The sequence below is a fragment of the Duffyella sp. Ts4 genome (assembly GCF_051851875.1).
GTDB classification, from domain to species: Bacteria; Pseudomonadota; Gammaproteobacteria; order Enterobacterales; family Enterobacteriaceae; genus Duffyella; species Duffyella gerundensis.
Genome location: NZ_JBLYPN010000002.1, coordinates 57,672 through 115,342, shown reverse-complemented (window position 1 = coordinate 115,342; position 57,671 = coordinate 57,672). Strand labels below are relative to the sequence as shown.

Below are 57,671 nucleotides of genomic sequence, written 5' to 3'. Positions count from 1 at the left end.
GGGCATTCAGCTGGCAGCTAAATTAAGCTACCCGATCAATGATGACCTGGATGTTTATACCCGTCTGGGTGGTATGGTATGGCGTGCTGATTCAACTCAGCAGGTTGTTGGCGGCGGTCGTATCAGCGATCACGACACCGGCGTTTCTCCACTGGCAGCAGTTGGCCTGGAATACGCACTGACTCAGAACTGGGCAACTCGCCTGGACTATCAGTGGGTTAACAACATCGGCGACGCACAGACCGTGGGTACTCGCCCAGACAACGGCATGCTGAGCGTAGGTGTTTCTTACCGCTTTGGTCAGGATGAAGCGGCTGCTCCAGCACCTGCTCCAGCTCCAGCTCCAGCTCCAGTTGTTGAAACCAAGCGTTTCACTCTGAAATCAGACGTTCTGTTTACCTTCAACAAGGCCTCTCTGAAGCCTGAAGGCCAGCAGGCGCTGGATCAGCTGTACACTCAGCTGAGCTCAATGGATCCTAAAGATGGCTCTGTTGTTGTTCTGGGTTACACCGACCGTATCGGTTCAGAGCAGTACAACCAGAAACTGTCTGAGAAACGTGCTCAGTCTGTTGTTGATTACCTGATCTCTAAAGGTATCCCAGCTGATAAAGTTTCTGCACGTGGCATGGGTGAAACTAACCCTGTTACCGGCAATACCTGTGACAGCGTGAAAGGCCGTAATGCCCTGATCGATTGCCTGGCACCGGATCGTCGCGTAGAAATCGAAGTTAAAGGCATCAAAGACGTGGTAACTCAGCCACAGGGCTAAGATGTTATAGCGTAAAAAAACCCCGCATAAGCGGGGTTTTTTATTACCTGAAATTTTGTTTCGCCTAGATGAACCAACAGTTCAGCTACTCCGGCTTACCGAGAATATCTTTCAGGTCCTGCTTTAAAGATGACATTTGATTGTCATAGCGCTCTTTTCTTTCCGCATCTTCAATTAGCTGCACGATGGTTTCGGAGAGCGTCGCTGAACGCCGCTGGGCCAGTCCTGCCAAACGCTGCCAGACGAGATATTCCAGATCAATCGACTTTTTACGCGTGTGCTGATGTTCAGCATTAAAGTGACGTTTGCGCCTGGCACGAATGGTTTGCTTCATGCGGTTATCAAGGTCGGGATTGATGTGTTGGCTGATCCACTCAAGCACCTCGACGGGATTATTCTCCATCGTTAACAGCACCCTCACCGCTTCCTGAGCCGCACTGTGTTCCACATAACGCGTAATCAGCTCCCCTTCCCGGTGTTTTTTGACCAGGTATTTCCATTTCCAGCCGCTTTCCAAATTTTCGAGTTGCTGATATTTCATCGGAATCTCATCGTGGACACGTAACAAACTAAGAATAACAGTTTTTTTACTGCTTGCGGCAATCAAAAATCCTTGCGGCAGATGCCGCAAAAAATAACTCAACGGTGCTTAACGCGCTGAAATCCAGTATAATCACGGTTTTCATAATGCAGATTGATACGATAACTTTGACCAGCAACCAACTTACATGGCGCGCGCTACAGCCTGATACCGACAGTTACCACCACCTGTTTACTCAGCCCTTCGATGACTCCACTGACGCCTTGCCAGACGTGCAACCTCGCCTGTTTAATGCGCTGATGCTGGTTCAGGCAAGTCAGGTCGCTTGCCCGCTGTTGTTATTACGTTGTAGTGAACAGTATGAATATCTGCAATTAATTAGCGAAGCGCTGGAAAGCCACACCGAAGCTGACGACCAGCGTTACGGTGGCCATTATCATATTAATGGCCCGGTTATCAGCTGGCAGGCAGCTGATGCAGATGACGAACCCGGTGACTTTGTCAGTAATGGTGGTATTCACTACGCCGACTGGATTGAAGACGATCAGCTGTTCGGCAGCGTACGTATCTTCCAGAACCAGATCTCACTGGAAGCCGGATTGTTGCATAAAGCTAATGGTGGCACGCTGGTGCTATCACTGCGTACGTTGCTGGCGCAGCCGGTGATGTGGCTCCGTCTGAAGGCGATGCTGACCCAGCAGACGTTTAGCTGGATCTCACCTGACAGCAATCGCCCGCTGCCTGTTTCCATTCCCTCTATGCCTTTACAGCTCCGCCTGGTGTTATGCGGTGAGCGTGAAGCGCTGGCTGATTTTCAGGAGATGGAATACGAACTCAGCACTCAGGCGATTTACAGCGAATTTGAAGAGAATCTGCAGATTGCTGATGAAGAAGAACTCATCGCCTGGCGCAACTGGGTGCAGCAGGTGGCTGTACGTAATGCGTTACCGCCCCTGGCTGTCGATGCCTGGCCAACCCTGATTAAAGCCTGTACGCGCTACACCGGCGATCAGGAAACGCTACCACTCTGCCCATGCTGGCTGGCACAGCAGCTGCGTGAAGCCGCGCTGTTACAGGGTGAAATTACCGCTGCCAGTCTGAGTGAAGCCTATGCGACGCGTGAATGGCGGGAAAGCTTCCTTGCCGAACGCATGCGCGATGAAATTTTGCTCGACCAGGTACTGATTGAAACCGAAGGCGAAGCAATTGGCCAGATCAATGCGCTGTCCGTCGTGGAGTTTCCGGGCCATCCGCGCGCGTTTGGCGAACCTTCCCGTATAAGCTGCGTGGTGCATGCTGGCGACGGTGAATTTACCGATGTAGAGCGAAAAGCGGAGCTCGGTGGGAATATTCATGCCAAAGGCATGATGATTATGCAGGCTTATCTGATCGCAGAACTGGAACTCGATCAACAGCTGCCCTTCTCTGCTTCGCTGGTGTTTGAGCAATCCTATTCTGAAGTCGACGGTGACAGCGCCTCGCTGGCTGAGCTTTGTGCGTTAATCAGCGCCCTGGCCTTGCAGCCTATTAACCAACAGCTGGCGGTCACCGGCTCGGTCGATCAGTTTGGCAACGTACAGCCGGTCGGCGGCCTGAATGAAAAAATTGAAGGCTTCTTCCAGATTTGCCAACAGCGCACGCTCTCCGGCAAACAGGGCGTCATCATTCCTGCCAGTAATGTGCGCCATCTCAGCCTCAGCGACGACGTGGTCAATGCGGTGCGTGAAGGACAGTTCTCGATCTGGGCAGTGAATCGCGCAGAAGAAGCGTTACCGTTGCTGACCGGTGTTGTCTGGCAACATGAGAAAGCGCCCTCTTTGCTACAGAGCATTCAGGAGCGCATTACCCAAATTAACCAGCTGGACGCACGCCAGCGTCCCTGGCCGCTGCGGTGGTTGAACTGGTTTAACCGCGCTGATTGAACTTGATCAGCCTGTGCCAGTTAGCTAACCTCCGTAACTCACTACAATAGGGCAATTTAAAACATGGTAGATAAACGCGAATCCTACTCGAAAGAAGATTTAATCGCTTCCGGACGCGGTGAACTTTTCGGCGCTGAAGGTCCGCCGTTGCCTGCCGGCAACATGCTCATGATGGACCGCGTTGTCAAAATGACGGAAGACGGCGGTAATTATGGTAAAGGCTTTGTGGAAGCTGAACTGGATATCAATCCGGACCTGTGGTTTTTTAGCTGCCACTTTATCAACGATCCGGTGATGCCTGGTTGCCTCGGCCTTGATGCGATGTGGCAGCTAGTAGGATTCTATCTCGGCTGGCTGGGCGCTGAAGGCAAAGGCCGTGCGCTGGGCGTGGGCGAAGTGAAATTTACCGGTCAGGTTTTGCCAACCGCGAAAAAAGTTTCTTATCGCATTCACTTTAAGCGTGTCATTAACCGTAAGCTGGTGATGGGTGTGGCGGATGGTGAAGTGCTGGTTGATGGTCACGTTATCTATACGGCCACCGATCTGAAAGTCGGTCTGTTCAAAGACACAACGGCATTCTGAATTAAAAAACCTCCGCTCTGGCGGAGGTTTTCTTTGAAGACAGCAACTACGCGGCCGTAGCCGTCCTGTCCTCCATGGCTTGTCGCCAACCTCCCAACCAGTAAGACTTCGTATCAATTGTTTGATACGGGCACATCTCTTTAGAGCGCCCTGTGATGCCAGCTTGATAACCACGTGAATGGGCTCGTTCAAGGCGATCTCGTTTCTGTCTCTTCATGCCGCGTTTCCCTCATTACATTAAGGTCTGGTGGAATCTGGTGGAAAGAAAACAGTGGCGCATTTCGTGCTGCCACTATTAATTTCTAACGCGGATCGATCGAAAGGTCAATGCGCAAATTTCACGCCAATGTCATTTTTTTGCATAAAGAAAAGCGGCGTCAAAGCCTGCATTCGCTTACTTATTGCGCTATCGTAATGATAGCTAGCATAAAAAAATCCCCGATACACGCTGATTTCTTTTGGCGCATCGGGGATTTTTATCGGGCTTCAGGTAAGATTATTTAATCGTTACCAGCGTTTTTGCTATCTCATCTGCCTGCTGCTTCCAGCCCTGCGCCAGCGTGCTGACCAGCGCATCGTAGCCATCTTCCGACTGTGGCAACACCACGTTAAACGCATGCTTGATCACCTTTCCCTGATGCTCCAGCAACCATTCACCGCTGATCACCGCTTTGCCATCATAACGCCCCTGGAAACCGGTGACGTTAACATTCAGCGTATCGTAGTTAGCGCCTGGCGGTTTTGACGAGATCAACCAACCGGGCAAAGCCTGACCAAGATTACTGACCAGTGTTTGCTGCAGTTGCTGATCCAGCGGGCTGGCCCACAGATTATTAGCGGCGATGACATACTGCACTTCACTCGCCTGATAGACCACGCCATTACCTGCAAGATAATCAGGTACCGAAACATGCTCGACCCACACCACCGACTGGCCGTCAGCTGGCGTAGCGATCACTGTTGCCGGTACCTGTGTGGTGGGCAACTGATAATAGTGCGTCTGCGGTGTGCTGCTACAGGCAGTGAGCAACACCGCCGCAGCCAGAATTAATCCTTTCACTGTTTCGCCCTTTTTGGCTGTGGATCTTGTCCGGGTTTCGCTTCAAACACCAGCGCATTGCTCTTGGTATTCAGCGTCTTCAGTACGGGTTGCAGCTCACGCATCACTTGATCCAGCCGCTGCATATCACCCACCAGCTTATTATAGGCCGGTGAACCTGGCTGTAGCCCTTTCATACTGCGGTTCAACTCACGTAGCGTTTGCTGCATATCGCCTGGCAACGCCTGCAGTGCCGGGCTGGCGGTGATCTTGTTGAGATTATCCAGCGTTTTCTGCACATCACGCATTGTACGCTGCGTCTCTTTCAGCGTACCGGTCGCCTCATTGATCATCGGATTCAACGGCAGCTGATTAATCTTATCCAGCGCCTGAGTCAGCTTCTGTTGGATCTGCGCCAGGCCACCGCTGGTGGTGGGAATGATCTCGTAACCCGCTACTTTATTCGGTCCTTTATACGCCGACACATTGTCATAAAAGTCGAGATCGATATACAGCGAGCCGGTTAACAGATTTGCCGATTTCAGTGACGCGCGCAGACCCTGTTTTTTACCATCCTGCAGATGCTGTTCAAGATCGAAGTTATCGCCCAGTCGCTGCATAAAGCGATCGGGTTCAATGCGAATCAGCACCGGAATACGATAGTCATTATTCAACGCCTGTGTCGCGCCTGGGAACAAATACGGCACTTCGGCTACCGTACCCAGCCGGATGCCGCGGAATTCAACCGGCGCACCCGCCTGCAGTCCACGAATCGAGTCGTTAAAGAACATCAGATAATCGATGTGCGTGGTATAGAGTGAATCCTGAATGTTGCGCTGATTATCGTAAAGATGGTATTCGGCCTGATTACTGGCAGCGCTGCCCAGCTCCCAGCCATCCGGCACGTCGAAGCTGACTCCGCCGCTGAACAGCGTAGTCAGCGATCCCATCTCAACCCGCATGCCCGAGGCGGACATATCCACGGCAATACCGCTGTCTTTCCAAAAGCGCACATTGCTGGTCACAAGGCGATCGTAGGGCGCGTTGATAAATAGCTGATAGCGCATCACGCGTTTATCGGCATCGAACTGGCTGGTTTCAACCGAGCCCACGCGATAGCCGCGAAACAGCACCGGATCGCCCGGATTGAGCTGGCCCGCTTTGATGCTGTCCAGCGTAATGCGAATACCTTTAGCGTCCGGCGAGGCGAGCGGCGGTGAGTCGAGCAGCTCATAACGCGGCGCCACTTCACCCTTTGCACCGGGCTGCAGCTCAATGTAGGAACCGGAAAGCAGCGTGCCTAAACCGGTTACGCCCTCTTTCCCTACCTGCGGTTTCACCACCCAAAACACGCTGTCCTTGTGCAAGAGTTTTCCCATGCCGGAATTGAGGCGCGCCTTGATCTCAACATGGTTAAGATCGTCGCTCAACACGGCGCTTTCGACCACGCCAACGTTGACGCTGCGGCTTTTGATCGCCGTTTTCCCCGCCTCAATACCTTCGGCATTGGTGGTAATTAAGGTCACTTCCGGGCCCTGATGGCTGAAGTGATAAAACAGGATCCATCCACCAATCAGCAGGGTGAGAATGGGAATGATCCAGACCGGCGACCAGCGCTTAATTTGGTCAACCTGGGCGATGCCGCGATTATTGTCCGTCAACGCTCGGCTCCTTAAGAGTGTTTTTATGTTTTATGTCCCACGTCAACCGGGGATCAAACGCCATGGCTGCAAAGATGGTTAAAATGACCACCACCGCAAACAGCAGTGCCCCAATGCCGGGATTGATACTCATTAAACGTCCCATCTGCACCAGCGCAGAAAGAACGGCAACGACAAATACGTCAATCATCGACCAGCGGCCGACAAACTCCACCACTTCATAAATCAGATGCATTTTTTCTCTGTCACCACGGCCATAGCCTTTTGCATCCCAGCAGAGCCAGCCGATGGCGAGCATTTTCAGCGAGGGCACCATAATACTGGCGATGAAAATCACCAGCGCAATCGGATATGAGCCATCGCTCCACAGCAGAATAACGCCCGCCATGATGTTTGAGTTGTGTTCACTGCCCAACGTATTGGTCAGCATAATCGGCAAAATATTGGCCGGTATATAGAGCATTACGGAGGTAAACAGCAGTGCCAGCGTCCATTGCAAGCTATGCTTGCGCCGCGCATGACCCGTTACGCCGCAGCGAGGGCAACTGAGCTGGCCAACCGGCAGCACAGCGGTACAGCAGGAACAGGATCGCAGTCCCTGCTCCAGACCGCTGATACCACCTTGCGGCTGATGAGGCAACGCGGGCTGCGGTGCGATACGCTGCCATAACCAGCGGCGATCAACGCACTGGATCGCGCGTAGCTGCATCATGCAAAACAGACACCACGGCCAAAAGCTGGTGCCCAGGCCGATGTCACCATAAGCCATTAGCTTAACGAAGCTGACCAACACGCCAGCCATAAAGATTTCCGCCATGCCCCAATTTTTGAGCTGAAACAGCACGCGCGCCAGGCCGCCGCGTAGCGTGTGCGGCAGCGGCAGCGGCAGATTGGTCATTAACAGCAAAATGAGTAGCATGCAGCAGGCCGGAATGCCCTGTACCAGTAACAGAAAAATGGTGGCGAGACTGCTGTAATCTTCGTTAACCATCACACGCGGTATCTGCATCAGCCCAATTTCACTGCTGATGCCAGAAACGTGCATATTCACGAAAGGAAAGAGGTTAGCCAGCAGCAGCATGACCAGCGCGGCGATGGCATAAGCGACCGGGCGTTTGCCCGGGTCGCTCCAGTTGGTCGCCAGCGTGTTGTGACAGCGCGGACAACGCGCCCGTTGTCCGGGCGCCATGGTGGGTAATTCAACGGTCAGATCACATTGCGGACAGAGCATCCATTGATGCGCATGATCCTGTGAACACATACTCTTGCTCCCTTGCTTACTCACCACTATTTTTCAGGGATTCAAGGTATTCCCAGCGTTCAAAGGCCTTTTCCAGATCCTGCTCCGCCTGCGCCATTGCATCCAGTACCGGCTGCGTGGTTTCACGCGGCTGGCTGAAGAAGTCAGCATCGCCGATCTGGGCCTGAAGCGTGGCGATACGTGATTCCAGCTGCTCCAGCTGCTGCGGAAGCTGTTCGAGCTCGCGCTGCAGGTTATAGCTTAGTTTGCTTGCGCTACGTTTAACAGGTTCGCTTTTGGCGTTTTCGCTTTTTGACGAGGCGGTAGGCTTTGCCGGCGCGCGGGTCTGTTTATAGGCGCTACGCTGCAGCTGAGCATCGTGATAGCCGCCAACAAAGGTGCCGATCTCGCCGGTGCCTTCAAAAATCCAGCATTCGGTCACGGTGTTATCAACAAATTCACGATCGTGGCTTACCAGCAGCACGCTGCCCTGATAGCCATCTATCAGCTCTTCCAGCAGCTCCAGCGTTTCCACATCCAGGTCATTGGTCGGTTCATCGAGAATCAACAGGTTGCTGGGCTTGAGGAACAGCTTGGCCAGCAGGAGGCGGTTACGCTCGCCGCCCGACAGCGCTCTGACCGGCGTCATGGCGCGCTTGGGATGGAACAGGAAGTCCTGCAGGTAGCCGAGCACATGGCGCGGCTTACCGTTGACCAGCACTTCCTGTTTACCTTCAGCAAGGTTGTCCATCACCGTACGATCGGGATCAAGTTCGGCACGGTGCTGATCGAAGTACGCCACTTCCAGCTTGGTACCGATATGCACACGACCACTGTCCGCTTTGAGCTGACCGAGCATCAGCTTAAGCAGCGTAGTTTTACCGCAGCCGTTAGGCCCCACCAGCGCAATTTTGTCGCCGCGCTGTACCTGCGCAGAGAAATCTTTAACCAGCTGCTTACCGGCAATGCTGTAATCGACGTTTTCCAGTTCAAAGACAATTTTGCCCGAGCGCGTGGCTTCGCCAACCTGCATGTTCGCTTTGCCCATCACTTCACGACGTTCTGAGCGCTCGCGACGCAGCGCTTTTAGCGCACGCACACGGCCTTCGTTACGCGTGCGGCGCGCCTTAATGCCCTGACGGATCCACACTTCTTCCTGCGCCAGCTTGCGGTCAAACTCCGCGTTCTGCATCTCTTCTACCCGCAGCGCTTCTTCTTTGCTTTCCAGGTAGAGATCGTAATTACCCGGCCAGGAGACCAGCTTACCGCGGTCGAGATCGACAATACGCGTCGCCATGTTGCGGATAAACGAACGGTCATGGGAAATAAAGACGATGCTGCCCTGAAAAGTTTTCAGGAAGGTTTCCAGCCAGTGAATTGTTTCAATATCCAGGTGGTTGGTTGGCTCATCGAGCATCAACACGCGTGGATTACTGACCAGCGCACGGCCCAGCGCCGCTTTACGCAGCCAGCCGCCTGATAATGATGAAAGCTCAACGTCAGGCTCAAGGCCGATTTTTTCCAGCACGTCATTGATACGCGCTTCCAGCTGCCAGAGATTCTGATGATCGAGGATCGCCTGCAGGCGCGCCATCTCATCAAAATTCTTCTCACTCGGATCGTCCATTACCACATGCGAAATCGCGTGGTAGGCTTTTAAATGCTCCGCCTGCTCGGCCACGCCTTCGGCCACGAAGTCATACACCGTACCAGCGATATTGCGCGGTGGATCCTGTTGCAGGCGCGCAACGATCAAATCCTGTTCGTAAATAATGCGACCATCGTCGAGCGGCTGTTCGCCGTTGATGATTTTCATCAGCGTCGATTTACCGGCGCCGTTACGGCCTACCAGGCAGACGCGCTCATTCTCTTCGATATGCAGTTCTGTGTTGTCCAGCAGCGGCGCGTCGCTGAACGATAAATAGGCACCATGAATACTGATTAATGACATATAACGCTTATTCCTTACCGGCGTGAGTAATCAGCCAGCAGTTGTGAATCTGACGATTGCGGGCAAAATCTTGTGACTGCGTTTTAGCAGTGATTTCCTGGGCTGTCAGGCCGAGCGCGCTCAGGCCGTCGTGGTCCATTTTGAAACCGCGTTTGTTGTTGGAGAACATGATCGTGCCAGCATTGCGTAAAATACGCTTCAGGTCACGCATCAGGTCCAGGTGATCGCGCTGGATATCAAAACTCTCTTCCATGCGCTTGGAGTTTGAAAAGGTTGGCGGATCGACAAAAATCAGATCGAACTGCTCATCGCAATCGCGCAGCCAGCTCAGGCAATCTGCCTGCAGCAGGCGATGCTGGCGGCCAGTCAAGCCGTTCAGACGCATATTGCGCTCCGCCCACTCCAGATAGGTACGCGACATATCAACCGTGGTTGTGCTGCGCGCCTCGCCCAGCCCGGCGTGCACGCTGGCGCTGCCGGTGTAAGCAAACAGGTTCAGAAAGTCTTTGCCTTTGCTCATCTGGCCCAGCATTTTACGCGCGATACGGTGATCGAGAAACAGCCCAGTATCGAGATAATCGGTAAGGTTGACCCAGAAGCGCGCATTATATTCACGCACTTCAAAGTAGTCGCCTTTTTCACCGAGTTTTTGATACTGGCTTTTACCTTTCTGGCGCTCACGCGTTTTCAGCACCAGCCGATTGGCCGGCAACGCCAGCACGCTCAGCGTAGCGGCGATCACGTCGAACAGACGCTGACGTGCTTTTTGCGGATCGATGGTTTTTGGCGGCGCATATTCCTGAATAATGACCCAGTCATCGTAGCGATCCACCGCTACGTTGTAATCAGGCAGATCGGCATCATACAGGCGATAGCAGTTGATGCCCTCCTGACGCGCCCATTTATCCAGCTTCTTAACGTTTTTACGCAGGCGGTTGGCATAATCATCCGCCAGCTGCGCGCCGGTTTCGCCGACGGCTTTTTCCGCCAGATGATAGTTTTTCTGTACACAATCCAGCGGACCATTTTTCGCTTTGAACTGGCGATCGGCACGCAGTTGCAGGCAGCTTAGCAGCTCGGGCGATGCGCTGAACAGCGACAGGTTCCAGCCGCCGAACTGGCTTTTGGCAATGCGTCCCAGTTGGCTGTGCAATGCGATCAGCGCAGGTTCGCTTTCCAGACGTTCGCCGTACGGTGGGTTGCTTAACAGCGTGCCGTGCGGACCCTGCGGTAATGGATTTTTCAGCTGCAGAATGTCCTGCACCTTCACGCTGATCAGATCGCCCAGGCCAGCGCGACGCGCGTTGGCACGAGCGCGATCGATAACGCGTTCATCATTATCAAAACCGAAAAAGCGCGACTGGCACGCCTGTAAGCCTTCACGGGCGCGCACCTGCGCTTCCTGGGTCAGGCTCTTCCACAATTCTGGCTGGAAACTTTTCCAGCCGGTAAAGCCCCAGTGCTGACGATGCAGGCCCGGCGCACGATCGGTAGCGATCATCGCCGCCTCAATCAGCAGCGTCCCGGAGCCGCACATCGGGTCGATCAGCGGAGTTTGCGTCTGCCAGCCGGATCGCAGCACAATGGCCGCCGCCAGGTTCTCCTTCAGCGGTGCCTGGCCAGTCTGCTGGCGATAGCCGCGCTGATGCAGGCCTTCGCCACTGAGGTCGAGGGCAATACTGGCCTGATCGTTGTTCAGCCAGACGTTGATGCGAATATCGGGCTGCTCACGATCGACGTTCGGACGCGGCAGATTTTTACGGGTAAAGCTGTCCACGATGGCGTCTTTTACCTTCAGGGCGCCAAACTGGCTGTTGCGAATCACATCGTTGGTGCCGCTAAAATGCACGGCAAAGGTTTTGTCACTGTCAAACAGCGCCGGCCAGTCGATAATCTGCGCGCCGATATAGAGATCGAGATCGCTGTAAACACCGCATTCGCTCAACGGCAGCAAAATGCGCGAGGCGAGGCGGCTCCACAGTAAACTTTGATACAGCAAACGATCGTCACCCTCAAAATGGACGCCGCCTTGTACCACGCGCACTTCCTGCGCACCCAGCGCTTCCAGCTCAGTTTTTAACAGCTCTTCGAGCCCACGCGCCGTACTGGCAAACAGAGAATTCATATCGTCACTTACTGTATTGAGAAAATTGAGGCGCATTATAGCCAATCGCCGACCTATGTCATAAAGTTAGCTTCCTTTCGTACCAGGTTTTTACCTTTTGCACGGAGCAATCCATGATTATGTTATCTCGCCTGGCGGTCTACCCGGTGAAATCGATGCGCGGTTTGCAACTTTCACATGCGCAGGTTCTGCCTGGCGGCCTGGCGTTTGATCGCATCTTTATGATTACCGACATGGATGGCACCTTTATTACCGCCCGTCAGTTTCCCCAAATGGTGCTGTTTACCGCGGCGCTGCTCACGGATGGTTTGCACCTCAGCGCACCTGACGGCAGCAGCGCCAGCGTGCGCTTTACAGATTTCTCCGCTGACGCCGCCGCCACCGAAGTGTGGGGCAATCACTTTACCGCCCACATCGCGCCCGCCGCGATTAATCAGTGGCTGAGCGGTTTTTTCCCGCGCGCGGTGCAGCTGCGTTGGACCGGCAACCTTCCGACGCGGCGGGTAAAGCAGCGCGATGACGTCCCGCTGGGATTTGCCGACGGCTACCCTTTTTTGCTCACCAACGACGCCTCGCTGCGCGATCTGCAGCATCGCTGCCCGGCGGGCGTGCGCATGGAACAGTTTCGCCCCAACCTGGTGATCAGCGGCGCGAGCGCCTGGGCGGAAGATAGCTGGTCATCGCTGCGCATCGGCGAGATTATTTTTGACGTGCCGAAACCCTGCAGCCGCTGCATCTTCACCACCGTCAGCCCGTCGCGCGGCCAGAAGCATCCCAGCGGTGAGCCATTGGCCACGCTGCAACGTTTTCGTACTGCTCAGGATAACAGTGGCGATGTCGATTTTGGTCTCAATCTGATCGCACGTAACAGCGGCATCATCCGCACCGGCGATGAGGTCGAGATCTTAACCCTGCGTGAACCTCGCCACTATGGCGCTGGCGAGGTGGCGGAAAGTATTAAGCCGTTGGTGCAGCCAGAGCAAAGCGTGACGATTACCTATCAGGGCAGACATTTTCGCGGGAATAATCAGCAAATTTTACTGGAACAGCTGGAGATGCAGGGCGAAAAAATTGCCTATTCATGTCGGGCAGGAATTTGCGGCAGTTGTGCATTAAGGCTGGTGGCAGGAAAAGTGAAACCGCTGAAGCAGACTGCGCTGCAGGCTGACGGCAAGGTGTTATCGTGCAGCTGTATTCCGGATGGTGATATAGAGCTGGCCTGAACCGGGCGGTTCAGACCGCGCGGTCGTAGCGAATGACTGCCGGTTCGCAGCGTGGGATTAAACGATCGTTCATCACTTTAATCGCGTCACCAAGCACCATTTCGCGGCCAGCCAGCGTAACCGAATCCTGGGCCAGCACACAAAGCGAGGCGCTGCCGCCACTTTCAACCGTTAGCAGGCGCGCCTTTTCACCATTCTCACACAGGATCACATCGGCCAGTTCGCCCGCCTGCGGCTGCCAGCCGTAGTTTGGCTGATTGCAGAAGTGCCAGCTTTTAGGCATCAAAGGTTTCACAAAGCGAGCGGCCACCAGCGCATTAAGCACCAGTTCGGAACGCTGTTGATGATCGAGTTCGGTCTGACGGCAATGTTCAGCGAAGGTGTAAAACAGCGCGGCGTCATCAACAGAAAATTCTGAAGAGTCAAAGGCATCAGGCGTGAGCGTCTTGCGGGCGAAACGGGAGCGAAATAACTGGCCATCCGCTAAATCAAGCATCATTCGGTCGTGTTCTGCGTCATAAAACCAACGCCACTTATCGTCCGGCTTAATTTTCATCTTCGCCCTTCCTGTTGAATATTAACTCATTTCCCGCTTCTTATTAGCGACCAGCCGACATTCTAGACAATTTGACTGCCTCTGTCTGTTTAAATAAGAAACAAAAATGTCAAAATTTGAGACGGGCCGTAAAACGCGGCGATAATGGCGGGAATGCAGGAAAAGTCTTAGGGGAGAATAACGCCGTATTTAAATAACTCCTCTCATTATTATTCATTAATATCAAAACGTTGCGTAATTAATGTTAGCAGCAGGCCGCTAGATCAGACGATTTAACTGCCGCCGCGCGTTTAACCGCAAATAAAACGATAAAATGCAAAATGGGCCGTAAAACCGCAATTTTCGGCCCATCATGCAGAAAAGAGTTTAAAGGTGATTAACGATCTCTTTAATCAGCGGCGGGCCTTTATAGATAAAACCTGAGTAGATTTGCACCAGCGTGGCGCCCGCGGCGATTTTTTCACGGGCGGAGGTAAGCGAATCAATGCCGCCAACGCCAATGATCGGCAGGCGACCATTGAGCTCAACCGCCAGTCGGCGAATGACTTCGGTGCTGCGCGACTGCACCGGGCGTCCGCTGAGTCCACCCGCTTCCTCGCTGAATTTCAAACCGCTGACCAGCGAACGGTCAAGCGTAGTATTAGTGGCAATCACGCCATCAATGCCGTGTCGCACCAGGCTGTCGGCGATCTGTACCAGCTCCTCTTCCGATAAATCCGGGGCAATTTTTACCGCCACCGGCACATACTTCAGATGGCGCTTCTCCAGCTCGCCCTGCTTCGCTTTGATCGCTGCTAACAGCTCATCCAGCGCTTCACCGTATTGCAGCGTGCGCAGGCCCGGTGTGTTGGGTGATGAGATATTAATGGCGATATAACCCGCATGCGCATAGACCTTTTCCATACAGATGAGATAGTCATCTTTGCCATTCTCTACGGCAGTATCTTTATTTTTGCCGATATTGATGCCGAGAATGCCGTCAAAACGCGCCTTCTTCACGTTCTCAACCAAATGATCCACGCCAAGATTGTTGAAGCCCATGCGGTTAATGATGCCTTCCGCTTCCGGCAGGCGAAACATGCGTGGTTTGTCGTTACCCGCTTGCGGTCGTGGCGTTACGGTACCCACCTCGATAAAACCAAAGCCCATAGCGGCAAACGCGTTAATACATTCGCCATTTTTATCCAGACCCGCCGCCAGCCCAAGACCATTTTTAAAGGTTAGCCCCATACATTTCACCGGACGCGAAGCGACCTGCTGGCGAATCATCATCTCCAGCGGCGTACCGGAAATAAAGCGCAGCTGTTGAAAAGTCAGCTCGTGCGCGCGCTCAGCATCAAGCTTGAATAACGCTTTTCGGACCAAAGGATAAAACATGTGCTCTCCAGAATGGCGGGGGTAAGGGCGACAGGCGCGCCAAAATGGTAAAGCGCTTTGTGGATAAAGTAAACGCAAATACAGCCACTTGAGGCGTTTTTCAACCCGCCAAACCCTAAGCTAACAGACTGATAACCCTGTGATTACCGTTGCGCATCCCAAATGGCGCTTTCTTCACGCCGGTTCAGCTTCTGCAACATCCTGATTCCCCCGCTTACGCAGCGGCACGCTTCTGTGCTTCCAGCATCAGGACGGCTTTAGCGTAAAGCTGACTAAATAATCCCGGATAAATCATTTAGTGGTGCCTCGCAGCTCTGCCAGGATGAAGACATCAGTTCTTTAAAGATGTTAATCAATAACTTTTAGTTATAAGGAGTTTCAATGCGCGTGATAACGCTGGCGGGCAGTCCTCGCTTTCCTTCCCGTTCAACCGCCCTGCTGGCGCTCAGTCAACAACGACTGGAAGGCCGTGGCGTGGAGGTTATTCCCTGGAATATCCAAAACTTTGTGCCGGAAGATCTGATTAATGCGCGCTTTGACGCCCCGGCCCTGCTGGCTTTTAAAGAAGATTTGGCCAGCGCTGATGGCCTTATCGTGGCGACGCCGGTCTACAAAGCCTCCTTTACCGGCGCCCTGAAAACGCTGCTCGATCTGCTGCCCGAACGTGCACTGGAACATAAAGTCGTGCTGCCACTGGCTACTGGCGGAACGGTAGCCCACCTGCTGGCGGTAGATTACGCACTTAAACCGGTGCTGAACGCCCTGAAAGCCCAGGAGATTCTGCATGGCGTGTTTGCCGATGACACGCAAATCACCCATTACGATCGCCAGCCCGAACTGGTCCCTCAGCTAACGCTGCGTCTTGACGAGGCGCTTGAGACCTTCTGGCAGGCGCTGGCCAGACGTCATTTGCCCTATGCGCTGGCGGTGTAAAAGGAGTGAATCATGATGCGTAAAATGGCTTTCTTTTTGCAGGGTCTGCTGCTGCTTATCTGGTCCGCGACGGCTTTCGCCAGCGATCCCGCGACCTTCCGTATTGGCTATCAGAAAGGCTCAGTGAGCATGGTGCTGGCTAAGTCGCATCATATGCTGGAGCAGCGCTTTCCCAACACGCGCATTCAGTGGGTTGAATTTCCGGCCGGTCCGCAAATGCTTGAAGCGCTGAACATCGGCAGTATCGATCTGGGCAGCACCGGCGATATTCCCCCGCTGTTCGCTCAGGCCGCCGGGGCTGATTTGCTCTATGTCGGCGCCGAGCCGCCAAAGCCGCTGGCCGAAGTTATTCTGGTGCCGAAATCGAGCCCGCTACAACAGGTCAGCGATCTGAAAGGCAAGAAAGTTGCCTTTCAGAAAGGTTCCAGCTCACATAATTTGCTGCTGCGCGCGCTTGAGCAGGCAGGGCTGAGCTTTACCGATATCAAGCCGATCTATCTGACCCCCGCCGATGCCCGCGCCGCCTTTCAGCAAGGCGATGTTGATGCCTGGGCTATCTGGGATCCCTACTATTCCGCCGTGCTGCTGCAAGGCAATGCCCGCGTGCTGGCCGATGGCAGCAAGCTGAAGCAGAGCGGCTCGTTTTATCTCGCTACGCGTTCCTTTACCGAAGCACATGGCGACTTTGTGCAGCAGGTGCTGGCCACCTTTAGCCAGGCGGATGCATTAACGCTTAGCCATCGCGACGAGAGTATCGATCTGCTGGCGCAGGCGATGGGCCTGCCCAAGCCAGTGCTTGCCAGCTATCTCGACCATCGTCCGCCTACTTCTATTAGCCTGGTCAGCGAGAAAACCGCGCAACTGCAGCAACAAACAGCCGACCTGTTTTATCAAAACCATTTAATGCCGGTAAAAGTCTCCGTCGCCGATCGTATCTGGCACGGCCCGGCCGCCCATAAGTCAGGAGAATAAACGATGTCACTTTCCGTATTCTGGTTTTTACCCACGCATGGCGATGGCCGTTATCTTGGTACTGCTGAAGGTGCGCGTCCGGTGGACCACGGCTACCTGCAACAGGTGGCGCAGGCAGCCGATCGTCTGGGCTTTGGTGGCGTACTGATTCCAACCGGCCGCTCCTGTGAGGATGCCTGGCTGGTTGCCGCTTCGCTGATCCCGGTCACGCAACGCCTGCGCTTTTTAGTGGCGCTGCGTCCCGGCGTGATTTCGCCGACCCAGGCAGCGCGACAGGCAGCTACGCTGGATCGCCTCTCTAATGGACGTGCGCTGTTTAACCTGGTCACCGGCGGCGATCCTGAAGAGCTGGCGGGCGACGGTGTGTTTCTCGATCACCGCGAGCGCTACGCTGAATCGGCTGAGTTTACCCGCGTCTGGCGCCGGGTGCTGGAGGGCGAAACCGTAGATTACGAAGGCAAGCATGTGCACGTGCGCGGTGCGCGACTGATGTTTAAACCGGTGCAGCAGCCGCGCCCACCGCTGTGGTTCGGCGGTTCGTCAGATGCCGCACAGGATCTGGCCGCAGAGCAGGTGGATGTCTATCTCACCTGGGGCGAGCCACCGGCCCAGGTTAAAGAGAAGATTGCCCAGGTGCGTGATAAAGCGGCAGCGCAGGGACGTAAAGTCCGTTTTGGTATTCGGCTGCACGTTATTGTGCGCGAAACCAATGAAGAAGCCTGGCAGGCCGCCGATCGGCTGATTGCTCACGTGGATGATGAGACCATTGCCAAAGCGCAGGCGGCTTTCCTGCGCGCCGACTCTGTCGGTCAGCGCCGCATGGCTGCCCTGCACGCCGGACGTCGCGATCGGCTGGAGATCAGCCCTAACCTGTGGGCGGGCGTGGGTCTGGTACGCAGCGGTGCCGGTACGGCGCTGGTAGGCGATGGCCCGACGGTAGCAGCGCGCATGCAGGAATATGCCGATCTCGGCATCGAAACCTTTATTTTATCGGGCTATCCACATCTGGAAGAGGCGTATCGGGTCAGTGAGTTGCTGTTCCCCCACCTCGATTTGCAGGTGCCGGAGATACCGCAGCCGCGGGTGGCCGATGCACACGGCGAGGCGGTGGCTAACGATTTTACGCCGCAGAAAGTCGCGCGAGGATAATTCGCCATGAGCAGAATACGCAGCAGGTTCCTGAATCATCTGATGCCGTGGGCGCTGCCGGTGTTGTTGATTGTAGTCTGGCAGATCGCTTCGCAAACCGGTGCGCTTTCCACGCGCATTCTGCCCTCGCCGGAAAACGTGGTTCTCGCCTTCTGGCAGCTGTCGGCCAGCGGGGAGCTGTGGCAGCATCTGGCGATCAGCAGCTGGCGCGCGCTGGTGGGATTCGCCATTGGTGGCTCAATCGGCCTGACGCTGGGCCTGATTACCGGGCTTTCTCGCCAGGGAGAACGGCTGCTGGACACCTCGGTGCAGATGCTGCGCAATGTGCCCCATCTGGCGCTGATCCCGCTGGTGATTTTGTGGTTTGGCATCGACGAAGCGGCGAAGATTTTTCTGGTGGCGCTCGGCACGCTGTTTCCTATTTATATCAATACCTGGCACGGCATTCGGAACGTCGATCGCGGTCTGGTTGAGATGGCACGTAGCTATGGTCTTTCCGGCTGGGGTTTATTTGCTCAGGTGATTCTGCCTGGCGCCCTGCCCTCTATTATGGTCGGCGTACGCTTTGCCCTTGGCCTGATGTGGTTAACGCTGATCGTTGCTGAAACGATCTCAGCCAATTCCGGTATCGGTTATCTGGCGATGAATGCCCGTGAGTTTTTACAAACTGACGTCGTAGTGGTCGCCATCATCCTGTACGCCCTACTCGGCAAGCTGGCAGACGTCAGCGCGCTGCTGCTGGAGCGTCTCTGGTTACGCTGGCATCCCGCTTATCAAAACAAGGAGGCGTTCGCATGAATCAGATGGCCCCGCGCCCCGCGCGTCTCAATAACGGCACGCCGGTGGCAATTGAAAATATCACCAAAACCTACGGCACAAAGACCATTCTGAATCAGCTGGATCTGCATATTCCGTCCGGTCAGTTCGTGGCGGTAGTGGGACGCAGCGGCTGCGGCAAGAGCACGCTGCTGCGCCTGCTTGCCGGGCTGGAGAATGCCACCGACGGCCAGCTATTGGCGGGAAATCGCCCGCTTGCCGCTGCCCGTGATGACACCCGTATGATGTTTCAGGATGCGCGCCTGCTACCGTGGAAAAGCGTAATCAATAATGTCGGTCTTGGTCTGCGTGGCAACCACTGGCGTGATGCGGCACAGGATGCCCTGCAGGCGGTGGGGCTGGCGGATCGTGCCGAGGAATGGCCTGCGGCACTTTCGGGTGGTCAGAAACAGCGCGTGGCGCTGGCCAGAGCGCTGATCCATCGTCCTGGCCTGCTGCTACTGGATGAACCGCTTGGGGCGCTGGATGCTCTGACGCGCATAGAGATGCAGGATTTGATCGAGGCGCTCTGGCAACAGCACCATTTTACCGTGCTGTTGGTGACCCATGACGTCAGCGAGGCGGTGGCGATGGCCGATCGGGTCTTGTTGATTGAAGAAGGGAAAGTTGGGCTGGATCTTGCTGTCGATTTGCCGCGACCACGGCGCAAAGGATCGGCACGGCTGGCGGAACTGGAAGCGGAAGTGCTGGATCGAGTGATGAAGCGATCGTCAACGGAACAGCTTCGCCTGCGGGCACAATAAAAAACGGGGCGATTGCCCCGTTTGGTTTTATCAGGCGTTTAACGCCTTGGTGATTTTCTCGTAAAGATCGCCGGAAAGATTCTCCAGCGCCTTCAGTTGCTCCAGCGCCTGACGCATCAACGCCTGACGTTCGCTGTTGTAGCGTTTCAGACGAATCAGCGGTTCAACCATGCGCGCGGCAACCTGTGGATTACGCGTGTTAAGGTCGGTCAGCATCTCCACCATAAACTGATAGCCGCTGCCATCTTTGGCGTGAAACGCCGCCGGATTCGCCGAGGCAAATGCACCAATCAACGAGCGCACGCGGTTCGGGTTACCCATGCTGAACGAGCGGTGCGACAGCAGCGCGCGCACGCGCGACAGCACATCCGCAGCCGGGCTGGTCGCCTGCAGCACAAACCACTTGTCCATCACCAGACCATCCTGATGCCAGCGCTCATCGTACGCCGCCAGCAGGGCTTCATGGCACGGCAGCTGCGCCGCGACGGCGGCACTTAAGGCCGCCAGCGCATCGGTCATGTTATTTGCCTGATGGTATTGCGCCTGCACCAGCTTGTCTGCCTGTTCGGCATCGCCAAACGCCAGCCAGGTCAGACAGACGTTTTTCAGCGCACGGCGGCCGATTTCGTCGTGCTCAACACGGTATTCGCTGCTTTGATGTGCCAGATAAACCGCCAGCCACTCATCCGCCAGCTCGGTAGCCAGCGTGCGCATCATCGCTTCGCGCACCGCGGCGTTGGCTTCAGGATCGATGATATCGAACAGTTCAGCCATCTCATTTTCAGTTGGCAGCGATAAAATCAACGCCATCAGCGCCGGATCGCCGTTTTCCTGTAGCAGCACGGCACGGAACGCGTCAGCGACGTGCAGCGGCAGCGACAACGGCTGGCCCTGCTGATAACGCGCCACATTGAGTTTGATATAGGTGGCCAGCAGGCTCTGTGCCGCATCCCAGCGAGAGAAATCGTTGCTGGCATGGCGCATCAGGAAGGTCAGCTGAGCGTCGCTCCATTTATAGTCGAGCCTCACCGGCGCGGAAAACTCGCGCAGCAGCGACGGCACCGGCTGGAAATAGACGTTATCAAACACAAAGCTCTGGAACTCTTCGGTGACGTTCAGCACGTGATGCACCGGATGACCGTTGTGCTGCAGCGGAATCACCTTGCCTTCGTTATCGTACAGTTCGATATCGAGCGGAATATGCAGCGGCAGCTTCTCTTTCTGATCGGCGGTGATTGGCGTGTGTTGCGTCACGTGCAGCGTGTACTGTTCCAGCTCAGGATTGTAGTCATCGCGCACCGAAACAATCGGCGTGCCCGACTGGCTGTACCAGCGACGGAACTGAGAAAGATCGACATTCGAGGCATCTTCCATCGCCTGGACAAACTCGTCGCAGGTGGCGGCGCTGCCGTCGTGGCGTTCAAAGTAGAGCTGCATGCCTTTCTGGAAATTCTCTTCGCCCAGCAGCGTGTGCATCATGCGAATGACTTCTGAACCCTTCTCATACACGGTCAGCGTATAAAAGTTGTTCATTTCAATCACCTGATCGGGACGAATCGGGTGCGCCATCGGGCTGGCATCTTCGGCGAACTGGGCGCTGCGCATAACACGCACGTTATCGATGCGATTAACGGCACGAGAGCCGAGATCGGAGCTGAACTCCTGATCGCGGAACACCGTCAGTCCCTCTTTCAGGCTGAGCTGGAACCAGTCGCGGCAGGTTACGCGGTTGCCGGTCCAGTTATGGAAATATTCGTGACCGATGACCGCTTCAATGCCGAGGTAATCTTTATCGGTCGCGGTTTCTGCCTTGGCCAGCACATATTTGGAGTTAAAGACGTTAAGGCCTTTGTTCTCCATCGCGCCCATATTGAAGAAATCAACCGCTACGATCATAAAGATGTCGAGGTCATACTCCAGACCGAAGCGCTCCTCGTCCCACTTCATGCTGTTCTTCAGTGAGGTCATCGCCCAGTCGGCACGATCAAGGTTGCCGCGGTCGACATAAATTTCCAGAGCAACATCGCGGCCAGAACGTGTGGTAAAGCTGTCGCGCAGCACGTCAAATTCACCGGCCACCAGCGCAAACAGGTAGCAGGGCTTCGGAAAGGGATCTTCCCACTTCATCCAGTGACGACCATTTTCCAGCTTGCCGCCATCAATGCGATTGCCGTTGGAGAGCAGGAACGGATAACGCGCCTCTTCGGCAATAATGGTGGTGGTAAAACGGGCCAGCACGTCAGGGCGATCCAGATACCAGGTAATATGACGGAAGCCTTCCGCTTCGCACTGTGTACAGAGCGCCTCGCCTGATTTATACAGACCTTCCAGCGCGCTGTTCTTATCTGGGTGAATATCGTTAACGAGTTTCAGTGTGAAGGTGGCGGGCAGCTGATTCAGCACCAGCGCACGCTCTTCCAGCTGATAATGACTCCACGGCTGACCATCCACTTCAATGCTGATCAAAGTCAGATCTTCGCCATCAAGACGCAATGGCGCATCGGCCTGGGCCAGGCGTTTGACGCGGCTAACGGCGGTGACACGCGTGGTGGCAGCGTCCAGTTCAAAGGTCAGGTCGATATCGGTGATGGTGTAATCAGGAGCACGGTAATCATGGCGATATTTTATTTGTGGCTGTTGCGTCATAAATCCTTCTCTTCACAATGAAAGTTAACCGACAGAGTCTATTCTGAGTGGCGACGGCTTGCTACGTCGATCCGCTGTATCCAGTATAATTGATACATCATTTTAACAATCGCACGATTTAATCTCGCCCACCGGGATGAAATATGTTGAGATTGCCCCGATTCAGGGACAGAGCCGGCTTATCCGGTTATACTTTTCGTTTGTAATTTTTTTAATTAGTCCGCTTTGCGCCGCGGCAAAAGGATGCTGAAACGCACCATGACTCGACATGCCTCTCCGATTATTACCACGCTGCTCGATACCGATGCGTACAAACTTCACATGCAGCAGGCCGTTTTTCATCGTTATCAGGATGTAACAGTCACGGCGGAGTTCCGCTGCCGTGGTGACGAGCTGCTGGGCATCTATGCTGACGAAATTCGTGAGCAGATTGCCGCCATGCACACCTTAGCGCTGAGCGATGAAGAGTATGCTTATCTCGCCAGCCGCCCGGTTTTTAAGCAGGATTATCTCGACTGGCTGCGTGACTTTCGTTTTCAGCCAGCTCAGGTCGATGTTCGGAATATTGACGGCCAGCTCGACATTCATATCACCGGCCCGTGGCGCGAAGTGATTTTGTGGGAAGTGCCGCTGCTGGCGCTGATCAGTGAAGTTGTGCATGGTCATCGTTCGCATGACGCTACCGTGGCGCAGGCAGTGGATCATCTCCAGCATAAGCTCGCCGCGTTTCGCGAGATCACCGCAGACGTCGATATGTCGCGATTTAAACTGATGGATTTTGGCACCCGCCGCCGCTTCTCGCGTGGCGTGCAGGAAGCGATCGTCAGCACACTCACCACCGATTTCCCGTGGCTGGTTGGCTCCAGCAACTACGATATTGCGCGTCGCAACGGCATCACGCCGGTGGGCACGCAGGCGCACGAGTGGTTTCAGGCGCATCAGCAGATCAGTCCGCTGCTGGCCGATAGTCAGCGCGCTGCGCTGCAGGCGTGGCTGGACGAATATGGTTCACAGCTCGGTATCGCCTTAACCGATTGCATTACCACCGACGCTTTCCTGCGCGACTTTGGCGCCGCTTTTGCCAATCAGTATCAGGGGCTGCGTCAGGATTCCGGCGATCCGGTGGCCTGGGGTGAAAAAGCGATTGCGCATTACCAGAAGCTGAACATTGATCCGCTCACCAAAACGCTGGTCTTCTCAGATAATTTAGACCTGAACAAGGCGCTGGCGCTTTATCAGCATTTTGGTCAACGCACCAACGTGGTGTTTGGTATTGGAACGCGTCTGACCTGCGATATTCCTGCGGTGAAGCCGCTTAACATCGTGATTAAGTTGATTGAGTGCAACGGTAAGCCGGTAGCAAAACTTTCCGACAGTCCGGGCAAAACCATTTGTCATGACGAAGCCTTCATTCATGCTTTGCGCAAGGCATTTGACCTGCCGCCAATCAAACTCGCCAGCTAAACCTAAACTCACGGGGCAGTAACCTGCCCCGCTCTGCGTAAATTAATCCCTTTCTTGCCCGTAATTCTGCTTGTTTCCTGTCGGACCGCAAGTAACATAGCACTACCCCGAATGTGGGGATATTCCATTCATTCAAATTCATTAATAGAGAGATATTTATGAGCGTAGTGCCTGTAGCGGATGTACTGCACGGCCGTGTTGAGGTTGACAGTGAAGTCACCGTGCGCGGCTGGGTGCGTACCCGCAGAGATTCAAAAGCCGGTATTTCCTTCATCGCCGTTTATGACGGCTCCTGCTTTAATCCTGTCCAGGCCGTAGTAAATAATTCTCTGAATAATTACCAGAGCGAAGTGCTGCGCCTGACAACCGGTTGTTCGGTCGTGGTCACCGGTAAAGTGGTGGAATCCCCGGGCGAAGGCCAGAGCTTTGAAATTCAGGCCACGGCGATTGACGTGGTGGGCTGGGTGGACGATCCCGATACCTATCCGATGGCCGCCAAGCGTCACAGCATTGAATATCTGCGTGAAGTCGCGCACCTGCGTCCGCGCACCAATCTGATCGGCGCCGTGGCGCGCGTGCGCCATACGCTGGCTCAGGCGCTGCACCGCTTCTTCCATGAGAACGGCTACTTCTGGGTATCGACGCCGCTGATTACCGCCTCCGATACCGAAGGCGCTGGTGAAATGTTCCGCGTCTCGACGCTGGACATGGAAAATCTGCCGCGCGATGCGCAGGGCAAAGTTGATTACAGCGAAGACTTTTTTGGCAAAGAAGCGTTTCTCACTGTATCCGGCCAGCTGAATGGCGAAACCTACGCCTGTGCGCTGTCAAACATCTATACCTTTGGTCCAACCTTCCGTGCGGAGAATTCCAACACCAGCCGCCATCTGGCTGAGTTCTGGATGCTGGAACCGGAAATCGCCTTTGCTTCACTGGACGATGCCGCGGCGCTGGCTGAACGTATGTTGAAATATGTGTTTGCTGCGGTACTGAATGAGCGCGCTGATGATATGGCGTTCTTCGCCGAGCGGGTGGATAAAGACGCCGTTGCACGCCTGGAGCGCTTTGTCGCCACTGACTTTGCGCAGGTTGACTACACCGACGCGGTAACCATTCTTGAAAACTGCGGCCAGAGCTTTGAAAACCCGGTGTACTGGGGCGTCGATCTCTCTTCCGAGCATGAGCGTTATCTGGCAGAACAGCACTTCAAAGCGCCGGTTGTGGTGAAAAACTACCCGAAAGATATTAAAGCGTTTTATATGCGCATGAATGACGATGGCAAAACCGTGGCGGCGATGGATGTGCTGGCGCCGGGCATTGGCGAAATCATCGGTGGTTCACAGCGTGAAGAGCGTCTCGACGTGCTCGACCAGCGTCTGGCTGAGATGGGTCTGAATAAAGAAGATTACTGGTGGTATCGTGATCTGCGTCGTTACGGCACCGTGCCGCATTCTGGTTTTGGATTAGGTTTCGAACGTTTGATCGCTTATGTCACTGGCGTACAAAATGTAAGAGACGTTATTCCGTTCCCACGCACGCCACGCAACGCGAATTTCTGATTTTCAGAATTAAACATAAGAAATTCATATATATAAAAGGGTCAGCCATGCTGGCCCTTTTTTATTTTTGTAAATTTAGAGATGTCTCACAAAGTTCCGTATATTTTACATTTTGTAATACATATTTTCCTTTTGAAACTAGATTACGAGTTTTGTAGCATTTTCGGGCTAGAATTACGCGGGGTTGAATGGAAAGATGCGTGCAGACACAGGAAGACACCAAACTCTCTTCAAGGTTCTGTAAAGAATTTTTGACGGCAGTGGCAGATGTCCAAAAAAACTCCAATGAGGGTAATAAATAATGATGAAGCGCAACATTCTTGCAGTGGTTATCCCCGCTCTGTTAGCAGCTGGTGCAGCCAATGCAGCCGAAATCTATAACAAAGATGGCAACAAGCTGGATCTCTACGGCAAAGCGGTAGGTCTGCATTACTTCTCTGATGATGACGGTTATGCTGGCGATGGCGACAAGTCTTATGTGCGTTTCGGTTTTAAAGGTGAAACTCAGATCAATCAGTACATGACCGGTTATGGTCAGTGGGAATACAACGTTCAGGCAAATAACTCTGAAGGCAGTGATGCCCAGAATAATAACAAAACCCGTTTAGGTTTCGCTGGCCTGAAATTTGCTGATGCTGGCTCTATTGACTACGGCCGTAACTACGCAGTGGGTTATGATGCGCTGGCCTGGACCGATATGCTGCCAGAATTCGGTGGCGACTTCGGTCAGTCTGACTCCATGACCGGCCGTACCGGTGGTGTGGCAACTTACCGTAATACTAACTTCTTTGGTCTGGTTGATGGCTGGGACTTCGCTGTTCAGTACCAGGGCAAAAATGATCGTACCGATCAGACCCGTTCTAATGGCGACGGCTACGGCGCGTCAACATCATACGTATCGCCAATTGGCTTGGGCATCGTTGCTGCATATAGCTCTCAGGACCGTACCAACGGCCAGAATGGTTTGCTGACAGGCGCTGCTGCTCCAAACAACTTAGCGTTTGGTCGCGGAGACCGTGCAGAGTTCTGGGGTACTGCGGTAAAATATGATGCCAACAACATTTACCTTGCGGCATCATATGCTGAAGGCCGTAATGCAACGCGCTTTAGCGCTAACCTGCCTAATGCAACTGGCGGAACCTCAAGTGTTGACGGCATAGCTAACAAGACTCAGGATATTGAACTGGTTGCTCAGTACCAGTTTGACTTCGGCCTGCGTCCTTCTATTGCTTATGTTCAGACTAAAGGCAAAGACATCGAAGGTTTTGGCGATGTTGACCTGGTTAAATACTTTGAAGTTGGCGCGTCTTACTACTTCAATAAAAACATGTCTACCTACGTTGACTACATCATCAACCAGATTGATGATGACAACGAACTGGGTATTGGTTCTGGCGACACCGTGGCTGTTGGCCTGGTTTACCAGTTCTAAGTCCCCTTCTGGTCACGACCAGACGATTAAAACGGAGCCTTTTGGCTCCGTTTTTCTTTTTGTACGATCTGCGATTTCACCCCCCTTTCTTTTTGTCGCAAACGGTTGGCAAAGCATCAACCAGGCGTTAACCTGATGGCTCTTATCGCTTTTATCAAAGCCTATGGACCCTACTATGTTTGAAAAAATTGCAGCTGCACCCGCCGATCCTATTCTTGGTTTAGCCGACCTTTTCCGCGCCGATAACCGCTCTAATAAAATCAATCTCGGTATTGGCGTTTATAAAGATGAAACGGGCCAGACGCCGGTATTATCCAGCGTTAAAAAAGCGGAAAAATTCCTGCTGGAAAATGAAACCACCAAAAACTATCTGAGCATCGATGGCCTGGCTGATTTCGCCCGTTGCACGCAGGCGCTGCTGTTTGGTAAAAATCATGCGCTGATCACCGATCAGCGTGCGCGCACCGCGCAGACGCCAGGCGGCACCGGTGCCCTGCGCGTTGCCGCTGATTTTCTGGCAACGCAGACCGATGTTAAGCGTATCTGGGTAAGCAACCCAAGCTGGCCCAATCACCAGAACGTTTTTCACTCTGCGGGCCTAGAGGTGTGTGAGTACGCCTATTATGATGCGCAAAACCATACGCTGGACTTCGGCGGCATGCTAAGCGCGCTCGATAAGGCCCAGGCAGGCGACGTGGTGCTGTTCCACGGCTGCTGCCATAACCCCACCGGCATTGACCCAACCAAAGAGCAGTGGGCGCAGCTGGCAGCGCTGTCGCAGCAGAAAGGCTGGTTACCTCTGTTTGATTTTGCCTATCAGGGTTTTGCCCGTGGTCTGGAAGAAGATGCGGAAGGTTTGCGTATTTTCGCTGACACGCATCAGGAACTGCTGGTTTGCAGCTCTTACTCCAAAAACTTTGGCCTGTATAACGAACGCGTGGGCGCCTGTACCTTAGTGGCAGCCAACGCTGATGCAGCGGCTACCGCATTCAGCCAGGTAAAATATACCATCCGCGCCAACTACTCTAATCCTCCAGCGCACGGTGCAGCGGTGGTGGCCACTATTCTTGGCAATGACGCGCTGCGTGCAGAATGGGAGCAGGAACTGACGGCAATGCGTCAGCGCATTCATCTGATGCGTGAGCTGTTCGTTAAAACGCTGCAGGAAAAAGGTGCGCAGGGCGACTTCAGCTTTATCATTCGCCAAAACGGCATGTTCTCGTTCAGTGGATTGAGTAAAGATCAGGTTGTTCGCCTGCGTGACGAATTTGCGGTTTATGCGGTGAATTCAGGACGCGTTAACGTGGCGGGTATGACATCAGATAATATGTCTGCACTCTGCGCAGCGATTGTCGCAGTGCTGTAAACCGGCAGATAAGCAGAAACAAGAATGGGCCTGAGCGGCCCATTTTTTATTGCGTAGATTATTGCAGAAAGGGGTTGGTTTTACGCTCATGTCCCAGCGTGGAGCCGGGCCCGTGTCCAGGCAAAAACGCCACGTCATCACCTAACGGCAACAGCTTCTCTTTGATGGCTGAAATCAGATGCTGATGGTTACCCTGTGGAAAATCGGTGCGTCCGACGCCGCCGTTGAAGATCACATCTCCGGACACCAGCAAGCGGCCAACACGATCAAAGAAAACAATATGTCCGGGCGTATGACCTGGCGTATGTAATACTTCCAGCTGCACCTTGCCCACAGCAACGCTGTCGCCCTCTTTCAGCCAGCGAGCCGGCGTTAAGGGTGCGCATTCCGGCAGACCAAACATGCGGCTTTGCTCTGGCAGATTTTCCAGCCAGATGGCATCACGTTGGTCTGGCCCGATGACTGGCACACCGTAATGGGCAGCCAGTTCAGCGGCGGCGCCAACATGATCAAGGTGGCCGTGGGTAAGCAGGATTGATTCAATCGTTACCGGGGCTGCAGCAACTGCCTGCTTGATCATCTCCGCATCGCCACCGGGGTCGACAATAGCGGCAGAACCGGTCTCAGCACACCAGATCAGAGAACAGTTCTGGACGAAAGCGGTCACCGGAATAATGTGATAGTTCATAACGCTCCATTATGGCCCGGCGACTGGCTTCTGTTACGACCAGTTGCGCACCGGGCCGGTATCTATATGTACGAAATTACTGCTTGGATAGTATCCTACACCACCCGCACGCAAGGCGAGCGCTGCTTTACGGACGTTGCTCAGCTGGATGCCTTCGATATGAAAATCCATGGCCTGTCCGAGCGTATGATAACTGTGTTTTGCCACGCCTCTACTGTGCGCTCGCAGATTGTTGTTGGTAGCAAGCGAACGATAGCCGGAGATGAGCTGCACCGGCTTACGCGTTTCAAGCATCGCCTGCAGGCGGTACAGCTGATCGAACAGTTTAGGATCGATCTTCCTGGTTTGATTGGCGCGATAGTCACGGAAAAAATGATTTAACCTGGCCAGTTCATCCTTATCGTAACTCTTTCCATTGAAAAACTCGGTCTTCAGGGTTTCACCGGTATGGAGATTATTTAACGTCAGAATGCGCGGACGAGGCGTCGAAAGCGTAGCAAAGGCAGAACCGGGAAGACAAGCCAGACCGGCTGCTGCTCCGCCTAAAACCAGGAGTTTACGACGTTGGGGATCAAAAGTAGCCATGAAATGCGTTTACCTACAACAGTGCGAAAAGTGGGTCGTGCAAAAAGTGCACAAGGCCGCACATTAAACGCCAGCTAACCGTTCGTCAACCCGGCGAAGGTCAAGAAAAAGGGGAAGCGTGGTTAATCTTCCCCTTTTGAGACCAGTCTTGCACATGTAAGCAAAAATAACTGATTGCTGAATCAAGCACTAAAGCAGGAGCTGGCCAGCTTTACTGAGCATATGCGTGCCCGATCGCGCAGTTGTATCATAGTTGTAAATATCTGTTCGAAATTGTGGCTTACCGTCATCAGCCACCCAGGCGGTCAGATAATAGAGGTTAACCGGGATACGATGACGAATCGGCACGTAACGGGTATCACCTTCCTGCAGCGAGCTAGAAATCTTCGCATTGTTCCAGCCCACATCCTGCAACAGCATATTGGCCAGATCGGACGCACGATTTACCCGCACGCAGCCGGAGCTCAGCGCACGGATATCGCGCTGAAACAGGTTGTGATTCGGCGTGTCGTGCAGATAGATCGCGTCAGAGCTGGGCATATTGAACTTGTAGCGGCCAAGCGAATTGGTCGCGCCAGGTGCCTGACGAATGCGATAAGGGAATGAGGCCGCGGACACCATGCTCCAGTCAATCATTGAAGGGTCGATCACTTCAGCATCGGCGTTCCAGCCCGACAGCAGCGTATAGCCATGCTTGTAGAGATAGCTCGGATCCTGCTTAACCTTAGGCACAATATCTTTGCGCACTAATGTCGTCGGCACATTCCACGGCGGATTCAGTACCACATTATTCAGCGCGCTGCGCATCAACGGCGTCTTGCGATCCGGGCGACCCACGATCACGCGTGACGTCAGTGCAGGCGTGCCGTTGGTGTAATAGATCAGCGAATAGTTAGGAATATTCACCATAATGCCGTTGTGCATGTCATCCGGCAGCAGGCGCAAACGCTGGATATTCAGCGCCATCAGTGAAACCCGCATCTGCGGCGACACATTCAGCCATTCGCGTGTACGCGGACCGATAGCGCCATCGCCTTCCAGACCTTGCCACTGCTGAAAGCGTTTAACGGCGGCCACCAGCTGGTCATTATAAACCTGATCCGCACTGGCAGCGACATCAGCAGGCGGCGTCACCAGGCCTGGGTTTTCCGGGGTTTGTGGCGGAATCGTGCTGACCGACGTCGCTGACGGACTGACCGCCACCGGCGCGGGCTGACTGGCGCTGACGGTGACCGGCGTCGATGTCGTTGTTGCCGCATCCAGCATACCGCTGCGCTGCAAAATCTCACGCAGCGCCGGCACATCGGCGCTGACCTGGCCGGGGCGCAGCGTCTCGCGGCCGTTAAGCTGCGGCCACGGCTGGTTATCGCTCATTAACGTGATTAGCGCCTTGCGCATGCGCTGGTACTGCGGATGCTGTGGCACCAGCGAGCGTACAAAGGTTGCCAGCACGCCCTGCTCGATCGATTGATGCCACTGGTTCACCGTCGAGAGCGGCGGCAGCGCCATCTTATAAGGCACGTTGCTGTATAACCAGTTCTCGCCCTGCGCGGGCACATTGGCAATAAATTGCAGATAGCCATACATCGCATCGGACAGGACAATGTCCCGCGCAAGGCCGGTGATGGATGGATTGGTTAGCTGTTCAATCCAGCGGTTAAATTGCGGCTGGACACCCGACAGCGCCACTTCAGCCAGCTGCTGCTGAAACTGCTGTACCGCGATGGGATCGTGCCACACCGGATGCATATCGCGTCCGGCGTAGAGCGTTGCCAGGGAAGCGAGATAGAACGGCTTGCTGCCATCGTTAAAGGCCGCAAGGATCTGTCGCTGGCTTTCACCAGCGCTCATACTTTTGCTAACCGCGCGGGAAGGCGCGGCCGTTATTATCGCTGCAGTGGCGGCGGAAACGTTCGCCAGACCAAGGGAGAGACAACAGGCCAAAGCGGCACGTTTTAATAGAAATGCATTTGCCAGCAACATCCTTTGCCCCCTTTAACATCAACATGAGCGGGTACGGAACCGCGCTAAAAGCGGAAACGCTTTCACTTAGTATAGAAATGAAAACGGCATTTGCTCTGTGAGCAAATGCCGACTTGCAGATTACCGCTTCAACAGGCGTTTTACTATGCCTGCGCCTGGCTATTTTCCGTTTCGAGCCGAGTCTTGCTGTCAGGCAAAACGTCGGCGGAGAAACCGCGCAGGCCGACGACGTGCACGTGCTCGGTGTTATTAAATACCTTGCGCACCAGCTTGTACGTCGTGCCCTTCTCCGGACTGATATTTTCCGGCGCGGCAATCACCAGTTGCATCTCCAGCCGCTCACACAGCTCGAACAGCGTGGCGATCGATTTCGCATCCAGACGCGCGGCTTCATCAAGGAACAGCAGACGGCATGGCGAAAGATCTTTGCCACGCAGACGGCGTGATTCCTCTTCCCAGCTCTGCACCACCATTACCAGAATCGACATACCGGTACCGATCGCTTCACCGGTAGAGAGTGCGCCGCTTTCTGCACGCAGCCAGCCGTCAGATCCACGATTAACCTCAACTTCCATCTCCAGATAGTTACGGTAATCCAGCAGCTCTTCACCGATGGTTTGCGGCGTGCGCTGGCCCATGTCGATATGTGGATTCAAACGCTGATAGAGTTTCGCCAGCGCTTCTGAGAAGGTGAAACGGTTGCTGTTGAACAGATCCTGATGCTGCTCATGCTCTTCCGACAGCACATCCAGCAGCATCGCGTGCGTTTCGCGTACGTTGACATTCAGCCGCACGCTGCGCACCTGACCAAAGCTCACCGTCTGCAGCCCCTGATTAAGCTGACGGATACGGTTTTGCTCACGCTGAATAGTCTTGCGGATGATATTCGCTACGCTGCGCGAACTGATCGCCAGCGTTTTTTCACGCGCGGTCAGCTCTTCGGTCAGGCGGTTCAGCTCAATTTCCATCTGCTCGATCGCTTCAACCGGATCGTCGGTGCGAATAATATCCTGCCGAATGCGCTCGCGCAGATGCTGATACACGGCGATAAAGAACTGAATTTTGCGTTCTGGTCGTTTGGCATCCTCAGACAGACGCAGTACATCGCGCAGGTGTTCATTGTCCGCCACCGCCAGACGCAACGCGCCCAGCGCTTTATCGGACATTGAACGCAATTCATCGCCGCTGAGGTAGGCGAGTTCGCGACGGTGCAGCCTTCTTTCCACCCCGCTCTCTTTCACCAGGCGCAGCACCGCGCACCAGCCCGCTTTCGCCTGTACCACCTGCTGACGATTCAGATGATAATCGCGTTCAACCCGGCGCAGTTTTTTCTGCAGCGCATCCATTTCGGCTTCACAGAAGGTCAACTGTTTTTCCAGCTGATTGCGGCGCGTTCGGTTGCTGCTCAGTGCGTTGTACAGCTCGTCACGGCGAATGCGTGCACGCTCTTCCGCGCTGCTGTCAGCCTGAACGCCAATATCCTGCATCTCCTGATGCAGCTCTTTCAGCATATCGCGGCGGGCGTCGTAAGCACTTTTCAGCGATGCCAGCACCTGCGAATATTGCGTCAGCTGGGCCTGATGCTCCCGCAGCCGCTCGCGAGCACGCGCACGTTCGCCTTCGGCCTGTTCAAGACGCTGACGCAGCTTCTCATTCAGATCGCTGCTGCCGGTGAGCATGCCAGCCGAATCGGCGTAGCCAAAATGCGCGCGACGCTGTACCACTTCGGTGAGGGCAAACGCCTGCTGCCGGGCATCACGCTGCTGCTGCTGCGCCTGCTGATAATCTGCTTTTAACTGCTCATGTTGCTGCGGGTCGCTTTGCAACACCGAGAGCATTGGCTCAAGGCGCGCCAGCGCGCTGCCGTGCTGATGAATAAAGCGCGCGGCGTCCTGCGACTCCTCCATGCGCTCGCGAATCTCTTCGCAACGATCGGCTAAGGTTTCATCCTGCAGCAGGTTAATGCGCGGCAGCAGCCGGTTCAGCTGGGCGACGCCCTCTTTTGCCTGATCGTACTGCTGGCGCTGCTGCTGATTGTCATTTTCATGATTGCTGAGCGCACGCTCCAGCTCGGCGCGACGTGCGTTGCACTGGCGGATCTGCGCTTCCGGGTCGTCTTCAAATGCGACGGCCAGATGGCTGCCGATAAAACGGCTGAACGACTGATGCAGGCGCTGCGTTTTCTGCACGTCAAACGACAGCGTGGCGTAGCGTTCCGCCAGACTGTTGCGTTCGATATGCAGCAGCTCCAGCTGATTCTCACGCGCGGCACGACCAAACAGCGGCACTTTTGGAAAACGCGAATAGCGCCATTGTCGCTCGGCGACTTTCACCACAACGGCTTTTTCCAGCTCTTCAACGCCAAATACGCTGTCATCAAACGACTGCGGATCGCCTTCGATCAGATAGAGATCTTCGGGACAATCTTCCAGTCCCGACAGCTGCTCGCGGATCAGGGAGAGATCCGGCACGACAATCGCGTGACGTGACGGGCCGTAGAGCGCCGAGAAGTAAGGCGCATCGTCCAGTGTGACATCATCGTAAATCTCAGAGAGCAGCACGCCGCCAAAACGTTCGGCCAGGCTGTTAAGCCGTGCATCTTCCGCGCCGCCGGGCTGACTGAGACGTTCGATTTGCTGTTCGATTTCGCGCTTACGCGCCGCAATTTCATCGCGCTCTACCGTGGTTTCGCGCTCGCGCTCCAGCAGCTGCTGCATAAATTCGGTGATCTGCTGGCTGTTTTCCAGCGTCTGTCCGGTCTGTTCACTCAGCTGTGTCAGGATCTCCTGCGCGGCCAGCCAGTGCGGCGCACGTGCCGTCAACGCCGTGGTGCGCTCGCGCAGCTGCTCCAGCTCCTGACGCAGAGTCATGCGGTGTTCACCGGCATCGCTGACGCTCTGTGACAGCTGTTCAATCTGCGCTTCCAGTTCGCGTTGCAGCTGTTCCAGCTCATGGGCTTCGTAATGCTGACCCTGGCGTTTGCAGAACTCATTCAGCAAGCGTTCCGCTTCCTGCTGCTCGCGTAACCGCTGCTCCAGCTCGGAGAGACGCAGCCGCAATGACGACAGCTGCTCCGCATGATGACGCTGATTTGCCGCGTCGCGCAGCAGTTCACGGCCGGTTTGCCACGCCTCGCTGCGGCTCACCGGGCCAGCAATTTTATTCACCAGTTCAAACGCCTGTTCAAACTGGCCGTGCGCGGCCTCGGCCACGCTCATTTTCTGCTCCAGCATTAGCAGCTTGTCGGTGGCTTCCTGTTCACGTGCCTGGAAGGTTTCCTGCCACTCATCGGCGTTGTCGACGGTCAGAGCAGGCAGCTGGCAAATCTGCTGCGCACGCTGTAAAGCTTGCAGCGCCTGCTGATACTGAATAGCGCGCGTTTGCTGCACGTCCAGCGCCTGTTGGTAATCCGCCAGCTGGCTTTTCAGCTCATCCACTTCCAGCTCGGCAGCTTCGGCGCGTGCTTCGTTCTCTTCCTGTACATCACGCGCTTCGGCAACCACCTCGTTCTGCTCTTCCAGGCGATAGCTCAGTTCTTCAAGATCGCTGCTGTAGCGCTCGATTTTTTCCTGCTGACGCATGGCGGTTTGCACCAGCGTCAGGTGATCGCTGGCACCCTGATAATCCACCTCAAGGTCATTTTCTGCCGCGGCGTGTTCCGCCAGCTCGCGTGCCATGTCGATATGACGGAACTGTTCGCTGGCCAGCTGGCTGCGACTGGTAAATAGCTCGTTACGCAGCAATAAGGCGCCATCAAGATGGATGCGGCGTTCGTTGGCGTGCCGCATGTAATCGGCCGCTACGTAGCTGGTCGCTTCAGAGATCAAATGCTTAAACAGATCGCGGTCGGATTGCGTGACGCGAATCGCTTCCAGCGTCATGCGGTTTTCCCGCAGCGCCGCCTCCATATCCTGAAAGGCTTTGCGCACGCCGCTGTTTTCCGGCAGCAGGTAATCGCGCAGCGAGCGGGTAATGGCGCTGGAGATACCGCCGTACAGCGAGGCTTCGATCAGGCGATAATATTTGCTGCGATCGCCGGCCGAGCGCAGTCGACGCGCCACGATGCCGAGATCGAACATCAGCGAGTGATAGTCGGTGATTGAGTTAAAGGTACGAAACTGAACGCCCTCAATCGCCTCAACGCGCTCTTTGAGTTCGTTCAACGGCAGAACGCGCGCCTGACGTTCCGACACCGCTTCGGTAAACATCTCCGTCGGCGTCAGGTTGGCTGGCAAGCCGTGAATGCTGAAGGGTTTGATATCGACTTTTTTATCGCGGCCTGCCACCTGTTGCAAACGCACGCCAACGATGACGCGCTGGTGACGTGAGTTAACCACGTCGAGCGCTGAATAGCAGACGCCAGCGCGGAGCTTGCCATGCAGGCCCTTATCACGCGAACCTGACGTCGCGCCCGCTTCGGTGGTGTTACGAAAGTGCAGTAGCGTTAAATCCGGGATCAGCGCGGTAATAAAGGCCGCCATGGTGGTCGACTTACCGGCACCGTTGCCGCCGGATAAGGTGGTCACCAGATTATCGAGATCAAAGGTGCGGGCGAAAAAACCGTTCCAGTTAATCAGCGTCAGCGAGTGAAACTTTCCGCGTTCAATCATTACTTTCATCCTCTGGCAGCGGCGCATCCGCTTCGCTGTCGTTATCGTCACCCTCTTCCGCACGGCTTAGCGCCACCGCCTCGCCGTCACGAATCAGACGCAGCTGCGCCTCGCGGGGATCGTCACCGCTGCGCACGTCGGCGCCGAAGCGGAATACCGATTCATTAATGCGGAATTTGCTGTTGTCGTTGCCCATAAACCACACCATGCCAAGACGACGCAGGCGGTTCAGTGAGGCGCGCATCTTCTCCTGCAGCCTGCCGCGGTCAAGATCGGAACCGGTGGAGCGCTGGTTAACCAGCTTGAGCAGGCGATTTTCATCGGCGAGGCTCATCAGCTCATCATACAGTTCCTGCTGGGTGAAAATGCCTTCGTTAGCAAGGCGCTCCGGGCTGAGATAGAGAAAACATAAGATTTTGCCCACCATCATATCGAGCTCTGACAGCACCGAGCGCGGTATCAACGTGGTAGAACGCGGACGCAGATAAAAAAAGCCTTCCGGTGCCCGCAGCAACTCAACGTTGTAGCGGCTGTAAAATTCTTCCAGGTAGAGCTGGTAATCCATCAGGAAAGCGTGATTATCCAGCTCTTCAATGCCGATATGGCGGCCTGCGCGTAACTGACTGTCCAGCGCGGGAAACAGCGGATTCGCCAGCGCCTGTGCCAGTTTAACCGGCATCACGTGTTCAATATTTGTCGATGACATGCGCCTGCACCTTGGCTCCGTAATCATTAATGGCCTGCCATTCTGCTGGCAAACCGGTAAAGTCAGCTTCAGCCACGCCAAGACGTACCGCCTGATCGATCACGATGCGGGCGAGGTCAAAATGGCGGGCGCGCGGATATTGGGCGAGGTAATCACGCATCACAGTGGCCAGATTTAACGGCTTCTGCTGGGTGCGATAGATGGCCAGCGCCTCTTCTATCATCGCGGCGAGCTGCTCACGAATTTCGTTGAATTCTTCATATTCCAGCTCCGCCGGAAGTTCGCCCGTGACCTCTTCGTTACGCAGGGTCAGCTCCTCTTCACGCATATCGTAAAGACGCTCGGCGTTGGCATGGGTCAGCGCCCACGGCTGATCGAAATAGTTTTGTACCGACAGGCGCAGACGCTGCGCGAAGACGCGGTTCTTATCCATATCGATAGCGGTTCGGATAAATTTATGAACGTGACGGTCGTAGCCAATCCACAGATCGATCGCCTGCTGCCCCCAGCTGGTAATACGATCAAGCTTGTGTTGCAGATCGAACACCAGCTTATCGACAAAGCCGAGATCGGGGCTGTTCAGCGTCGCGTCCTGAATGCGCAGCAGGTTCGCCTGCAGCTTGTCGCCAGCGGCTTCCAGCGTGTCCTGCAGCTCGCGTAGCGTGCCGGAGGTTTCTGACAGCAGCATCTCACAGCTGGAGATCGCGGCACGCCAGTCTTTGTTGAGCAGCTCAGCAATATCGTTTTTCACCGCCTGCTGCTGCTCATCCATCAAGCGCTGGGTCATATCAATACTGTCAAAAATCTCCGCGACCGAGTATTTCAGCGGCGCAAACACGTTACGGTGCCAGTGAAACTCATCGCCATTTTCATCGGCGGCATCGGCAGCGCGTTTAAGCTCACCGGCCACGATCGATAGCTGCATTGAGAGGCGCAGCGTGGAAAATTCGCGCTGGCGAATATAATAATCGGTGATGCCGATCGCCAGCGGCGTCAGGCGATAGATCGCATTGCCTTCGGTGATTTCGCTGGTGAAACGGTTGATCAGGCGCTGGCGCACCATATCGTTGATGGCATTATTGGCGCGCACCAGCACGGTTTCGCTGGTTTGCTCAAAGGCTTTACTGACATGGCGAAACGCGTCAATCAGTTCGCCCTCGCTCATTTCACCGTCCATGCGCTCGCCGTTCAGCGTGGCAATGGCCAGTAAAAATGCCAGACGTTCCGTGGGCAGCGAGACGGAAAAATCGTTTTTTCGCGCCCAGGCAACCAGTTCCGGTACGGTCTGGGAGAATTCACTCATAGTACGTCCTTCTCGATGGGTTTCCGCGCTGTGACGTGGATATAGCGTCCTAAACTCAAAAAAGGCTCCTGTCGACAGTAGCGTTTTTCCATCTCCAGCACTTCGTCAAAGCGTTCGCTCTGTTTCTCTTTGTCGCGCATGTAATCGTGAAAAACACGAATGCCGGCGCGGCTTTCAATGTGAAAACCACAGGCGGTGAGCCAGCGGTAAACCTGCTCAGGATCGCGGGGAAAGTCTGGTGACAGGGTTTTCTTTTTGCGTTTTTTCAGGTCAGCCTGAAGGTAACCGAAATTTCCCAGCGTTAGCGTACGCATGGTTAAGCCGTGCAGGTTGTAAAACATCAGCGACAGTACGCCACCGGGATGCAGAATATCATAGAGCTGACTAAGAATTTTCTCGGGTTCAGCCACCCATTCCAACACTGCGTGGAACAATACCAGATCAACCGGCGTATCCAAATAATCTGCCACCTGCTGCGCGCTGATTTGTGCGAATTGCATGTTATCGCTCACACCTTTTTCCGCCGCCAGACGCTTCGCCCGTTCAATCATTTCTGCGGACAGATCGCATAACAGTACCTGATGGCCGTCCGCCGCCAGCGTACAGGCCATTTGCCCTTCGCCGCCTCCGGCATCAAGCACGCGACGTGCTCCCGCGGGTAACGTGGCTAAAATAGTGGCCAGCTCCTCGCCGAGGATCGCCTGACGGATACGTCCTTTAGTGGTACCGTAAATGTTTTGCGAAAACTTCTCCGCCATATCGTCAAAATTGCGATCCTGCATCGCTTTGGCTCCTGTCAGCGCCGCCAAAACGGCTATTTTGTCACACCCCGGCGGAGAATGAACCTTTAGCGTAGCGCGAGGCAATCAGATGATGTTTTTTCGGACAAAAGGAAGCGGGAATCGATGTTTTTTACCTTAAAAAAGGTGGTGGGCGGGCTGTTACTACCGTTGCCGTTTCTGCTGCTGCTGATGGCAATCGCCATTTTATTGCTTTGGTTCTCTCGCTGGCAAAAAACCGGCAAAATCCTGCTCTCTGCTTCATGGCTGCTGTTACTGCTGCTGAGCCTGCAACCGGTTGCCGATCGGCTGCTATTACCGCTGGAAAACCGCTATCCGACATGGAACGGCAGCGAAAAGGTGGATTACATTGTGGTGCTGGGCGGTGGCTATACTTTTAATCCCGATTGGGCGCCTGGTTCAAATTTAATCAGCAACAGTTTGCCACGCGTGGTTGAAGGAGTGCGCCAGTGGCGACGTAATCCGGGTGCTCGCATGATCTTCACCGGTGCGGCCGCTGGCCAGAATCCGATGAGCAGCGCGCGCGTTGCCGCGCAGGTGGCACAATCTCTCGGCGTCCCTGCCGATGCCACTATCATGCTCGATCGGCCACGGGATACCGCGCATGAAGCTGAGGCGGTAAAGCAGTACATTGGCCAGCATCCTTTCATGTTGATCACCTCAGCTAACCATATGCCGCGTGCGCTGGGCTTTTTTTACGCGCAGGGATTGCAGCCGATCGTGGCTCCCGCCAATCAGCTGGCGATTACTTCACCGCTGAATCCATGGGAAAAGGCGATTCCGTCGCCGGTATGGTTGGGCCACAGCGATCGCGCCTGGTATGAAACGCTGGGGCGGCTGTGGCAGCGGCTTCATGGTGAAGAGAGTACGTTAGTTGAGCCACGGCAATAGCCGTTGCGCAGCATGATGAAACCGCGGGCGGTTCAGCGGCATGCCCGCAATCGCTTCTGCTACGGTATCCCAGAGTAAATAGATCCAGCGTCGCCAGATAAAACCCTCGTCGACCGGCTGATGGCGCAGCGAAGCAAACATCAGTGACTCGGCTGCGCCGGTTTCACTCAGCTTTGACAGTTCAAACTCCCGGGGCGCCCACAGTATCGGGCCGGGATGAACAACGGCAATAAGCCGATCGGAACGGGGATCTTTGATCAGGTTTTGCAGCGATAGATTGCCATGCACCAGCACGCAACGTGCAGCGAAATCATTAAATAGCCTGGGCAGTTGCTGACGGCAACGCAGTAGCAAATGCCGATCTTCCGCGGTTAATCCGGGTAACGCAAGCCAGCCCAGCGTCGCCCAGAGCACTTCAACATACTGCTGATACCAGTTGCTCCAGCTGTTCTGTTGCGTACTGTCAACGGCGCCCACCACGCCCTGGCTGTCGATACTATGCCAGGCATGCAGGCATTCCACAATCTGCTGCTCCAGCTGTTGAGCACGCTGCGGCGTGCGTGCGGGCGCCTCAACCGGAACGCCGCGTAACCGCTCCAGCAGTAAAACTTCATGCCGTGGTTGCTGCTGGCTGATGACCACACCGTATACCGCCGGCACTTTGATCGCGCTTTCGCGACCCAGCATTGACAGTTTGGCAGCTTCCTGTGCCGCCAGGCCCTGCCGCCGAAAATATTTAGCCACCAGCGGCATTGCCTGCCCCGCATCATCATAAAGGGCAAACAGGCTTGCCTGTCCTTGCTCGCTGATATGTTCAAGCCGACCGACCGGCTCGCCTAACACCAGCGTCAGCTCTGCGCGCAGTTGTTCCATAACAGGCTCCTTTAACTGACCAGAGTCGTTATCATGAACGTACTTGCCGGAGGAATCATCGTCTGACATCAAATCCTGATGAGAAAAGAGGACCGAATGGTCCTCTGAACGGATTACTGCATCGCCTGGCGTACACGCGCCAGATCCTCTGGCGTATCGACACCAGCGCTCGGCACCTCATGCGCAACATCAACATGAATCTTTTCGCCGTACCACAACACCCGCAGTTGCTCCAGCAGCTCAATCTGCTCCAGCTTGCTGGGCTGCCAGGTCACGTAGCGGCGGATAAAGCCGGCGCGGTAGGCGTAAATGCCAATATGACGTAAAAAGGCATCGCCGATCTCTTCACGTGAGACGGCAAAACGCTCACGTTCCCAGGGGATGGCCGCACGGGAAAAATAGAGCGCATAACCGGCCGCGTCAGTGACCACTTTTACCGCGTTAGGATTAAACGCTTCTTCTGCGCTGACGATCGGCACGGCCAGCGTGGCCATTCCTGCTGCCGCGCTGGCAAGATTGTTTGCTACCTGACGAATGATAGTCGGTGGAATCATCGGCTCATCGCCCTGCACGTTGACAATAATTTTGTCATCGGCAAAACCGTAGCGGTCAATCACCTCGGCCAGACGCTCGGTGCCTGACTGATGATCGGCGCGGGTCATGCACACTTCGCCTCCCGCCGCCTCCACTGCTGCAGCGACATCGGCATGATCGGTGGCAACAATAACCTGCTCTGCTCCCGACTCTTTTGCTCTCTGCATCACGTGCAAAACCATCGGCAAACCGTTGATATCGACCAGCGGTTTACCCGGCAGCCGCGTTGAAGCGTAACGTGCCGGAATAATGGCAACGAAACTCATGGATGACTCTCTTCCATGGTCAGCGCACGCGCTTCATTTTCCAGCAGAACCGGAATGCCTTCACGCACCGGGAATGCCAGGCCGTCAGGTTTACAGATAAGTTCCTGCTGTTCGTTGTTGTAGTACAGTTTGCCGTTGCATACCGGACAAGCCACAATTTGTAGTAAACGGTGATCCATATTTCCTCCGTTACGGACCGATTCGCCAGTGCGGTGAGCATATCACAATGTCATTAACAGAGTGGATCACGCAGTAAGCGACCAGACCGGTTGCCCGCGCGGCGTCAACGCCACGGGCAGATTATCGCACTGAACAGAGTCTGCACCCTGCCAGCGCGCGAAATGATCTATAGCGCCTTTTAAATCAGCGCAGAGTGAGTCGGTTGCTGGTACGCCATGTTCAAGCCACAGATTTTTAATCTGCAATACGCCGCTCTTGCGGATCATTTTGGCATCCATTCGCGCTTTCAGCTCGCCACGCAGCAATATCGGCAGAACAAAATAGCCATAACGGCGCTTCGCTTCCGGCGTATAACACTCCAGGCGATAGTCAAAATCAAACAGCTCCAGCGCACGCTTGCGATGCCACACTAAAGGATCGAAAGGGGAAAGTACCGTGCTGTGTGTCGCTTCCAGCTGCTGCTCCAGTAGAGGTAGCAGCGCATGATGCAGATAAAGTGTGCCCAGTGTTTCTACGTTGCAGGCGACAATAAACCCCTGCTCCAGCCAGCGCGCTATCACCTCTCTGGCCGCAACTTTTTTCAGACGATAATAATCGGCTAACCATTCGGGGCGAAAAATCCCCAGACTGTTGGCGCTGTTGCGTAACATCTGCTCGACCGACTCGGTTTCACTCAGCATGCGGTCGTCATGCCAGTCAGGCAGCACGCGCTGGCGAAGATCATAGACGCGCTGAAAATTTCGTCGCTCGCTAACCATCAGCTCACCAGCGGTAAACAGATTCTCCAGATGACGCTTATGCGGTTTCCATGCCCACCAGCCTGCCTTTTGCTGAGACGGTGCGGCAAAGTCAGCAGCGCGGACCGGACCAGCCTGCTCAATGTGGGCCAGCAGATCGGCAATCTCCGTTTGATGGGTCTGCATCCAGTCAGCGCTGAATTTCCAGCCCAGCGATGCTGGCGATAACATGCGATGGCGGAGCAGTGGATAATCTTCGATGGGAATAAAGCAGGCTTCATGCGCCCAATATTCAAACAGCGCGCCGTCACGAAGCGCCTGTTCCAGCCAGGAAAGCGGAAAGCTGCCAATGCGGCTGAAAAGCACCAGCCAGGGGCTACGGGCCACAACATGGATAGTATCGATTTGCAGCAGAGACATTTTGCGGATTGCCGCCAGCAGACGTTCTGGCGTTGCTGCTTCGTCGGCAGGATGCAACAGGCCTTGCGCCGCGAGCTGCAGATTACGCGCCGTTTTCAGAGAAAGGTTAATCACTGGCTCTCCTCAATACGGGTGAACGATGCAGCCGGAACGCTACCGGTCTGCCGTTCAGTGTGGATGGCAACGCTTAACGATAGCGCTTATGAGTGCCGATGACGGTGCTTCACTCAACTGAGCATCTACCGGCACATACCACCAGTTTGCTCTGGCAAAGTGGCGGCATTTCACCGCATCTTTTTCCGTCATCACCAGCATCTGGTCCTCTGAAGTTAACGCAGCCAGCTCTGCTTCATCATAAGCATGATGATCGGCGAAGGCGATCTCTGCCTGTGGTGTTAATCCGTGATTGCGCAGCGTGGTAAAAAACCGCGGTGGATGACCAATTCCCGCCATCGCCACCGCGGGCGCTAACGCGGATACCGCACGCGTTGTGCCGTCCAACAGGTTCACCGCATGGCTGACGGCCAGTGACATGGCGATTTCATTGCCAGCCGCCTCGCCACCATTGACGATGATGGCATCTACTTCCGCTAATCTGTCCGCGCGTTCGCGCATTGGACCGGCGGGCAGCCACCAGCCGTTGCCAAAGCGGCGTACGCCATCAATGACAACAATTTCGATATCGCGCTGTAACGCATAGTGCTGCAGCCCATCATCGGTGATGATCACGTCAAGCGCATGCTCTGCCAGTAACGCCTGCACCGCCGCTGAACGCTGCGGTGCCACGGCAACTGGCGCACCCGTGCGTTGAAAAATCAGCACGGGCTCATCACCTGCGATGTCAGTGGTGGTGCTGGCATCCAGCAACAGTGGATAGTGTTCCGCTTTGCCACCATAACCACGCGACACCACGCCAGGACGCAGGCCCTGCTGTTGCAACGCCTGCACCAGCCAAATCACCACCGGCGTTTTGCCGTTGCCGCCGGCAGTGAGGTTACCCACCACCACCACTGGCACCGGTGCGCGCCAGCTTTTGCGCCAGCCACGTTGGTAAGTGAGCCGAATGAAGCGGCTCACTATGCCATACAGCAGGCTTAACGGCAGCAGCAGCAGATACAGCGGTGAGCGGCCGCTCCAGATGCGCTCAATCATTGGCCAAACTGCATTTTATGCAATTGTGCATAGGCACCGCCCTGCTCAAGCAGTTCGCTGTGCGTACCTCGCTCAATGATTTGACCATCTTCCACCACCACGATCTCATCCGCTTTTTCAATGGTTGAAAGGCGGTGGGCAATGACCAGCGACGTACGGTTCTTTTGCAGTTCATCCAGCGCCGACTGAATAGCACGTTCAGATTCAGTATCCAGCGCCGAGGTCGCCTCATCCAGAATCAGAATCGGACTGTCGCGCAGCAGTGCGCGCGCAATAGCAATACGCTGACGCTGGCCGCCAGAGAGCAGCACGCCATTTTCACCGATTACCGTATCCAGTCCTTTATCCATCTTCTTGATAAAGTCCATGGCGTGCGCCATGGTTGCCGCGCGTTCAATCTCCTCGCGGCTATATTGCTCACTGCGGGCATAGGCGATGTTATTGGCAATGGTGTCATTAAACAGATGGACGTTTTGCGAGACCAACGCCACCTGATTACGTAACGAACGCAGCGTATATTCACGCAAATCATGACCATCGATCAGGATTTCGCCCTGCTGGATGTCGTAGAAACGCGTCAACAGGCTAGCGATGGTCGATTTACCTGAACCAGAGCGACCCACCAGCGCCACCGTTTTTCCTGCCGGAATCGACAGGTTGATGTTGCGCAGCGCAGGAATCTCGCGGCCCGGATAAGTGAAAGTAACGTTGTTAAACTGGATATTGCCTTCGGCCCGCTCAATCTGACGCGTGCCGTTATCCACTTCCTGCTCGCTGTCCAGAATAGAAAACAGCGTCTGACATGCTGCCATACCGCGCTGGAACTGGGCGTTAACGTTAGTCAGTGACTTCAACGGACGCATCAGCGCGATCATAGAAGAGAACACCACGGTAATGGTACCGGCGGTCAGGTTCTCCATCACTGAGGGGAAGCTAGCCGCATAAAGTACAAAGGCCAGCGCCAGCGACGCGATAAGCTGGATAATCGGATCGGAAATTGATGAGGCAGAAACCAGCTTCATGCCCTGCTGGCGCATGCGGTTACTGACATGATCGAAACGTTTGGTTTCAATATCCTGACCGCCAAAGATCAGCACCTCTTTATGCCCTTTCAACATCTGCTCAGCGCTGGTCGTCACCTGGCCCATGGTGTTCTGCATCACTTTGGAGATGCTGCGGAAACGCTTAGAGACCATGCGGATGGCAAATGACACAACCGGTGCCAGCACAATCAGGATCAGCGACAGCTGCCAGCTATAGTAAAACATCATAATAAACAGGCCGATAATCGACGCGCCCTCACGGACTACCGTTACCAGCGCGCTCGACGACGATGACGCCACCTGTTCAGAATCATAGGTAATTCTCGACAGCAGCGTGCCTGTGGATTGCTGATCGAAAAACGCCACCGGCATGCCCATCATATGGCTAAACAGGCGACGACGCATGTTCATCACCACATTGCCAGACACCCACGAGATACAGTAACTGGAGACATAGCTGGTAACGCCACGAATCAGCATTAACCCCATCACTACCAGCGGCATCCAAATCAGCACGGATTTATCAGCCTTACCGAAACCATCATCAAGTAACGGCTTCAACAGTGACAGCATTAACGTGTCGCCAGCAGCGTTAAGGACAAGCGCTACGGCTGCCACGAACAGCCCGCCTTTGTGCGGTGCGATCATTGGCCAGAGACGGCGAAAAGTCTGCCAGGTTGATAAGTCTTTGTCTTGATGCATTGTTTAACCAGCATTGTTTGAAATAGCCGCTCATTCTACCTGGAATCACGGGGGACGCCAAACCACTGATGGTACCATCGAGGCAATAAATGCGTTCTGAAACCCAAAACTTGCCAGCCATTGCTGGTTATTTGCACACTTATCTGTCCTTCTGTTGCAGTGTCATATGCTGCGTAGCCATTTTGCTGATAGCGCTCGATAACCTGTCGGGACGGCATACGCCAGGCGTTATAGCGGGCCACCGACGTTAACGCCGCCTTTCCCGCGACGGCACGTAACAGCGGCGCCACCGAAGAAGTACTGCTGCCATGGTGTGGAACCTGAAGGATATCTGCCCGTAACTGATGCCGATGTGCAGCCAGCAGCGCGAGTTCTGCCTCACGCTCAATATCGCCGGTCAGCAGTATCGCGGTTCTTCCATCGTCAATTCGCACCACACAGGAATCATTATTCCCACCCGACGTCGATGAGGTGCGTGGCCACAACACGGAAAAGTTGAGCTGATACCACTGCCAGCTTTCGCCTGCATGACAGGGAAAATGCCGATCATGCGCTAATGCGCTGCGGACAGAGATATCTGGCCAGCGTTGCTGTATCGCCTGCAGCCCTCCGGTGTGATCAAGATGTCCATGGCTCAGAATGATCCACTCCGGTTGTAATCCTTTGCGCTCCAGCCAGGGAATGATAATGCGCTCGCCTGCATTTGAGGTCAGCCAGCGATTGCCCGTATCGTAAAGTATCGCTTTGCCTTGCTTAGAGATAACGATTGCCAGACCATGACCGACATCCAGCATATCCACTCGCCATTCCGGCTTGGGTATCGTCAGGCGCCATATTGCCAGCGCACAGCAGCAGCCAGCCAGGCTTAATGGTGCATGACGCCACCAGCCAAAACGCCACACTCTCAGCGCTGCCAGCGGCAAGCAGATTAACATTAGCAGCGCATCTTCAATGGCTAACCAGCCTGAAGGAAACGCGCGCAAGCATAAAATAACCGCAGCAACAGAACGATCTGCCAGCCACCAGAGCATCTCCTCTATCGGCGAGAAAGGCAGAGCCAAAGCCAGCAGAATCAGTGGCACCGTCAGTAAGGAGATAACGGGTATTGCCATCAGATTGGCCGGTAATGCACTGAGACTGAGGCCAGAGAAAACCCAGGCCTGAACCGGGAGCATCAAAATCATCATGCCCGCCTGCAAATGCAGCAACTTTAACGGATAGCTTTTTATGCCCTGCGATAAAGACTCAGGTAAAGGAAACCATTGATACCAGGCAATCAGCGCCGCTACGGCAAAAGCTGAGAGCCAAAAGCTCTCCGACAAAATCATCAGCGGGTCGAGCATAAGTAGTGCTGCAATACAAAGATTCCAGATGTGCCAGCCATGCCAATTTTTGCCGCTAACCCGGATGGCCGTCCATAACAGCAAGGCCAGCATTGCGCGTTGCGCTGGCGGATGAGCGCCCGAAAGCCAGGTATAGAGGCCTGCAACCAGCAGCGTGACCGCCAATGGGAAAAGGTGCCCAATCCATTTCGCAGGCAGAAGAAATTGCAAGCCGCGCGCCAGAATCCAGCCAAAACCTGCAGCAAGGCCAATATGCATGCCTGATATCGCCATCAAATGTGCGGTGCCTGTTTCACGAAAAAGCTTGCTTAGCTCTGCGCTTAATTCACCGCGTTCACCGAACGCCAGCGCAGTCAGTACGCCGCTCCATGGCAGATGTTGATATACCGATTGTGTATTTGTCAGAAATTGGCTGCGTATGGAGCAATTTTCATCAATCATGCTGGCTGACATGACGTGCCCCTGCAATGCATGGTGATTAGCCAATGCATAACGCTGCTGATCGAAGTGACCTTCATTAAGCTGGCTGTGGACCGGCCTTAATTTAAGTCTCATCTGCCAGCGTTGTCCGGCGCAATAAACGTGATCCTGTTTTGGTAACGCAACGCTGGCATGGACAGGCGGAAAAACCCATCTTTCATTCACAGTGAGTAATCGTACCTGGGCTCGTTTGCCGTCAGGCGTAACCCGATCGACGACCACCCGCGCCGGCAAAATATTCTGGCTATAGTTTTCAACTTGCCACAGGGCACCGCGCGCTGACCAGAGCATCCAACACAGCATCAAAATCACTAAGGCTAACAGCGTTATGTTTCGCAATGGCACTACTGCGCAAACTATAGCGAAAGCTGTCAGAGCGAGAATAGTGCTGCGCGACGGCAATTCCGGCAACAGCAACAAGGGTAAGGCAGCGATAATAGTTAAAATGGCCAACTGGTTAAGCGATAGGTTCATAAGTGCTCCCGGCAACGTCTCGCCTACTTTCGGCTTTGGTTCGTTGCAATGCGATGAGCAAATTTCTTGTTTGTTATATGGCTTCAGAAGACAGGGAAAGGATTACAGTGATGAGCAGAATTGTGTGAAGCGTTATGAAAAAAACCATGCTGAGAAGACAGAAAAAAACCAAAAAAAAACGACACCGGAGTGTCGTTTTAACGGATTCGTCAGGAATCATTGACCATGTATATTTGCGCGATCGCGTAACTCTTTACCCGGTTTAAAATGAGGTACGTATTTTCCCTCAAGCTCAACCTTGTCGCCGGTCTTAGGATTACGACCGGTACGAGGAGCGCGATAGTGCAAAGAGAAGCTGCCGAATCCCCGGATTTCAATGCGTTCACCCTGTGCCAGTGTGGTGGCCATGTGCTCCAGCATTTCTTTGACCGCATCCTCAACGACTTTCGCCGGAATATGAGTGTGCTGGCCAGCAAGTCGTTCAATCAATTCTGACTTGGTCATAAATCCTCCGGTTAATCCTTAATGGAAAAGGTTTGACAGCGTTCTGTCATATCCAGGGCAACAACGCTGCCCTGAATATCAGGTCGATTACTCGCCTTTAGCCGCTTTGAACGCTTCAGCCATAGCGCTGGAGAAGTTGCTTTCTTCCTGTTTGTTGTTAACAGTAGCGATTGCATCTTTCTCATCAGCTTCGTCTTTTGCACGAACAGACAGGCTAACTACGCGGTTTTTACGATCAACACCGGTAAATTTCGCTTCAACGTCGTCGCCAACGTTCAGAACCAGAGTTGCGTCTTCAACGCGGTCGCGTGAAGCTTCTGAAGCGCGCAGGTAACCTTCAACGCCATCAGCTAATTCAACTGTAGCACCTTTAGCGTCAACTGCTGTCACTTTACCGTTAACAATGGCACCTTTCTTGTTCAGAGAGATGTAGTTGTTGAACGGGTCTTCAGCCAGTTGTTTAACGCCAAGGGAGATGCGCTCGCGCTCTGCGTCAACCTGCAGAACCACAGCTGCGATTTCGTCGCCTTTTTTGTATTCACGTACTGCTTCTTCTCCGGTTGCGTTCCAGGAGATGTCAGACAGGTGAACCAGGCCGTCGATGCCGCCGTCCAGGCCGATGAAGATACCAAAGTCAGTGATTGACTTGATTTTACCTTCAACACGGTCGCCCTTGTTGTGGGTCTCAGCAAACTGCTGCCATGGGTTAGATTTACACTGTTTCAGGCCCAGAGAGATACGACGACGTTCTTCGTCGATATCCAGAACCATCACTTCAACCACATCGCCTACGTTAACAACTTTAGACGGGTGGATGTTTTTGTTAGTCCAATCCATTTCAGATACGTGAACCAGACCTTCAACGCCTTCTTCGATTTCTACGAAGCAGCCGTAATCAGTCAGATTGGTCACGCGGCCGGTAAGACGAGTGCTTTCCGGATAACGCTTAGCGATAGCAACCCATGGATCTTCGCCCAGCTGTTTCAAGCCAAGAGATACGCGGGTGCGCTCACGGTCAAACTTAAGCACCTTAACGGTAATTTCATCGCCAACATTCACGATTTCGCTTGGATGCTTAACGCGTTTCCATGCCATATCAGTAATGTGCAGCAGGCCGTCAACGCCGCCCAGATCAACGAATGCACCGTAGTCAGTCAGGTTCTTAACGATACCTTTGACTTCCATGCCTTCCTGCAGGTTTTCCAGCAGCTGATCGCGCTCTGCGCTGTTTTCAGATTCAATAACCGCACGGCGAGAAACCACAACGTTGTTGCGCTTCTGGTCCAGCTTGATTACTTTGAATTCCAGCTCTTTGCCTTCCAGGTGCAGCGTATCGCGCACCGGACGCACATCTACCAGTGAACCAGGCAGGAACGCACGAATGCCGTTGAGCTCAACTGTGAAGCCACCTTTAACTTTGCCGTTGATAACACCGGTAACAGTTTCAGCGTCTTCGTAAGCTTTTTCCAACGTGATCCAAGCTTCATGACGTTTAGCTTTTTCACGGGACAGCAGGGTTTCACCGAAGCCGTCTTCAACTGCATCCAGAGCAACGTCAACTTCGTCGCCAACCTGGATTTCCAGTTCGCCGGCTGCGTTTTTGAACTGCTCTGCAGGAATTGCAGATTCAGATTTCAGGCCCGCATCAACCAGAACAACGTCTTTGTCGATAGAGACAACAACGCCACGAACGATGGAACCCGGGCGGGTTTCGATTTCTTTCAGGGATTCTTCAAATAGTTGAGCAAAAGATTCTGTCATATTGATAATCTTCAGGATTCTTCAATTTAACGTCCACCTGACTTCCTGCCGGATGGGGTTGTTTCACATGCCTCGCGACAATCCATTGCACAAGGTTAAATTATTCTTTTCAGCACCTTAATGCTAAATATCCAGCTTGCTGCGAGCATAAGCGATTGTTTTTTCAATCACCTCTTCGATTGGCATACTGGTCGAATCCAGTACAAATGCATCAGCAGCAGGCACTAACGGCGCGACAGAACGATTACGATCTCTGTCATCGCGTTCCTTTATCTCAGATAAAAGGCGCTCAAAGTTAACATCAATGCCGCTCTGCTGCAACTGTAGCATACGGCGGCGAGCACGCTCTTCCGGACTGGCATCAAGGAAAATTTTTACCGGAGCATCCGGGAAAACCACCGTACCCATATCGCGACCATCGGCAATTAGACCGGGACGATCGCGAAATGCACGCTGGCGGCGCAAAAGTGCTTCACGCACCCGTGGAAAAGCAGCGACTTTTGAGGCTGCATTACTCACTTCCTGCGTACGGATTTCGCTGGTGACGTTTTCTCCTTCCAGAATCACCGCAAGCTCACCATCAGTAGAAACAAAGCGCACGTCAAGATGTGCAGCAATCGGCACTAATGCTTCTTCAGACTCGATGTCAACCTGATGATGCAGCGCAGCCAGCGCCAACACACGGTAAATAGCGCCTGAATCGAGCAAATGCCACTGAAGCGCTTCCGCCATCGCTTTACACAAGGTGCCTTTACCTGCACCACTTGGTCCGTCAATGGTGATAACCGGTGCAACAACCGCCATCTTGATCTCCTGTTAATGCCTATGTCACTGCCTGTTAGCCAGACTTTTCGCCAGGCATTATACGCAGCTTGCCCGTGGATCGTTACCCTTAAGCATAGACTGAAGAGAAATAATCAGATTTTTCAGCTGAGTAATTGTGATCAAAGAGGGAATTTGCCTGAAGAAATCTTCAGGCAATGGAGTTTTACGCCGATTGGCTTACAGACTTCAGGCGCTCGAAGTAATCAGGAAAGGTTTTGGCCGTGCAGCCGGGATCGAGGATGGTAACTGGCGTATCGGACAAGGCAACCAAAGCAAAGCACATCGCCATGCGATGATCGTTGTAAGTGCCAATTTCAGCGTGTTTTAGCTGTGCGGGCGGCGTGATACGAATGTAATCATGCCCTTCTTCTACTTCAGCGCCCACTTTACGCAGCTCTGTCGCCATGGCAAACAGGCGATCGGTTTCTTTAACTCGCCAGTTATAAATATTGCGCATGACGGTGGTGCCCTGCGCAAACAGTGCGGTTGTTGCAATGGTCATCGCCGCATCCGGAATATGATTCATATCCAGATCGATCGCCTGCAGCGTATTACGAGTACAGGAAATGTAGTCATCACCCCACTCAATCACTGCGCCCATTTTTTCCAGCACGTCAGCGAAGCGAATATCACCCTGTACGCTATTACGCCCGATACCTGTCACTTTTACCGTGCCGCCTTTAATTGCCCCGGCAGCAAGAAAATAAGAAGCAGATGACGCATCACCCTCAACCAGATAGTCACCGGGCGCTGAATAATGCTGCCCACCAGCGATGGTAAAGTGCTGATAATTGTCATTATGGACATCCACACCGAAGGTTTTCATCAGCTTGAGCGTGATATCAATGTAGGGCTTTGAAACCAAATCACCTTTGATGGCAATGTGTGTATCTTTCTCTGCCAGAGGTGCCGTCATCAGCAATGCAGTAAGAAACTGACTTGAGACACTGCCGTCTACAGTTATCTTACCGCCGGTAAATCCGCCCATCAGGCGCAAAGGTGGATAATCCGTTTGCTCCAGATAATCAATTTGCGCGCCGCCCTGGCGTAATGCATCGACCAGATGGCCAATTGGGCGTTCTTTCATACGCGGCTCGCCGGTAAGCACGATATCATTCTTACCCAGGCATAAGGCCGCGGCCAATGGACGCATCGCGGTACCGGCATTACCCAGAAAAAGCTCCAGAGCCTGCTCTGAAAATAAAGGTCCACCACAGCCCGTAACCTCGCACACGGTGCGATCTGTAGAAAGCTTGTAGCTGACGCCTAACGCTTTAAGCGCATTGAGCATATGTTTAACATCATCGCTGTCGAGCAGGTTGGTTAACCTGGTAGTACCTGATGCCAGGGCAGCAAGCAGCAACGCGCGATTTGATACGCTTTTCGAACCAGGCAAATTAACTGTGCCCTCAACATGCGCAATGGGTTGTAACGTTAGAGAGTCCTGCATGTGAAACCTTTACTCCATAAATTCAGCGGCAAGGAAACCTCATGGTGTTATGAGGTTTCCGTAGTGGTGCTTACGCGATAATTAACCGTGACGACGTTCAAACTCAATCATGAAATCGGTCAGGGTTTTGACGCCCTCAAACGGCATGGCATTGTAGATAGAAGCGCGCATACCGCCAACCACGCGATGGCCTTTCAGAGCATGCAGTCCTGCCGCGTAAGATTCATCAAGAAACAGCTTATCCAGCGAAGCATCTGCTAACTGAAAAGGCACGTTCATCCGCGAGCGGTTGGATGTAGCAACGTCATTACGATAAAAATCGCTCTTATCAATAACGCCATACAGCAGGTCGGCTTTTTGCTGATTAATGCGATCGATTTCTGCTACGCCGCCCTGCTCTTTCAGCCATTTAAATACCAGACCAGAGAGATACCAGGCAAAAGTAGGCGGCGTGTTGAACATAGAGTCATTATCCGCAAGCACTTTATAATCGAGGATAGAAGGTACTTCTTTGCGGGCTTTGCCAAGCAGGTCCTCGCGCACGATAACGATGGTCAATCCTGCAGGGCCAATATTTTTTTGTGCACCGGCGTAAATAACGCCATAGCGATTGATATCCAGCGGGCTGGATAAAATGGTGGAAGAGAGATCGGCCACAACAACTTTATTGCCGAAGGCAGGTTGTTCCGCAATGGCAACACCATCAATGGTTTCGTTAGGGCAGAAATGAACGTAGGCTGCGTCATCAGAAAGCTGCCACTGGCTCATTGGCAGAATAGCGCGCTTGCCATCCAGCACCGTTTTTACATCAATCACATTTGGTGCGCAGAACTTCTCCGCTTCCAGAATGGCGCTATGGGCCCAATATCCACCGTCAACGTAATCAGCGGTAACCGCACTGCCCAGCAGATTACCTGGAATCGCAGCAAACTGGCCGCGGGCACCGCCGTGGCAGAACAAAACTTTGTAATTGGCGGGTATTTTAAGAAGATCACGGAGGTCGCTTTCAGCCTCTTGTGCAACCTGAATAAATTCCTTGCTGCGATGGCTAATCTCCATCACTGAAGTGCCGAGCCCTTTCCAGTTTGTGAGCTCTTGCTCAGCCCGACGAAGCACTTCAACCGGCAGCATTGCTGGACCGGAGCTAAAATTATAAATCTGCGTCATTTCCCCTCACCACTGTCATATAAAACGGTTATGCATATGCTATCGGTTTTATCACTGCCTCCTGGATGCTGCAACGATTAATCAGGTAACGATCACATTTTTGGAAAAGCCGCAGCAAAAGCTTATGTTGCCGATGTAAATGGTCACGATATTTTGTGAGGTTTCATACACAAAGCGCCTTTAATGGCTGCAACCCGCTTACTCGCCTGCCATGCTGCCTCGGCTTTCATTGGCGGGACAATGGCAAAACCCGTATCATTACGCGCTTTCATTTTTCTCACACCTAAGAGCGGGCTCATGACTCAAACATTTATTCCCGGAAAAGACGCGGCACTGGAAGACTCCATTGCGCGTTTTCAGCAAAAACTGCAGGATTTAGGCTTTACGATTGAAGAAGCCTCTTGGCTTAACCCTGTTCCTCATGTCTGGTCCGTGCACATTCGTGACCGTGATTGCCCGCTCTGTTTCACCAACGGTAAAGGGGCAAGCAAAAAAGCTGCGCTGGCCTCGGCGTTGGGTGAATACTTCGAACGTTTATCAACCAACTATTTCTTTGCCGATTTTTGGTTAGGCAAATCGATCGCTAACGGCGACTTTGTGCACTATCCCGATGAAAAATGGTTTCCACTGCCGGCTGATGAATCGCTGCCAGAGGGGATCCTGGATGCGCGCCTGCAGGCTTACTACGATCCGGAAAATGAGCTCAGCGCCAGCGATCTGATCGATCTGCAATCGGGCAATACGGCGCGCGGCATCTGCGCACTGCCTTTTACCCGTCAGTCCGATCTGCAGACGGTTTATATCCCCATGAACATCATCGGCAACCTGTATGTTTCTAACGGTATGTCAGCGGGCAATACGGCCAACGAAGCACGCGTTCAGGGCCTGTCTGAAGTCTTCGAACGTCACATCAAAAACCGCATTATTGCCGAAGCAATTAGCCTGCCACTGATTCCGGCCGAGGTACTGAACCGCTATCCGGGCGTGGTGGAAGCGATTGACCGCCTGGAAGCTGAAGGCTTCCCTATCCTCTCTTATGATGCCTCACTGGGTGGCAACTATCCGGTGATATGCGTTGTGCTGCTCAATCCAGCCAATGGCACCTGCTTTGCCTCTTTTGGCGCACACCCCGATTTTGGTGTGGCGCTGGAGCGTACGGTGACCGAACTGCTGCAAGGACGTGGCCTGAAAGATCTTGATGTGTTTACGCCGCCAACCTTTGATGACGAAGAGATCGCCGATCACGCCAATCTGGAAACTCACTTCATCGATTCCAGCGGTTCTATTTCCTGGGATCTGTTTAAAGAAGATGCAGACTATCCCTTTGTTGACTGGAGCTTTAGCGGATCAACTGAGGAGGAATTCAACACCCTGATGGCAATCTTCAAGGCAGAAGATCAGGAAGTGTATATCGCGGATTATCAGCATCTTGATGTTTACGCCTGCCGCATTATCGTGCCCGGCATGTCTGACATCTATCCAGCCGATGACCTGTTATTGGCCAACAACAACATGGGAGCGCATCTTCGTGACGTTCTGCTTTCACTGCCTGACAGCCAGTGGGAAAAGCAAGACTATCTCGATCTGATTAGCCGTCTGGATGATGATGGCATGGACGATTTCACACGCGTACGTGAACTGCTCGGCATGGCGACAGGCAAAGATAATGGCTGGTACACCCTGCGCGTGGGCGAATTGAAAGCGATGCTGGCTCTTGCGGGTGGCGATCTGGAGCAGGCACTGATCTGGACTGAATGGACCATGGAGTTCAACAGCTCAGTCTTTACCCCTGAGCGGGCGAACTATTATCGCTGCCTGCAAACCCTGCTGCTGCTGGCCCAGGAAGAGGAGCGCGATCCGGTACAGTATCACCAGGTATTTTTACGCATGTACGGCAGTGATGCCGTTGAGGCGGCGTCTGCAGCCTTAACCGGCGAACAGGCTTTCTATGGTTTGCAAAGCGTTGATGATGATTTAAAAGCGTTTCCAGCTCATCAGTCTCTGCTGGCTGCTTATGAAAAATTACAGAACGCTAAACGGACTAACTGGAAATAATACCTTTCTCGGCATGTTCTGAATAATGTGAATAAAGGCATCGGCTAATTTTCGCCGATGCCTTTATTGTTATTAAAACGATAAATTATTTCCGGCCCTTCATTTTTATTTAACATTCATCCTATAGAATTTACATTAGTGAATAATCTTTCAGTTAAAACCCTGCGTCCATGAAAAATAATTTTAACTTTTAAAATATTTTTTATTTATTATTATCAATCACTTGATTTAATTTTCCCTTCTGACAGCCTTCCTGTCTGTGCTTATCCCCGCTGAATAATGATCTGTATCAACTTCTCCATTAAAGCAGTTTGGTAATATTTTCTCGCAGGCTTCTTTTGGAGAGCGCAACAGTGAAAACTGACAACCCATTCAATCTTCTGTTACCCGCCGCGATGGCAAAAGTGGCCGAAGATGCGGGCGTATACAAAGCCACAAAACATCCTCTCACGACATTTTTTCTTGCGATTACCGCTGGCGTATTTATTTCCATTGCGTTTGTTTTCTATATCACTGCCACAACCGGCTCTGGCGTGATGCCTTATGGCATGGCCAAGCTCATTGGCGGCATCTGTTTTTCATTAGGCCTGATGCTGGTGGTGATTTGCGGCGCCGATCTGTTTACCTCAACCGTACTAATTGTTGTCGCTAAAGCCAGCGGCCGTATTAGCTGGGGGCAACTGGCGCGCAACTGGCTTAACGTCTACGTCGGCAATCTGTTTGGCGCCCTGTTTTTTGTTGCCCTGATTTGGTTTGCAGGTGAACACAGCGTTGCCAGCGGCGCATGGGGGCTAAATGTACTGCAAACTGCCGAACACAAAATGCATCACACCTTCATTGAAGCGGTCAGTCTCGGGACGCTGGCTAATTTAATGGTCTGCCTTGCGGTGTGGATGAGCTACTCCGGCCATACCCTGGTCGACAAAATGCTGGCTATGGTACTGCCGGTTGCGATGTTTGTGGCCAGCGGTTTTGAGCACAGCATTGCCAATATGTTTCTGATACCGCTGGCGATTGTCATTCGCGACTTCGCCACCCCCGACTTCTGGCAGATGACCGGCGCATCGGCAGCCCAGTTCTCCGCCTTGAACCCAATCAATTTTATCGTCGACAACCTGATTCCGGTCACGTTGGGCAACATTATTGGCGGCGGACTGCTGGTAGGTTTGACCTACTGGATGATCTATCTGCGCGGTGACGCACAGGCTCACTGAGCCACAACATTTTGGCCCGGTGTTAGCATCCTCAGCAACATCGGTACGTAAAGAAATCAACTCTTAAAGGTAGGTATATCATGACCGAACTTAACCAAAAACTGGCTACAGCATGGGAAGGTTTCGCCGCTGGCGAATGGCAAACCAGCGTCAACGTGCGTGACTTTATCCAAAAAAACTATACGCCTTATGAAGGTGATGAATCTTTCCTTGCTGGCGCAACCGAAGCGACTACGGCTTTATGGAACAAAGTGCTGGAAGGCATCAAGATTGAGAACCGTACTCATGCGCCGGTAGATTTTGATACCGACCTTGCCTCTACCATCACTTCACATGACGCAGGCTATATTAATAAGCCGCTGGAAAAAATTGTCGGCCTGCAGACTGAAGCACCGTTGAAACGCGCGTTGATCCCTTTCGGCGGTATCAAAATGGTGGAAGGTTCGTGCAAAGTCTATGGCCGCGAACTGGATCCTGCGCTGAAGAAAACCTTTACTGAATACCGCAAAACCCACAACCAGGGCGTGTTTGATGTTTATACGCCCGATATTTTACGCTGCCGTAAATCAGGTATTTTAACTGGCTTACCGGATGCCTATGGTCGCGGACGTATCATCGGCGATTATCGTCGTGTCGCGCTCTACGGTATTGATTTCCTGATGCAGGATAAGCTGGCACAGTTCACTTCGCTGCAGGCAGACCTGGAGAACGGCGTGAATCTGGAGGCGACGATTCGCCTGCGCGAAGAGATTGCCGATCAGCATCACGCGCTGAAACA

At 53.8% G+C, this 57,671-nt stretch carries 46 protein-coding genes (2 of these 46 cut by a window edge); 17 read left to right on the top strand and 29 right to left on the bottom strand.

Annotated elements, in window-relative coordinates; genetic code table 11:
• A protein-coding gene (ompA, locus tag ACJY2L_RS03410) for a porin OmpA (RefSeq protein ID WP_439212930.1) crosses the window boundary here: on the top strand, positions 1 to 769 show its 3' portion. 302 nt of this gene lie to the left of the window's left edge; 769 of the gene's 1,071 nt are visible here — the last part of the coding sequence; the start codon falls outside the window, past its left edge; the stop codon is at positions 767 to 769.
• An 85-nt stretch (positions 770 to 854) separates the two neighbouring features.
• On the opposite strand, the gene matP is transcribed toward ompA, so the two are convergent.
• On the bottom strand, positions 855 to 1,310 hold the full coding sequence (matP, locus tag ACJY2L_RS03405; protein ID WP_439213101.1) for a macrodomain Ter protein MatP: 456 nt from the start codon (positions 1,308 to 1,310) through the stop codon (positions 855 to 857).
• 146 nt (positions 1,311 to 1,456) lie between these two features.
• On the opposite strand from matP, the gene ACJY2L_RS03400 reads away from it, so the two are divergent.
• Positions 1,457 to 3,232 (top strand): AAA family ATPase, encoded by a 1,776-nt coding sequence (locus ACJY2L_RS03400; protein WP_439212929.1) that lies wholly within the window; start codon positions 1,457 to 1,459, stop codon positions 3,230 to 3,232.
• Between the two features lie 63 nt (positions 3,233 to 3,295).
• Complete coding sequence (fabA, locus tag ACJY2L_RS03395; protein ID WP_067429307.1) at positions 3,296 to 3,814, top strand: bifunctional 3-hydroxydecanoyl-ACP dehydratase/trans-2-decenoyl-ACP isomerase; 519 nt, start codon at positions 3,296 to 3,298, stop codon at positions 3,812 to 3,814.
• Positions 3,815 to 3,860: 46 nt separating this feature from the next.
• On the opposite strand, the gene rmf is transcribed toward fabA, so the two are convergent.
• The 6 genes from rmf to rlmKL form a co-directional block, all read right to left on the bottom strand.
• Entirely contained in the window at positions 3,861 to 4,031 is a 171-nt protein-coding gene (gene rmf / locus ACJY2L_RS03390; RefSeq protein WP_071852493.1) for a ribosome modulation factor, read from the bottom strand.
• Positions 4,032 to 4,310: 279 nt separating this feature from the next.
• Positions 4,311 to 4,874, bottom strand: a complete 564-nt coding sequence (gene pqiC / locus ACJY2L_RS03385) for a membrane integrity-associated transporter subunit PqiC (protein ID WP_439212928.1) — start codon at positions 4,872 to 4,874, stop codon at positions 4,311 to 4,313.
• Positions 4,871 to 6,514 (bottom strand): intermembrane transport protein PqiB, encoded by a 1,644-nt coding sequence (pqiB, locus tag ACJY2L_RS03380; protein ID WP_439212927.1) that lies wholly within the window; start codon positions 6,512 to 6,514, stop codon positions 4,871 to 4,873. The genes pqiC and pqiB overlap by 4 nt, the downstream gene beginning before the upstream one ends.
• Positions 6,501 to 7,775, bottom strand: coding sequence for a membrane integrity-associated transporter subunit PqiA (pqiA, locus tag ACJY2L_RS03375; RefSeq protein WP_439212926.1), 1,275 nt, complete (start codon positions 7,773 to 7,775; stop codon positions 6,501 to 6,503). Before pqiA ends, pqiB begins: the two co-directional genes overlap by 14 nt.
• Positions 7,776 to 7,791: 16 nt before the next feature.
• Positions 7,792 to 9,705, bottom strand: coding sequence for an ABC transporter ATP-binding protein (locus tag ACJY2L_RS03370; protein ID WP_067429295.1), 1,914 nt, complete (start codon positions 9,703 to 9,705; stop codon positions 7,792 to 7,794).
• Between the two features lie 7 nt (positions 9,706 to 9,712).
• Positions 9,713 to 11,830 carry a bifunctional 23S rRNA (guanine(2069)-N(7))-methyltransferase RlmK/23S rRNA (guanine(2445)-N(2))-methyltransferase RlmL gene (gene rlmKL, locus ACJY2L_RS03365; RefSeq protein ID WP_067429293.1) on the bottom strand — a complete coding sequence of 706 codons (2,118 nt, stop codon included), beginning with the start codon at positions 11,828 to 11,830 and terminating at the stop codon, positions 9,713 to 9,715.
• Positions 11,831 to 11,943: 113 nt separating this feature from the next.
• Between rlmKL and ACJY2L_RS03360 the strand changes: the two genes are divergently transcribed.
• Positions 11,944 to 13,053, top strand: a complete 1,110-nt coding sequence (locus ACJY2L_RS03360; RefSeq protein ID WP_439212925.1) for a YcbX family protein — start codon at positions 11,944 to 11,946, stop codon at positions 13,051 to 13,053.
• A gap of 10 nt (positions 13,054 to 13,063) precedes the next feature.
• Here the strand turns inward: ACJY2L_RS03360 and ACJY2L_RS03355 are convergent, their stop codons facing one another.
• On the bottom strand, positions 13,064 to 13,609 hold the full coding sequence (locus tag ACJY2L_RS03355; RefSeq protein ID WP_067429289.1) for a cell division protein ZapC: 546 nt from the start codon (positions 13,607 to 13,609) through the stop codon (positions 13,064 to 13,066).
• 366 nt (positions 13,610 to 13,975) lie between these two features.
• A complete protein-coding gene (gene pyrD / locus ACJY2L_RS03350) occupies positions 13,976 to 14,986 on the bottom strand; it encodes a quinone-dependent dihydroorotate dehydrogenase (protein ID WP_439212924.1) in 1,011 nt (336 codons plus the stop codon).
• 381 nt (positions 14,987 to 15,367) lie between these two features.
• On the opposite strand from pyrD, the gene ssuE reads away from it, so the two are divergent.
• Genes ssuE through ssuB form a run of 5 tightly spaced genes read left to right on the top strand, consistent with a single transcriptional unit; the run spans position 15,368 to position 19,620 of the window.
• The gene (ssuE, locus tag ACJY2L_RS03345) at positions 15,368 to 15,919 is read left to right on the top strand and encodes an NADPH-dependent FMN reductase (protein WP_187486370.1); all 552 of its coding nucleotides are present in this window, start codon (positions 15,368 to 15,370) and stop codon (positions 15,917 to 15,919) included.
• Between the two features lie 15 nt (positions 15,920 to 15,934).
• A complete protein-coding gene (locus ACJY2L_RS03340) occupies positions 15,935 to 16,891 on the top strand; it encodes a sulfonate ABC transporter substrate-binding protein (RefSeq protein WP_371317160.1) in 957 nt (318 codons plus the stop codon).
• A 3-nt stretch (positions 16,892 to 16,894) separates the two neighbouring features.
• Positions 16,895 to 18,040 carry an FMNH2-dependent alkanesulfonate monooxygenase gene (ssuD, locus tag ACJY2L_RS03335; protein ID WP_439212923.1) on the top strand — a complete coding sequence of 382 codons (1,146 nt, stop codon included), beginning with the start codon at positions 16,895 to 16,897 and terminating at the stop codon, positions 18,038 to 18,040.
• Positions 18,041 to 18,046: 6 nt separating this feature from the next.
• Positions 18,047 to 18,838, top strand: coding sequence for an aliphatic sulfonate ABC transporter permease SsuC (gene ssuC / locus ACJY2L_RS03330; RefSeq protein ID WP_439212922.1), 792 nt, complete (start codon positions 18,047 to 18,049; stop codon positions 18,836 to 18,838).
• Complete coding sequence (gene ssuB, locus ACJY2L_RS03325; RefSeq protein WP_439212921.1) at positions 18,835 to 19,620, top strand: aliphatic sulfonates ABC transporter ATP-binding protein; 786 nt, start codon at positions 18,835 to 18,837, stop codon at positions 19,618 to 19,620. The genes ssuC and ssuB overlap by 4 nt, the downstream gene beginning before the upstream one ends.
• Before the next feature lie 30 nt (positions 19,621 to 19,650).
• On the opposite strand, the gene pepN is transcribed toward ssuB, so the two are convergent.
• On the bottom strand, positions 19,651 to 22,266 hold the full coding sequence (pepN, locus tag ACJY2L_RS03320) for an aminopeptidase N (protein ID WP_439212920.1): 2,616 nt from the start codon (positions 22,264 to 22,266) through the stop codon (positions 19,651 to 19,653).
• A 258-nt stretch (positions 22,267 to 22,524) separates the two neighbouring features.
• On the opposite strand from pepN, the gene pncB reads away from it, so the two are divergent.
• From pncB to ACJY2L_RS03300, 4 genes are all read left to right on the top strand, one after another.
• Positions 22,525 to 23,730 (top strand): nicotinate phosphoribosyltransferase, encoded by a 1,206-nt coding sequence (gene pncB, locus ACJY2L_RS03315; RefSeq protein ID WP_439212919.1) that lies wholly within the window; start codon positions 22,525 to 22,527, stop codon positions 23,728 to 23,730.
• Positions 23,731 to 23,888: 158 nt separating this feature from the next.
• The gene (gene asnS / locus ACJY2L_RS03310) at positions 23,889 to 25,289 is read left to right on the top strand and encodes an asparagine--tRNA ligase (RefSeq protein ID WP_067429266.1); all 1,401 of its coding nucleotides are present in this window, start codon (positions 23,889 to 23,891) and stop codon (positions 25,287 to 25,289) included.
• A gap of 301 nt (positions 25,290 to 25,590) precedes the next feature.
• On the top strand, positions 25,591 to 26,721 hold the full coding sequence (gene ompF, locus ACJY2L_RS03305) for a porin OmpF (protein ID WP_439212918.1): 1,131 nt from the start codon (positions 25,591 to 25,593) through the stop codon (positions 26,719 to 26,721).
• A 175-nt stretch (positions 26,722 to 26,896) separates the two neighbouring features.
• Positions 26,897 to 28,087 carry an amino acid aminotransferase gene (locus ACJY2L_RS03300; RefSeq protein WP_439212917.1) on the top strand — a complete coding sequence of 397 codons (1,191 nt, stop codon included), beginning with the start codon at positions 26,897 to 26,899 and terminating at the stop codon, positions 28,085 to 28,087.
• A 58-nt stretch (positions 28,088 to 28,145) separates the two neighbouring features.
• Here the strand turns inward: ACJY2L_RS03300 and ACJY2L_RS03295 are convergent, their stop codons facing one another.
• From ACJY2L_RS03295 to cmoM, 7 genes are all read right to left on the bottom strand, one after another.
• Positions 28,146 to 28,775 carry an MBL fold metallo-hydrolase gene (locus tag ACJY2L_RS03295; RefSeq protein WP_067429258.1) on the bottom strand — a complete coding sequence of 210 codons (630 nt, stop codon included), beginning with the start codon at positions 28,773 to 28,775 and terminating at the stop codon, positions 28,146 to 28,148.
• A 33-nt stretch (positions 28,776 to 28,808) separates the two neighbouring features.
• Positions 28,809 to 29,360, bottom strand: a complete 552-nt coding sequence (locus ACJY2L_RS03290) for a DUF882 domain-containing protein (protein ID WP_439212916.1) — start codon at positions 29,358 to 29,360, stop codon at positions 28,809 to 28,811.
• Between the two features lie 189 nt (positions 29,361 to 29,549).
• The gene (gene ldtD / locus ACJY2L_RS03285; protein ID WP_439212915.1) at positions 29,550 to 31,343 is read right to left on the bottom strand and encodes a L,D-transpeptidase; all 1,794 of its coding nucleotides are present in this window, start codon (positions 31,341 to 31,343) and stop codon (positions 29,550 to 29,552) included.
• Between the two features lie 143 nt (positions 31,344 to 31,486).
• Positions 31,487 to 35,953 carry a chromosome partition protein MukB gene (mukB, locus tag ACJY2L_RS03280; RefSeq protein ID WP_439212914.1) on the bottom strand — a complete coding sequence of 1,489 codons (4,467 nt, stop codon included), beginning with the start codon at positions 35,951 to 35,953 and terminating at the stop codon, positions 31,487 to 31,489.
• Complete coding sequence (gene mukE / locus ACJY2L_RS03275; RefSeq protein ID WP_067429247.1) at positions 35,946 to 36,659, bottom strand: chromosome partition protein MukE; 714 nt, start codon at positions 36,657 to 36,659, stop codon at positions 35,946 to 35,948. Before mukE ends, mukB begins: the two co-directional genes overlap by 8 nt.
• The gene (gene mukF, locus ACJY2L_RS03270; RefSeq protein WP_067429244.1) at positions 36,640 to 37,962 is read right to left on the bottom strand and encodes a chromosome partition protein MukF; all 1,323 of its coding nucleotides are present in this window, start codon (positions 37,960 to 37,962) and stop codon (positions 36,640 to 36,642) included. The genes mukE and mukF overlap by 20 nt, the downstream gene beginning before the upstream one ends.
• Positions 37,959 to 38,744, bottom strand: a complete 786-nt coding sequence (cmoM, locus tag ACJY2L_RS03265) for a tRNA uridine 5-oxyacetic acid(34) methyltransferase CmoM (protein WP_187486378.1) — start codon at positions 38,742 to 38,744, stop codon at positions 37,959 to 37,961. Before cmoM ends, mukF begins: the two co-directional genes overlap by 4 nt.
• A 123-nt stretch (positions 38,745 to 38,867) precedes the next feature.
• Here cmoM and elyC point away from each other — a divergent pair, with 123 nt between their 5' ends.
• Positions 38,868 to 39,653, top strand: a complete 786-nt coding sequence (elyC, locus tag ACJY2L_RS03260) for an envelope biogenesis factor ElyC (protein WP_187488163.1) — start codon at positions 38,868 to 38,870, stop codon at positions 39,651 to 39,653.
• Here elyC and ACJY2L_RS03255 read toward each other — a convergent pair.
• From ACJY2L_RS03255 to serC, 12 genes are all read right to left on the bottom strand, one after another.
• Entirely contained in the window at positions 39,633 to 40,526 is an 894-nt protein-coding gene (locus tag ACJY2L_RS03255; RefSeq protein WP_439212913.1) for a phosphotransferase, read from the bottom strand. The genes elyC and ACJY2L_RS03255 overlap by 21 nt on opposite strands.
• Positions 40,527 to 40,639: 113 nt before the next feature.
• Entirely contained in the window at positions 40,640 to 41,386 is a 747-nt protein-coding gene (kdsB, locus tag ACJY2L_RS03250; RefSeq protein WP_439212912.1) for a 3-deoxy-manno-octulosonate cytidylyltransferase, read from the bottom strand.
• The gene (locus ACJY2L_RS03245; RefSeq protein ID WP_067429231.1) at positions 41,383 to 41,565 is read right to left on the bottom strand and encodes a Trm112 family protein; all 183 of its coding nucleotides are present in this window, start codon (positions 41,563 to 41,565) and stop codon (positions 41,383 to 41,385) included. Before ACJY2L_RS03245 ends, kdsB begins: the two co-directional genes overlap by 4 nt.
• A gap of 66 nt (positions 41,566 to 41,631) precedes the next feature.
• Positions 41,632 to 42,837, bottom strand: coding sequence for a winged helix-turn-helix domain-containing protein (locus ACJY2L_RS03240; protein WP_439212911.1), 1,206 nt, complete (start codon positions 42,835 to 42,837; stop codon positions 41,632 to 41,634).
• Positions 42,838 to 42,891: 54 nt separating this feature from the next.
• Positions 42,892 to 43,875 (bottom strand): tetraacyldisaccharide 4'-kinase, encoded by a 984-nt coding sequence (gene lpxK / locus ACJY2L_RS03235; protein WP_439212910.1) that lies wholly within the window; start codon positions 43,873 to 43,875, stop codon positions 42,892 to 42,894.
• Positions 43,872 to 45,620, bottom strand: a complete 1,749-nt coding sequence (gene msbA / locus ACJY2L_RS03230; protein ID WP_439212909.1) for a lipid A ABC transporter ATP-binding protein/permease MsbA — start codon at positions 45,618 to 45,620, stop codon at positions 43,872 to 43,874. The genes lpxK and msbA overlap by 4 nt, the downstream gene beginning before the upstream one ends.
• A gap of 35 nt (positions 45,621 to 45,655) precedes the next feature.
• Positions 45,656 to 47,917 carry a ComEC family protein gene (locus ACJY2L_RS03225; protein ID WP_439351280.1) on the bottom strand — a complete coding sequence of 754 codons (2,262 nt, stop codon included), beginning with the start codon at positions 47,915 to 47,917 and terminating at the stop codon, positions 45,656 to 45,658.
• 216 nt (positions 47,918 to 48,133) lie between these two features.
• On the bottom strand, positions 48,134 to 48,421 hold the full coding sequence (gene ihfB / locus ACJY2L_RS03220) for an integration host factor subunit beta (RefSeq protein WP_067429218.1): 288 nt from the start codon (positions 48,419 to 48,421) through the stop codon (positions 48,134 to 48,136).
• 87 nt (positions 48,422 to 48,508) lie between these two features.
• Positions 48,509 to 50,182: a 30S ribosomal protein S1 gene (gene rpsA, locus ACJY2L_RS03215; RefSeq protein WP_067429216.1), complete on the bottom strand. Its 1,674-nt coding sequence runs from the start codon at positions 50,180 to 50,182 to the stop codon at positions 48,509 to 48,511.
• Between the two features lie 123 nt (positions 50,183 to 50,305).
• Positions 50,306 to 50,986 carry a (d)CMP kinase gene (gene cmk, locus ACJY2L_RS03210; protein WP_439212908.1) on the bottom strand — a complete coding sequence of 227 codons (681 nt, stop codon included), beginning with the start codon at positions 50,984 to 50,986 and terminating at the stop codon, positions 50,306 to 50,308.
• Between the two features lie 184 nt (positions 50,987 to 51,170).
• Complete coding sequence (gene aroA / locus ACJY2L_RS03205; protein ID WP_439212907.1) at positions 51,171 to 52,457, bottom strand: 3-phosphoshikimate 1-carboxyvinyltransferase; 1,287 nt, start codon at positions 52,455 to 52,457, stop codon at positions 51,171 to 51,173.
• Positions 52,458 to 52,538: 81 nt separating this feature from the next.
• On the bottom strand, positions 52,539 to 53,624 hold the full coding sequence (serC, locus tag ACJY2L_RS03200) for a 3-phosphoserine/phosphohydroxythreonine transaminase (RefSeq protein WP_439212906.1): 1,086 nt from the start codon (positions 53,622 to 53,624) through the stop codon (positions 52,539 to 52,541).
• A gap of 297 nt (positions 53,625 to 53,921) precedes the next feature.
• Between serC and ycaO the strand changes: the two genes are divergently transcribed.
• The 3 genes from ycaO to pflB all read left to right on the top strand — a co-directional run.
• Positions 53,922 to 55,679 carry a 30S ribosomal protein S12 methylthiotransferase accessory factor YcaO gene (gene ycaO, locus ACJY2L_RS03195; RefSeq protein ID WP_225700821.1) on the top strand — a complete coding sequence of 586 codons (1,758 nt, stop codon included), beginning with the start codon at positions 53,922 to 53,924 and terminating at the stop codon, positions 55,677 to 55,679.
• 353 nt (positions 55,680 to 56,032) lie between these two features.
• Positions 56,033 to 56,893 carry a formate transporter FocA gene (focA, locus tag ACJY2L_RS03190; protein WP_225700822.1) on the top strand — a complete coding sequence of 287 codons (861 nt, stop codon included), beginning with the start codon at positions 56,033 to 56,035 and terminating at the stop codon, positions 56,891 to 56,893.
• 80 nt (positions 56,894 to 56,973) lie between these two features.
• Positions 56,974 to 57,671: the 5' end (the start) of a formate C-acetyltransferase gene (gene pflB, locus ACJY2L_RS03185; protein WP_209500181.1), read on the top strand. 1,585 nt of this gene lie beyond the right edge of the window; 698 of the gene's 2,283 nt are visible here — the first part of the coding sequence; its start codon is at positions 56,974 to 56,976; the stop codon falls past the right edge of the window.

Excerpts from the sequence above, each read along its gene's own strand:
- matP (WP_439213101.1), bottom strand. The coding sequence starts at position 1,310 with ATGAAATATCAGCAACTCGAAAATTTGGAAAGCGGCTGGAAATGGAAA.
- ACJY2L_RS03400 (WP_439212929.1), top strand. The coding sequence starts at position 1,457 with ATGCAGATTGATACGATAACTTTGACCAGCAACCAACTTACATGGCGC.
- fabA (WP_067429307.1), top strand. The coding sequence starts at position 3,296 with ATGGTAGATAAACGCGAATCCTACTCGAAAGAAGATTTAATCGCTTCC.
- rmf (WP_071852493.1), bottom strand. The coding sequence starts at position 4,031 with ATGAAGAGACAGAAACGAGATCGCCTTGAACGAGCCCATTCACGTGGT.
- pqiA (WP_439212926.1), bottom strand. The coding sequence starts at position 7,775 with ATGTGTTCACAGGATCATGCGCATCAATGGATGCTCTGTCCGCAATGT.
- ACJY2L_RS03370 (WP_067429295.1), bottom strand. The coding sequence starts at position 9,705 with ATGTCATTAATCAGTATTCATGGTGCCTATTTATCGTTCAGCGACGCG.
- rlmKL (WP_067429293.1), bottom strand. The coding sequence starts at position 11,830 with ATGAATTCTCTGTTTGCCAGTACGGCGCGTGGGCTCGAAGAGCTGTTA.
- ACJY2L_RS03360 (WP_439212925.1), top strand. The coding sequence starts at position 11,944 with ATGATTATGTTATCTCGCCTGGCGGTCTACCCGGTGAAATCGATGCGC.
- ACJY2L_RS03355 (WP_067429289.1), bottom strand. The coding sequence starts at position 13,609 with ATGAAAATTAAGCCGGACGATAAGTGGCGTTGGTTTTATGACGCAGAA.
- pyrD (WP_439212924.1), bottom strand. The coding sequence starts at position 14,986 with ATGTTTTATCCTTTGGTCCGAAAAGCGTTATTCAAGCTTGATGCTGAG.
- ssuE (WP_187486370.1), top strand. The coding sequence starts at position 15,368 with ATGCGCGTGATAACGCTGGCGGGCAGTCCTCGCTTTCCTTCCCGTTCA.
- ACJY2L_RS03340 (WP_371317160.1), top strand. The coding sequence starts at position 15,935 with ATGCGTAAAATGGCTTTCTTTTTGCAGGGTCTGCTGCTGCTTATCTGG.
- ssuD (WP_439212923.1), top strand. The coding sequence starts at position 16,895 with ATGTCACTTTCCGTATTCTGGTTTTTACCCACGCATGGCGATGGCCGT.
- ssuC (WP_439212922.1), top strand. The coding sequence starts at position 18,047 with ATGAGCAGAATACGCAGCAGGTTCCTGAATCATCTGATGCCGTGGGCG.
- ssuB (WP_439212921.1), top strand. The coding sequence starts at position 18,835 with ATGAATCAGATGGCCCCGCGCCCCGCGCGTCTCAATAACGGCACGCCG.
- pepN (WP_439212920.1), bottom strand. The coding sequence starts at position 22,266 with ATGACGCAACAGCCACAAATAAAATATCGCCATGATTACCGTGCTCCT.
- pncB (WP_439212919.1), top strand. The coding sequence starts at position 22,525 with ATGACTCGACATGCCTCTCCGATTATTACCACGCTGCTCGATACCGAT.
- asnS (WP_067429266.1), top strand. The coding sequence starts at position 23,889 with ATGAGCGTAGTGCCTGTAGCGGATGTACTGCACGGCCGTGTTGAGGTT.
- ompF (WP_439212918.1), top strand. The coding sequence starts at position 25,591 with ATGATGAAGCGCAACATTCTTGCAGTGGTTATCCCCGCTCTGTTAGCA.
- ACJY2L_RS03300 (WP_439212917.1), top strand. The coding sequence starts at position 26,897 with ATGTTTGAAAAAATTGCAGCTGCACCCGCCGATCCTATTCTTGGTTTA.
- ACJY2L_RS03295 (WP_067429258.1), bottom strand. The coding sequence starts at position 28,775 with ATGAACTATCACATTATTCCGGTGACCGCTTTCGTCCAGAACTGTTCT.
- ACJY2L_RS03290 (WP_439212916.1), bottom strand. The coding sequence starts at position 29,360 with ATGGCTACTTTTGATCCCCAACGTCGTAAACTCCTGGTTTTAGGCGGA.
- ldtD (WP_439212915.1), bottom strand. The coding sequence starts at position 31,343 with ATGTTGCTGGCAAATGCATTTCTATTAAAACGTGCCGCTTTGGCCTGT.
- mukB (WP_439212914.1), bottom strand. The coding sequence starts at position 35,953 with ATGATTGAACGCGGAAAGTTTCACTCGCTGACGCTGATTAACTGGAAC.
- mukE (WP_067429247.1), bottom strand. The coding sequence starts at position 36,659 with ATGTCATCGACAAATATTGAACACGTGATGCCGGTTAAACTGGCACAG.
- mukF (WP_067429244.1), bottom strand. The coding sequence starts at position 37,962 with ATGAGTGAATTCTCCCAGACCGTACCGGAACTGGTTGCCTGGGCGCGA.
- cmoM (WP_187486378.1), bottom strand. The coding sequence starts at position 38,744 with ATGCAGGATCGCAATTTTGACGATATGGCGGAGAAGTTTTCGCAAAAC.
- elyC (WP_187488163.1), top strand. The coding sequence starts at position 38,868 with ATGTTTTTTACCTTAAAAAAGGTGGTGGGCGGGCTGTTACTACCGTTG.
- ACJY2L_RS03255 (WP_439212913.1), bottom strand. The coding sequence starts at position 40,526 with ATGGAACAACTGCGCGCAGAGCTGACGCTGGTGTTAGGCGAGCCGGTC.
- kdsB (WP_439212912.1), bottom strand. The coding sequence starts at position 41,386 with ATGAGTTTCGTTGCCATTATTCCGGCACGTTACGCTTCAACGCGGCTG.
- ACJY2L_RS03245 (WP_067429231.1), bottom strand. The coding sequence starts at position 41,565 with ATGGATCACCGTTTACTACAAATTGTGGCTTGTCCGGTATGCAACGGC.
- lpxK (WP_439212910.1), bottom strand. The coding sequence starts at position 43,875 with ATGATTGAGCGCATCTGGAGCGGCCGCTCACCGCTGTATCTGCTGCTG.
- msbA (WP_439212909.1), bottom strand. The coding sequence starts at position 45,620 with ATGCATCAAGACAAAGACTTATCAACCTGGCAGACTTTTCGCCGTCTC.
- ACJY2L_RS03225 (WP_439351280.1), bottom strand. The coding sequence starts at position 47,917 with ATGAACCTATCGCTTAACCAGTTGGCCATTTTAACTATTATCGCTGCC.
- ihfB (WP_067429218.1), bottom strand. The coding sequence starts at position 48,421 with ATGACCAAGTCAGAATTGATTGAACGACTTGCTGGCCAGCACACTCAT.
- rpsA (WP_067429216.1), bottom strand. The coding sequence starts at position 50,182 with ATGACAGAATCTTTTGCTCAACTATTTGAAGAATCCCTGAAAGAAATC.
- cmk (WP_439212908.1), bottom strand. The coding sequence starts at position 50,986 with ATGGCGGTTGTTGCACCGGTTATCACCATTGACGGACCAAGTGGTGCA.
- aroA (WP_439212907.1), bottom strand. The coding sequence starts at position 52,457 with ATGCAGGACTCTCTAACGTTACAACCCATTGCGCATGTTGAGGGCACA.
- serC (WP_439212906.1), bottom strand. The coding sequence starts at position 53,624 with ATGACGCAGATTTATAATTTTAGCTCCGGTCCAGCAATGCTGCCGGTT.
- ycaO (WP_225700821.1), top strand. The coding sequence starts at position 53,922 with ATGACTCAAACATTTATTCCCGGAAAAGACGCGGCACTGGAAGACTCC.